This window comes from Mycobacterium colombiense, assembly GCF_001665835.1.
In the GTDB taxonomy this organism is placed as follows: domain Bacteria; phylum Actinomycetota; class Actinomycetes; order Mycobacteriales; family Mycobacteriaceae; genus Mycobacterium; species Mycobacterium colombiense_A.
The window spans coordinates 56,508-114,178 of the sequence record NZ_LZSX01000008.1 but is presented as its reverse complement, the minus strand read 5'-3'; the positions used below and the strand labels follow the sequence as shown (position 1 = coordinate 114,178).

At 66.8% G+C, this 57,671-nt stretch carries 53 protein-coding genes (2 of these 53 cut by a window edge); 27 read left to right on the top strand and 26 right to left on the bottom strand.

Annotation, left to right across the window (positions count from 1 at the left end):
• Positions 1-655, bottom strand: the 5' portion of a protein-coding gene (locus A5760_RS01810) for an SDR family oxidoreductase (protein ID WP_064877374.1). 335 nt of this gene lie to the left of the window's left edge; the window shows 655 of its 990 coding nt (coding positions 1-655); its start codon is at positions 653-655; its stop codon lies beyond the left edge, outside the window.
• A gap of 30 nt (positions 656-685) precedes the next feature.
• Complete coding sequence (locus A5760_RS01805) at positions 686-1,321, bottom strand: TetR/AcrR family transcriptional regulator (protein WP_064877373.1); 636 nt, start codon at positions 1,319-1,321, stop codon at positions 686-688.
• Positions 1,322-1,435: 114 nt separating this feature from the next.
• Here A5760_RS01805 and A5760_RS01800 point away from each other — a divergent pair, with 114 nt between their 5' ends.
• Positions 1,436-2,914 (top strand): cytochrome P450, encoded by a 1,479-nt coding sequence (locus A5760_RS01800; RefSeq protein WP_064877372.1) that lies wholly within the window; start codon positions 1,436-1,438, stop codon positions 2,912-2,914.
• Positions 2,915-3,002: 88 nt separating this feature from the next.
• Here the strand turns inward: A5760_RS01800 and A5760_RS01795 are convergent, their stop codons facing one another.
• Complete coding sequence (locus A5760_RS01795; RefSeq protein WP_064877371.1) at positions 3,003-3,530, bottom strand: hypothetical protein; 528 nt, start codon at positions 3,528-3,530, stop codon at positions 3,003-3,005.
• A gap of 934 nt (positions 3,531-4,464) precedes the next feature.
• Here A5760_RS01795 and A5760_RS26500 point away from each other — a divergent pair.
• Positions 4,465-4,674, top strand: coding sequence for a hypothetical protein (locus A5760_RS26500; RefSeq protein ID WP_155764161.1), 210 nt, complete (start codon positions 4,465-4,467; stop codon positions 4,672-4,674).
• 70 nt (positions 4,675-4,744) lie between these two features.
• On the opposite strand, the gene A5760_RS01785 is transcribed toward A5760_RS26500, so the two are convergent.
• The 3 genes from A5760_RS01785 to A5760_RS01775 form a co-directional block, all read right to left on the bottom strand.
• Positions 4,745-5,737: a sensor histidine kinase gene (locus A5760_RS01785; RefSeq protein ID WP_064877370.1), complete on the bottom strand. Its 993-nt coding sequence runs from the start codon at positions 5,735-5,737 to the stop codon at positions 4,745-4,747.
• Positions 5,738-5,867: 130 nt separating this feature from the next.
• On the bottom strand, positions 5,868-7,325 hold the full coding sequence (locus A5760_RS01780; RefSeq protein ID WP_064877369.1) for a FadR/GntR family transcriptional regulator: 1,458 nt from the start codon (positions 7,323-7,325) through the stop codon (positions 5,868-5,870).
• 16 nt (positions 7,326-7,341) lie between these two features.
• The gene (locus A5760_RS01775; RefSeq protein ID WP_064877465.1) at positions 7,342-8,535 is read right to left on the bottom strand and encodes a thiolase family protein; all 1,194 of its coding nucleotides are present in this window, start codon (positions 8,533-8,535) and stop codon (positions 7,342-7,344) included.
• Positions 8,536-8,598: 63 nt separating this feature from the next.
• On the opposite strand from A5760_RS01775, the gene A5760_RS01770 reads away from it, so the two are divergent.
• Positions 8,599-8,934 carry a Zn-ribbon domain-containing OB-fold protein gene (locus A5760_RS01770; RefSeq protein WP_064877368.1) on the top strand — a complete coding sequence of 112 codons (336 nt, stop codon included), beginning with the start codon at positions 8,599-8,601 and terminating at the stop codon, positions 8,932-8,934.
• Positions 8,935-8,944: 10 nt separating this feature from the next.
• Here the strand turns inward: A5760_RS01770 and A5760_RS01765 are convergent, their stop codons facing one another.
• Positions 8,945-11,110: an acyl-CoA dehydrogenase gene (locus A5760_RS01765; protein ID WP_064877367.1), complete on the bottom strand. Its 2,166-nt coding sequence runs from the start codon at positions 11,108-11,110 to the stop codon at positions 8,945-8,947.
• A 175-nt stretch (positions 11,111-11,285) separates the two neighbouring features.
• Positions 11,286-12,044, bottom strand: coding sequence for an SDR family NAD(P)-dependent oxidoreductase (locus A5760_RS01760; RefSeq protein WP_064877366.1), 759 nt, complete (start codon positions 12,042-12,044; stop codon positions 11,286-11,288).
• Between the two features lie 111 nt (positions 12,045-12,155).
• Between A5760_RS01760 and A5760_RS01755 the strand changes: the two genes are divergently transcribed.
• From A5760_RS01755 to A5760_RS01725, 7 genes are all read left to right on the top strand, one after another.
• Positions 12,156-13,685, top strand: coding sequence for an ATP-dependent DNA ligase (locus tag A5760_RS01755; RefSeq protein WP_064877365.1), 1,530 nt, complete (start codon positions 12,156-12,158; stop codon positions 13,683-13,685).
• Between the two features lie 45 nt (positions 13,686-13,730).
• Positions 13,731-16,019: a carbon starvation CstA family protein gene (locus A5760_RS01750; protein WP_419538206.1), complete on the top strand. Its 2,289-nt coding sequence runs from the start codon at positions 13,731-13,733 to the stop codon at positions 16,017-16,019.
• Positions 16,020-16,177: 158 nt separating this feature from the next.
• Positions 16,178-16,480, top strand: a complete 303-nt coding sequence (locus A5760_RS01745) for a hypothetical protein (protein WP_155764160.1) — start codon at positions 16,178-16,180, stop codon at positions 16,478-16,480.
• 182 nt (positions 16,481-16,662) lie between these two features.
• Positions 16,663-18,180: an Hsp70 family protein gene (locus A5760_RS01740; protein ID WP_064877363.1), complete on the top strand. Its 1,518-nt coding sequence runs from the start codon at positions 16,663-16,665 to the stop codon at positions 18,178-18,180.
• A gap of 14 nt (positions 18,181-18,194) precedes the next feature.
• The gene (locus A5760_RS01735; protein ID WP_196771943.1) at positions 18,195-18,860 is read left to right on the top strand and encodes a nitroreductase family protein; all 666 of its coding nucleotides are present in this window, start codon (positions 18,195-18,197) and stop codon (positions 18,858-18,860) included.
• A gap of 29 nt (positions 18,861-18,889) precedes the next feature.
• Positions 18,890-19,768: a polyphosphate kinase 2 gene (gene ppk2 / locus A5760_RS01730; RefSeq protein ID WP_064877361.1), complete on the top strand. Its 879-nt coding sequence runs from the start codon at positions 18,890-18,892 to the stop codon at positions 19,766-19,768.
• A 26-nt stretch (positions 19,769-19,794) separates the two neighbouring features.
• Complete coding sequence (locus tag A5760_RS01725) at positions 19,795-20,625, top strand: oxidoreductase (RefSeq protein WP_064877360.1); 831 nt, start codon at positions 19,795-19,797, stop codon at positions 20,623-20,625.
• A gap of 3 nt (positions 20,626-20,628) precedes the next feature.
• On the opposite strand, the gene A5760_RS01720 is transcribed toward A5760_RS01725, so the two are convergent.
• On the bottom strand, positions 20,629-21,585 hold the full coding sequence (locus A5760_RS01720; RefSeq protein WP_064877359.1) for an LLM class F420-dependent oxidoreductase: 957 nt from the start codon (positions 21,583-21,585) through the stop codon (positions 20,629-20,631).
• Positions 21,586-21,816: 231 nt separating this feature from the next.
• Between A5760_RS01720 and A5760_RS01715 the strand changes: the two genes are divergently transcribed.
• From A5760_RS01715 to A5760_RS01700, 4 genes are read left to right on the top strand one after another with little or no spacing between them, the layout of a single operon-like run.
• Positions 21,817-23,025: an acetyl-CoA C-acetyltransferase gene (locus A5760_RS01715; protein ID WP_231122523.1), complete on the top strand. Its 1,209-nt coding sequence runs from the start codon at positions 21,817-21,819 to the stop codon at positions 23,023-23,025.
• Between the two features lie 2 nt (positions 23,026-23,027).
• Complete coding sequence (locus tag A5760_RS01710) at positions 23,028-23,804, top strand: enoyl-CoA hydratase/isomerase family protein (protein WP_064877357.1); 777 nt, start codon at positions 23,028-23,030, stop codon at positions 23,802-23,804.
• Positions 23,801-24,943: a CaiB/BaiF CoA transferase family protein gene (locus tag A5760_RS01705; protein ID WP_064877356.1), complete on the top strand. Its 1,143-nt coding sequence runs from the start codon at positions 23,801-23,803 to the stop codon at positions 24,941-24,943. Before A5760_RS01710 ends, A5760_RS01705 begins: the two co-directional genes overlap by 4 nt.
• 3 nt (positions 24,944-24,946) lie before the next feature.
• On the top strand, positions 24,947-26,242 hold the full coding sequence (locus A5760_RS01700) for an acyl-CoA dehydrogenase family protein (protein ID WP_064877355.1): 1,296 nt from the start codon (positions 24,947-24,949) through the stop codon (positions 26,240-26,242).
• A gap of 13 nt (positions 26,243-26,255) precedes the next feature.
• Here the strand turns inward: A5760_RS01700 and A5760_RS01695 are convergent, their stop codons facing one another.
• Positions 26,256-26,939, bottom strand: a complete 684-nt coding sequence (locus A5760_RS01695; RefSeq protein WP_082279296.1) for an MspA family porin — start codon at positions 26,937-26,939, stop codon at positions 26,256-26,258.
• 170 nt (positions 26,940-27,109) lie between these two features.
• Here A5760_RS01695 and A5760_RS01690 point away from each other — a divergent pair, with 170 nt between their 5' ends.
• Positions 27,110-27,355 (top strand): hypothetical protein, encoded by a 246-nt coding sequence (locus A5760_RS01690; RefSeq protein WP_064877353.1) that lies wholly within the window; start codon positions 27,110-27,112, stop codon positions 27,353-27,355.
• A gap of 15 nt (positions 27,356-27,370) precedes the next feature.
• Here A5760_RS01690 and A5760_RS01685 read toward each other — a convergent pair whose 3' ends face one another.
• The 4 genes from A5760_RS01685 to A5760_RS01670 all read right to left on the bottom strand — a co-directional run bounded on the left by A5760_RS01685 (position 27,371) and on the right by A5760_RS01670 (position 30,560).
• Positions 27,371-28,330, bottom strand: coding sequence for a phosphotransferase family protein (locus tag A5760_RS01685; RefSeq protein WP_064877352.1), 960 nt, complete (start codon positions 28,328-28,330; stop codon positions 27,371-27,373).
• Positions 28,331-29,128 carry an SDR family NAD(P)-dependent oxidoreductase gene (locus tag A5760_RS01680; protein ID WP_064877351.1) on the bottom strand — a complete coding sequence of 266 codons (798 nt, stop codon included), beginning with the start codon at positions 29,126-29,128 and terminating at the stop codon, positions 28,331-28,333. It lies immediately after the preceding gene.
• Between the two features lie 83 nt (positions 29,129-29,211).
• Complete coding sequence (locus A5760_RS01675; RefSeq protein WP_064877350.1) at positions 29,212-29,640, bottom strand: DoxX family protein; 429 nt, start codon at positions 29,638-29,640, stop codon at positions 29,212-29,214.
• Positions 29,637-30,560 (bottom strand): alpha/beta hydrolase, encoded by a 924-nt coding sequence (locus tag A5760_RS01670; protein ID WP_155764167.1) that lies wholly within the window; start codon positions 30,558-30,560, stop codon positions 29,637-29,639. The genes A5760_RS01675 and A5760_RS01670 overlap by 4 nt, the downstream gene beginning before the upstream one ends.
• A 92-nt stretch (positions 30,561-30,652) precedes the next feature.
• Here A5760_RS01670 and A5760_RS01665 point away from each other — a divergent pair, with 92 nt between their 5' ends.
• Positions 30,653-30,976 (top strand): DMT family transporter, encoded by a 324-nt coding sequence (locus A5760_RS01665; protein WP_076051517.1) that lies wholly within the window; start codon positions 30,653-30,655, stop codon positions 30,974-30,976.
• A gap of 55 nt (positions 30,977-31,031) precedes the next feature.
• On the opposite strand, the gene A5760_RS01660 is transcribed toward A5760_RS01665, so the two are convergent.
• Complete coding sequence (locus tag A5760_RS01660) at positions 31,032-32,483, bottom strand: MFS transporter (protein ID WP_231122518.1); 1,452 nt, start codon at positions 32,481-32,483, stop codon at positions 31,032-31,034.
• A gap of 342 nt (positions 32,484-32,825) precedes the next feature.
• Here A5760_RS01660 and A5760_RS01655 point away from each other — a divergent pair, with 342 nt between their 5' ends.
• The 8 genes from A5760_RS01655 (at position 32,826) to A5760_RS27635 (ending at position 44,936) form a co-directional block, all read left to right on the top strand.
• Positions 32,826-35,261: a glycogen/starch/alpha-glucan phosphorylase gene (locus A5760_RS01655; protein WP_064877462.1), complete on the top strand. Its 2,436-nt coding sequence runs from the start codon at positions 32,826-32,828 to the stop codon at positions 35,259-35,261.
• A 217-nt stretch (positions 35,262-35,478) separates the two neighbouring features.
• Complete coding sequence (locus tag A5760_RS01650; RefSeq protein WP_064877347.1) at positions 35,479-36,972, top strand: hypothetical protein; 1,494 nt, start codon at positions 35,479-35,481, stop codon at positions 36,970-36,972.
• Between the two features lie 36 nt (positions 36,973-37,008).
• Complete coding sequence (locus tag A5760_RS01645) at positions 37,009-37,194, top strand: hypothetical protein (RefSeq protein WP_064877346.1); 186 nt, start codon at positions 37,009-37,011, stop codon at positions 37,192-37,194.
• A 67-nt stretch (positions 37,195-37,261) separates the two neighbouring features.
• Positions 37,262-37,687, top strand: a complete 426-nt coding sequence (locus A5760_RS01640; RefSeq protein ID WP_064877345.1) for a hypothetical protein — start codon at positions 37,262-37,264, stop codon at positions 37,685-37,687.
• A gap of 254 nt (positions 37,688-37,941) precedes the next feature.
• A complete protein-coding gene (locus A5760_RS01635; RefSeq protein ID WP_064877344.1) occupies positions 37,942-38,340 on the top strand; it encodes an MmpS family transport accessory protein in 399 nt (132 codons plus the stop codon).
• A complete protein-coding gene (locus tag A5760_RS01630; protein ID WP_064877343.1) occupies positions 38,337-41,162 on the top strand; it encodes an RND family transporter in 2,826 nt (941 codons plus the stop codon). Before A5760_RS01635 ends, A5760_RS01630 begins: the two co-directional genes overlap by 4 nt.
• A 17-nt stretch (positions 41,163-41,179) precedes the next feature.
• Positions 41,180-42,007 (top strand): mycofactocin-coupled SDR family oxidoreductase, encoded by an 828-nt coding sequence (locus A5760_RS01625; RefSeq protein ID WP_064877342.1) that lies wholly within the window; start codon positions 41,180-41,182, stop codon positions 42,005-42,007.
• 46 nt (positions 42,008-42,053) lie between these two features.
• On the top strand, positions 42,054-44,936 hold the full coding sequence (locus A5760_RS27635) for an ATP-binding cassette domain-containing protein (protein ID WP_064877341.1): 2,883 nt from the start codon (positions 42,054-42,056) through the stop codon (positions 44,934-44,936).
• A gap of 6 nt (positions 44,937-44,942) precedes the next feature.
• On the opposite strand, the gene eno is transcribed toward A5760_RS27635, so the two are convergent.
• On the bottom strand, positions 44,943-46,226 hold the full coding sequence (eno, locus tag A5760_RS01615) for a phosphopyruvate hydratase (RefSeq protein ID WP_064877340.1): 1,284 nt from the start codon (positions 46,224-46,226) through the stop codon (positions 44,943-44,945).
• 164 nt (positions 46,227-46,390) lie between these two features.
• On the opposite strand from eno, the gene A5760_RS01610 reads away from it, so the two are divergent.
• Complete coding sequence (locus tag A5760_RS01610; protein ID WP_064877339.1) at positions 46,391-46,582, top strand: ferredoxin; 192 nt, start codon at positions 46,391-46,393, stop codon at positions 46,580-46,582.
• 45 nt (positions 46,583-46,627) lie between these two features.
• Here the strand turns inward: A5760_RS01610 and A5760_RS01605 are convergent, their stop codons facing one another.
• Genes A5760_RS01605 through A5760_RS01560 form a run of 10 tightly spaced genes read right to left on the bottom strand, consistent with a single transcriptional unit; the run spans position 46,628 to position 54,930 of the window.
• Positions 46,628-47,179, bottom strand: coding sequence for a carboxymuconolactone decarboxylase family protein (locus tag A5760_RS01605; protein ID WP_064877338.1), 552 nt, complete (start codon positions 47,177-47,179; stop codon positions 46,628-46,630).
• Entirely contained in the window at positions 47,179-48,024 is an 846-nt protein-coding gene (locus A5760_RS01600; protein ID WP_064877337.1) for a TauD/TfdA dioxygenase family protein, read from the bottom strand. Before A5760_RS01600 ends, A5760_RS01605 begins: the two co-directional genes overlap by 1 nt.
• A 56-nt stretch (positions 48,025-48,080) precedes the next feature.
• Entirely contained in the window at positions 48,081-48,419 is a 339-nt protein-coding gene (locus tag A5760_RS01595) for a hypothetical protein (RefSeq protein WP_064877336.1), read from the bottom strand.
• Entirely contained in the window at positions 48,416-49,678 is a 1,263-nt protein-coding gene (locus A5760_RS01590) for an aromatic ring-hydroxylating oxygenase subunit alpha (RefSeq protein ID WP_064877335.1), read from the bottom strand. The genes A5760_RS01595 and A5760_RS01590 overlap by 4 nt, the downstream gene beginning before the upstream one ends.
• 13 nt (positions 49,679-49,691) lie before the next feature.
• Complete coding sequence (locus tag A5760_RS01585) at positions 49,692-50,435, bottom strand: SDR family NAD(P)-dependent oxidoreductase (RefSeq protein WP_064877334.1); 744 nt, start codon at positions 50,433-50,435, stop codon at positions 49,692-49,694.
• 32 nt (positions 50,436-50,467) lie between these two features.
• Positions 50,468-51,562 carry a ferredoxin--NADP reductase gene (locus A5760_RS01580; protein WP_082279290.1) on the bottom strand — a complete coding sequence of 365 codons (1,095 nt, stop codon included), beginning with the start codon at positions 51,560-51,562 and terminating at the stop codon, positions 50,468-50,470.
• 59 nt (positions 51,563-51,621) lie between these two features.
• Positions 51,622-52,074 carry a MarR family winged helix-turn-helix transcriptional regulator gene (locus A5760_RS01575; RefSeq protein WP_064877459.1) on the bottom strand — a complete coding sequence of 151 codons (453 nt, stop codon included), beginning with the start codon at positions 52,072-52,074 and terminating at the stop codon, positions 51,622-51,624.
• Positions 52,075-52,085: 11 nt separating this feature from the next.
• Positions 52,086-53,333: a metal-dependent hydrolase family protein gene (locus A5760_RS01570; RefSeq protein WP_064877333.1), complete on the bottom strand. Its 1,248-nt coding sequence runs from the start codon at positions 53,331-53,333 to the stop codon at positions 52,086-52,088.
• The gene (locus tag A5760_RS01565) at positions 53,330-53,665 is read right to left on the bottom strand and encodes a hypothetical protein (protein ID WP_196771941.1); all 336 of its coding nucleotides are present in this window, start codon (positions 53,663-53,665) and stop codon (positions 53,330-53,332) included. Before A5760_RS01565 ends, A5760_RS01570 begins: the two co-directional genes overlap by 4 nt.
• Positions 53,662-54,930 carry an aromatic ring-hydroxylating oxygenase subunit alpha gene (locus tag A5760_RS01560; protein ID WP_064877332.1) on the bottom strand — a complete coding sequence of 423 codons (1,269 nt, stop codon included), beginning with the start codon at positions 54,928-54,930 and terminating at the stop codon, positions 53,662-53,664. The genes A5760_RS01565 and A5760_RS01560 overlap by 4 nt, the downstream gene beginning before the upstream one ends.
• 183 nt (positions 54,931-55,113) lie before the next feature.
• Between A5760_RS01560 and A5760_RS01555 the strand changes: the two genes are divergently transcribed.
• Together A5760_RS01555 and A5760_RS01550 are read left to right on the top strand one after the other, a co-directional pair.
• On the top strand, positions 55,114-56,517 hold the full coding sequence (locus A5760_RS01555; protein WP_064877331.1) for an aldehyde dehydrogenase: 1,404 nt from the start codon (positions 55,114-55,116) through the stop codon (positions 56,515-56,517).
• Between the two features lie 183 nt (positions 56,518-56,700).
• Positions 56,701-57,671: the 5' portion of a fatty acyl-AMP ligase gene (locus tag A5760_RS01550; protein ID WP_064877458.1), read on the top strand. The gene runs 664 nt beyond the window's last position; only the first 971 of its 1,635 coding nucleotides appear in the window; the start codon lies at positions 56,701-56,703; its stop codon lies beyond the right edge, outside the window.

The following is a 57,671-nucleotide window of genomic DNA, read 5'->3' as shown; positions in this document are numbered from 1 at the left end:
ATCGCGCGACGTTGGGGTCTTCCCGGTCCACGCCGGCGATCTCGACGGTGCCCACCAGCGGGGTGTTCACCGCGCCCGGCACCACGACGGACACGCCGATGCGGTGGCGGGCCAGGTCGAAGCGCAGCACCTCCGACAGGCCGCGCAGTCCGTACTTGCTGGCGCTGTATGCGGCATGCCACGGCAGGGCCACCAGCCCGGCCGCCGAGGACACGTTGACCAGATGCCCGCCGCGCTTGGCCGCGACCATCGGCGGGACGAAGGTCTCGATGACGTGAATCGGACCCATCAGGTTGATGGCGATCATCTTGCTCCACTGCTCATGGGTCAGCCGGTCGACGGTGCCCCACGCCGATACGCCGGCGATGTTGAGCACGACGTCCATGCTCGGATGTGCGGCGTGGACGTCGGCGGCGAAGGCGGCCACCTGGTCGTAGTCGGCGATGTCCAGCGCCCGATGCTCGGGGACCTGCGCGCCCAGCGCGCGCGCGTCGGCGACGGTCTGTTCGAGACCATCTCGGTCACGGTCGGTCAGGTAGAGCTCGGCGCCCTGCGCGGCCAGCCGCAGTGCCGTGGCGCGGCCGATCCCGCTCGCCGCACCGGTGACAAGGCACCGCTTTCCCGCGAAAGACCGCCCGGATTCCCTCTGCGCCATGGCCGTGACGATACCGGCGGTACCACCGCGCTAGGGACGGCCCGCCCACAGCGCGTGCAGCCACAACTGCTCGAGGACGCGCACCCGTCGGTCGCGGTCGCTGTCGCGCCCGGTCAGGATCGGGTCGCCGGTCAGCACCAGCGCGGTCGTTCCGGCCAGGGTGCGGATCAGCGTCGGCAGGTCGTCACTGATCGGCCTGGCCGTCCCGGCCTTCATCTCGGCCTCGACGATCCCGACAATCTGGGCGAGCACCACCTCGAACTGCTGGTCCAGCAGATCGCGAATCTCGACGTCGGTGTTGCGGGCCTCGTTACAGGCGGTCACGACGGGGTCGTTGTGCGCATAGACGGCCGCGGCGCTGCCGACCATCCGCTTGGCGAACTGCTCGGGCGACTCGCCGGCCTGCCGGGGGGCGAAGTACTCGGTGAGTTCCTCGAGCTCCTCGGCGGCCTCGGCCATGAGTTGTGCCAGCACCGCGTACTTGGAGTCGAAGTAGAAGTAGAAGCCGGATCGCGCCACCCCGGCCCGCAGGCTGATGGTGCTCACTGACAACTCGGCAAAGGGCTTTTCCTGCAGCAGTTCACGCACCGCCTGCACGATCGCCTGGCGTTGTTTGTCGCCACGCCGTCGTGTACCCGGCTCTGGAGTGGCGGGGTGGCTGGTCACTCCCTGACCTTGCACCACGGCGCCCAAAAAGCAAACTTGACAGCCGTCAAGTTTTTCAGCGAAGGTTATAGATCAGTGACGGCCGTCACCCGGAGGGCACGCAGAGGAGCGTTTATGACCGCCACCATCAGCACCCCGCAGTACCTGCTGGATCAGGCGCGGCGCCGGTTCACCCCGACGCTGAACACCATCCCGGGCATGGGGGCGATCGAGAAGCGCCTGCTCGCCCGTGAGTGGGAGACGGTAGTCCTGGCAGAACCGCCGGCCGGTAGCGAGCTCAAACCCGTGCTGGGCGATGCGGGGCTGCCGATTCTCGGCCACATCATCGAGCTGTTCCGTGGCGGCCCGGACTATGCGTTGCACCTCTATCGGAACCACGGCCCGCTGATCTATCTGGACTCACCGATCATGCCCGCGGTCACCGCGCTGGGGCCCGACGCCACCCAGGCCGTGTTCTCCAACAGGAACAAGGACTTCTCGCAGAAGGGCTGGCACCCGGTGATCGGGCCGTTCTTCAACCGGGGGCTGATGATGCTCGACTTCGACGAGCACATGTACCACCGCCGGATCATGCAGGAGGCCTTCACCCGCAGTCGGCTGACCGGCTACGTCGAGCACATCGATCAAGTCGCCACCGACATCGTCGCCCATTGGCCGACCGACGACGCGCGGTTCCTGTTCCACCCGGCGATGAAGGAACTCACCCTCGACATCGCATCGCTGGTGTTCATGGGGCACGAGCCAGGGTCCGACCATGACCTGGTCACCAAGGTCAACCAGGCGTTCACCACGACGACGCGCGCCGGCGGCGCGATCATCCGGCAGCCGATTCCGCCGTTCAAGTGGTGGCGCGGCCTGAAGGCCCGCAAGTTGCTCGAGGACTACTTCGTCGAGCGGGTCAAGGACCGCCGCAACGCCACCGGCAACGACATGCTGACCGTGCTGTGCCACACCGAGGACGACGACGGCAACAGCTTCACCGACGAGGACATCGTCAACCACATGATCTTCCTGATGATGGCCGCGCACGACACGTCCACCTCGACGACCACCACGATGGTCTACAACATGGCCGCCAACCCGGAGTGGCAGGAGCGGGCGCGCGAGGAGTCGGCCCGCCTGGGCGACGGGCCGCTGGACATCGAGTCGCTCGAGAAGCTGGAAACGCTCGAACTCATCATGAACGAGTCGCTGCGCATGGTGACGCCGCTGCCGTTCAACATGCGGATGGCGGTGCGCGACACCGAGCTGCTGGGCCACTACATCCCGGCCGGAACCAACATCACCATCTGGCCCGGCATGAACCACCGGCTGTCCGAATTGTGGACGGAGCCAGACAAATTCGACCCGGAGCGGTTCGCCGAACCGCGCTCGGAGCACAAGAAGCACCGGTACGCGTTCGCGCCGTTCGGCGGCGGTGCACACAAATGCATCGGCATGGTGTTCGGCCAGCTGGAGGTCAAGACCGTGGTGCACCGGCTGCTGCGCCGCTACCGCATCGAGCTGGCCCGGCCGGGCTATCAGCCGCATTGGGATTACGGCGGCATGCCAATCCCGATGGACGGCATGCCGATCGTGCTGCGCCCGCTGTAGAACGTCCGCGACGGCAGCCGCAGTCGCCGCCGTCGCGGTACGGGTCGAGCTTCATGTGCGCTATCACTGGCGTTAGCGCACATGAAACTCACCTATTGCTCGGCCCCGCCGCACGGGCGGCGAATAGCCGGTTGGCGCAGGCGATCACGGCGCGCAGCGCCGACTGCGTCGGATCGTCCGCCCAGCCCATCGCCCACTCGGCGCGGACGCCGTCGCTGCCGCAGATGAAAGTCGCGCTGCCGGTTGTCGATCGCATCTGATGGAACTGCACGACCTCGACCGTGACCCCACCCTCATGCAGCATCGCGGTCAGGGCCGCGATCGGTCCGGAAGCGGCAGCGGTGACGGTGCTGATCCGATCGCCCACGGCGATCACGGCCCGGTAGTCGCGGGGCTGCGGGCCCAGTCGGGTCGCGGCGCGACCGTCGTCAGCGCACTGCCAGTCGCCCAGCCGCAGCGGGCCGGCCTTGCGCGCATAGGTCGCGACGAAGCCTGCCCAGGACATCGCGTCGGCCTGAGCGCGCAGACCGAGGGGCAACGCGACGCCGAAGCGTTCGCCAAACCACGCACGGGCGGATTCGAAATTTTGGAGCTGATTGCGCTCGGGAAAAGTCATGGTGCCGGTCTTCTCTGGTCAGCAGGAGCGACCGACCGCAGTAGCTTCCGACCCACAGCGGGGGGTCGGTCCGGATCAGACCCCGCTGCGGGTTCTAGCTACTACGACTCGCTCGAAAAGACGCACGAGCGTTGACATTAGACGCCCGGCCACGGTGTCCGCAACTCCCTCGGCGGGCCCAAAACGCCGCTGAGCCGCACAAACGGACCGTACAAAAAAATACAGAAAACAGTCCTAAAAGTTTGGTTTACGCGTGTTTAACAGGGGGTATGTCGCCGAGCAGCAGTCAATTAGACGGCTGTTCAACTACCCCTCACCGAAAGGCACGATCATGAAGGCGAAGAGCACCAAGAAAATCCTCAAAGCTGCCGTAGCGGCCCTCGGGGTGGCCGCGGTGTTGGCAGTACCGGGCTGTGCGACCGTCGGCGGAGCCGGGGGCTCGGGCCTCATTGGCGGAACCGGCGGCGGAGCCGGCACTGGGGGCGGAATTGGCAGCATCCTAGGCGGCATTCTGTAACCGATTGAACGAGCGTCTCCGCCGGGACCCCGGTCTCGGCGGGACGCCATTCCTCACTCGCTTCGTCTATCCGGCGGCCCCAGATGACGGAGAAACCCAAACCCGACCTCGGCTGGGATTAAGCACGCGATAGCGCCGCAACAATGGCGTTTTGCGCCGCCAATTGCCCTTTACCGGCACGGCCGTGGACCGCGCATGTCTTTGTTTACGCCTCTGCGCAAGCGCCATAGAATCCGCGCGCGCCTGTCTCCGAATACTGCTGTCGCAGTGGCTAATTGGCGATGCGCCGGGCGCTCACAGGGCGCACCACACCAAATGCAAATTAGGTCTTTACGTTTATTCAATAGCCGTTGTAGCATCCGTTAAATTGGACGGTTTACCTGCGGGGCGATGCCCTCCAGATGAAAGGAATTGATTATGAATTCAACGAGGACAAAGAAGGTCCTTAAAGCTACCGCGGCCGCCGCGGGATTCGTCGTGGTGTTGTTCGCGCCGACCGGATGTTTGATAAGTGGGACCACGACCGGAGGCACGCTGGGCGGCACCACCGGCGGCACGGTCGGTGGCACCGTCGGTGGCACGGTCGGCGGGATTGTCGGTGGGATCACCGGGGCTCTCGGCCTCTGACCGAAAAAGACAAGCGACCCGCTGGGACCCGTGGTCTCGGCGGGCCGCTATTTTCTTGGACCGCTTCGTATTAACCGGCCGGGCCGGCAGCGGGCTCGCACGGCAGGTATGCCTGGATAGTCGTACCCGTCCTGGTGGTGTGGGTTCGCACCAAGTCCGAGATGGCGTTGACCAGATACAGGCCGCGACTCGCGGGACCGCACGGGCCCGGGTCCAGGCGCCCCACCAGCGGGTCCTCGAATCGCCCGGTGTCGCGTGCCTCGCAGATCAGATGCCCGTCGTCCTGCCAGAAGGCCAACCGGCAGGCGCCCCCGGTGTACATCAGGCTGTTGGTGGCCAACTCGGTGGCGACCAGCTGCAGATCCTCGATGCAGTCCTGCGACAGCCCCATCCAGCCCGCGTAGTCGACGGCGAAGGACCGGGCCGGCCGAAGGTCCGCCGACTTGCGGACCATGTAGGTGACCGCGCCGGGGCCGGCGGCCAGTGGTTGGTTGCAGCGTTCCAGGACGTCCCTGGGGGCGAAATTCGGGCTGCGCTGCAGCGCACCGCATTCCCATAGCAGCGGATGTGTGGCGCGGGCGTCGGCCAGGAGGACATCGTCGAGCCGGCTCGCGTCGTAGAGGCACAGGCTTGTCGCCGGGTAGCCGTCCATGGCCTCGTTGACGAGCGCTTCGTGCTCGATGCAGGAGACGAACTCTTCGTCGGTGCGGCCGGGCCACGCGAGCTGGCTGACGATCCGGACTCGTTGGTCCGGGTGCTCGTCGATGAACGCGCCCTCCATCGCCATGAACCGGCTCGGGTTGCGGGCCACCTCGGTGATGTCGATCATGCGCACGGCGGCGGGCAAGTCGCCGCCGGCGAACAACACGTCGTGCAGCACCGCAAGTGTCGCGGGAGGCACGGCGAGCAGCACCGCCTCGTCCACCGCCAAACCGTCGCCGACGAAGCGGCCCACCAACTCCAAAAACTCCTGCTGAGAGTGATAAATCGATGCGGAGTGGACGAAACCGTATTGTCTGGTTTCGTTGTCCGCCGTCACTTCAGCGCTCTCGCTTTCGATCACTTACGCCAACCCCCTGCTGGGTCGGCTCACACCGTCCCCCCTTCCCAGTACCCCAGACGGGCCTTCGCTATACCGCGCAACAGATCACATTTAGGTTTGCCTCATTGGAGACGGCCGGCGATCGAGTTTTCTACAGCCACCACGAGGCGGCCGCGTCGAGATGACGGCGGAGGCGATAAGCGGCGACGCTCTCGTCGGCCGCCCCGACCGCCTCGACGATCCGCAGGTGAGCGTGGTGCACGGCCAGCACGTCCGACCAGGTCGGCAGCGCCTGCCCGGTGCTCGACCAGTGCCGGCGGAACAGCTCGACGATGATCCGCAGGAACAGGTCCAGCAGCGCGTTGCCGGCGAGCTGCGCCAGGCCGACGTGGAAGTTGAACTCCTCCGCGATCGCCTCACGCACGTCGTCGGCCGTCTGGCGCGAGGTTTCCGGCAGCCCGGACCGATGGCCGGCCAGGAAAGCCGCCACCTCGGGTTCGCCCAGCCGCTTGACCACCTTGGCGACGTTGTCGATCTCGATGGCGTCGCGGACGCATCGCAGGTCCTCGCGGCTGGGCTCGCGGTACTGCAGGTACAGCGCGATCGTGTCGATGCTGGCTTGCGCGGCGGGTTGGGCGATGACGAGCCCGCCGCCGGGCCCCCGGCGCATGTGGGCTATCGAGTGGTATTCGAGCAGTCGCACCGCCTCGCGGAGCACCGCGCGGCTCACCCGGTAGCGCTCCAGCAGGGTCGTCTCGGTGCCGAAGACCGAACCCACGTGCCAGCCGCTCGCGGCGATGTCGTCACCGATGGTGACGGCCAGCATCTCGGCCAGTTTGCCCCGGGGTGCTTCGGAATCGAGGCGCCTGCGCCTCTTGCGACCCCGGGTCCCGTCGCCCGCGTGATGCTGCTCCAGCCAGGCGGTGACGGCCTCGACGTGTCGCTCGGACAGCGTCTTGGCGCGCGCCGAATCGCCGGCCGTGACGGCCGCGACGATCGCGGAGTGGTGCGCGTGCAGATGGTCGACCGCCTCGATCGCCTCGGTCGCCGAATCCGCCCGCGACGCCAACGCGTAGCGGGTGGTGAGCCGCATCAGGACATTGATAAAGAGTTGCAGCACCGGGTTTTTGGATTGCTCGGCCAGCGCCATGTGGAACTCGTCGCGCGGCGCCGGTAAACCGGGCTTCCACTGCTGTTCGGCCTGCAGCACCGCCCGCAGCCGCGCGATGCCGGCCTCGTCGATGCGCTCGGCGGCGAGGGAGGCCGCCAGCGGCTCGAGCACCAGGCGCGCGTTGAGCAAGTCGCCCAGCGTGGTGCCCAGGTATTCGAGATAGATGACGACCGCGCGGGTGGCGGGCCCCGCGTCGGGCTCGCAGATGTACAACCCGCCGTTGGGCCCGCGGCGCATCCGCGCGACCTGATGGTGTTCGACCAGGCGGACGGCCTCCCGCAGCACCGACCGGCTCACCCCGAAGCGCTGCTGCAGCGCCTGTTCGGAGCCCAGCGACTCGCCTACCGCCCAGCCACGGCGGACGATATCGGCTTCGATGTCGCGGGCGAGGATCGAAGCGAGTTTGTCGGCCTGGCCGGTCCGTGGCTCCTCAGTCATTCGATTGCGCTGTCGCTCAACAGGTCAGCAGCATGCACCCCGCGACGGGTCCACCGCCGACGGAGACGACGCCCACCTCGGGGCGACGCGATACCTGCCGCTCCCCCGCGTCGCCACGCAGCTGCAGGCACCCTTCGTGCAGCGCCCAGTAGCCGTGCATGCGCCCCGCCGAGAGCTGGCCGCCGTAGGTGTTCAGCGGCAGGTGCCCGTCGCGGGCGATCCGTTCCCCGCCCTCGACGAACGGGCCACCCTCGCCGTCTCCGCAGACCCCCAGCGCTTCCAGCCACGCCAGGGTGAGATAGGTGAATCCGTCGTAGAGCTGCGCGACCTGGAGGTCGGCGGGCTTCAACGTCGTGCGCGACCACATCTGCGCCGTCGCATCCGACATCGCCATCTTCGGGTAGTCCGCGCGGTGAAACCAGCCGCCGGCGCCGTCGGACCCGCCGATCGCCTCCACCTTCACCGCGCGGTGCGGACAGTCGGCGGCGTACTCCGCGTGCGACACCACCACCGCGATCGAGCCGTCGATCGGGACGTCGCAGTCCAGCAGCCCCAGTGGGGTGGACACCAGCCGAGCGCCCAGGTAGTCGGCCATCGTCATCGGATCCCGGTAGACGGCACGGGGATTCAACGCCGCGTTGCGCCTGCCGTTGAGCGCTATCCAGCCCAGCTGTTCTTTGGTGGTTCCGTACAGGTCCATGTGGCGACGGCAGTTGAGCGCCAGCCAGTTGGCGGCGGAATAGGCATGCGCCGCAACGAGATCGTTGACGTCGTCCATCGCACCGACGGCGGGCTTCGGCTCGCCTTCGGGTGTCTCGAACATGCGCGCCAGCGGCTGGGCCGGCGCGTTCTCGTCCTGCTTGACCGGGACCGTGCCGCCGAGCATCTGAATCGTCCGGTAGACCACCACGTGGCGGGCGCGGTGTTCGGCGACCGCGCGGCAGGCCGACATCACCGGCGAAAGCAGGCCGCCGGTGCCGAAGCCCGACCCGCAGTCCGCGGCGTCGATGCGCAGCTGGGCGTTGACGTCCGCCGCGGGTGTGTCACCCAGCGTGGCGATGCCGTCGATGTCGCCGGCGGTCAGCCCGGCGTCCTCGATGGCGGTGCGCACCGCCTCCATGGTCAGCTCCAGGCCAGGGATGCCGGTACGGCGGCCGATTCGTGAGATCCCGATGCCGGACAAGATCGCGTCTTTTTCGAAATGCGTCATGTACACCGCCCGTCAGAACCACACCGCCCCCGCATCGAATCAATTGAGTGTACTGTATCCGTCGTGTCGAACGGGGCGCTGCTCATCGAGTACTGCGACGACTGCGCGCGCTGGGTGCATCCGGCCAGCGGCGAGTGCCGGGAGTGCGGCGGCACGCTGCAGGCGCGAGAAGTTTCCGGGCGGGGCACCGTGTTCACCTACACGGTCAACCATCACCCGTACAACCCGGAGATCCCCACCCCGTACGTCATCGCGATCGTTGAGCTCGCCGAACAGGGTGGCCTGCGCGTCGCCGCCAATATCGTTGACTGCGAACCGGATTCGGTGAGCTGCGGGATGCCCGTCGCCCTGCGGCCGGAACGCGGCAGCGGCGGCGCGGCGCAATTCGCGCCGGCCTGACCGCCCCGGACTAGTTGATCAGCGGGTCACGCGGCATGCCGAGGATGCGCTCGGCGATCTGATTGCGCGTGACTTCCGACGTGCCGCCGGCGATCGCCATCCCACGGGCCCCCATCATCAGCCGGCCGGCCAGGGCGCCGGCACCGTCGGTCAGCGCGACCTCGGGACCCAGCAGCGCCGCCATGATCGCGGCGCCCTCCACCATGTGCTCGGCCAGTTTGAGCTTGGTGACGTTGCCTTCCGGGCCGGGGCCCGCGCCTTCGACGCTGCGCGCGGCGCGACGCAGGTTCAGCAGCCGCAGCGCGGTTTCCTCGGCGAGGTACGAACCGACTCGAATTCGCCTGCCCGCCAACCGATCCGGGCGTTGCTCGGTGAGCTGCACCAGTTGGTCGGCCAGTCCTTCGTAGAACGATCCGCTGCCGCCGATGCTGACCCGTTCGTTGCCCAGCGTCGCGCGCGCGACGGTCCACCCGGAGTTGGGCGTGCCGACGACGTCCTCGTCGGGGACGAACAGGTCGTTGAAGAAGACCTCGTTGAAGTCCGAGCCGCCGGTGATCTGCCGCAGCGGGCGCACCTCGACCTCGGGCGCCTTCATGTCGACGATCACCGTGGTGATGCCGGCGTGCTTCGGGGCGTCGGGGTCGGTGCGCACGGTGGCCAGGCCGCGCGCGCAGTAGTGCGCCCCGCTGGTCCAGACCTTCTGGCCGTTGATCTTCCAGCCGCCGTCCACCCGGGTGGCGCGCGTCTTGATGGACGCCGCGTCCGAGCCGGCGTCGGGCTCGGAGAACAGCTGGCACCAGATCTCGTCCTTGCGCAGCGCCTTCTCAACGAATCGTTCGATCTGCCAAGGCGTTCCGTGCTGGATCAGGGTCAGGATCACCCAGCCGGTGATGCCGTAGTCCGGCCGCTTGATGCCGGCCGCACGGAACTCCTCCTCGATCACCAGCTGCGCGACGGCGTCGGCCGCGCGTCCCCACGGCTTGGGCCAGTGCGGCATGACGTAGCCGGTCTCGATCAGCTTGTCGCGCTGGGCCTCTTTGCCCAGGGCGGCGATCTCGGTGGCGTCGGCGCGGATGCCGGTGCGCAGTTCCTCGGCTTCCGGCGGCAGGTCGAGGCTGTTCTCGCGGACGGCGCCGGCGGCGGTGCGCTCGAAGACGTCGGCGGCCGGCGCGTCACCGCCGAACAGCGCCGCGCTCACCACCGCCCGGCGCAGGTGCAGGTGCGCGTCGTGCTCCCAGGTGAAGCCGATGCCGCCGTGCACCTGGATGTTGAGTTCGGCGTTGCGGACGTAGGCCGGGAAGGCCAGCGCCGCGGCCACCGCGGCGATCAACCGGAATTGCTCCTCGTCCTCGGACGCCGCCCGGGCGGCGTCCCAGACGGCGGCGATCCCGGACTCCGCGCCCACCAGCATGTTCGCGCAGTGATGCTTGACCGCTTGGAAAGTGGCGATGGTGCGCCCGAATTGCTGGCGCACCTTGGCGTAGTCGACGGCGGCGTCGACGCAGTCCGACGCCCCGCCCACGGCCTCGGCGGCCAGCAGGGTGCGGGCGCGGGCCAGCGCCGATTGCCTTGCCCCGGTCAGGACGTCGTCGCCGGAGACGCGCACGTTCTGCAGGCGGACGCGCCCGGACCGCCGCGTCGGATCGAAGTTCTCCGGTACCTCGACCGAGACACCGTCGCGGCCACGCTCGAGCACCAGCACGTCGTCGCCCGCGGCGATCAGCAGCAGCTCGGCCAGCCCGGCTCCCAGGACGATTCCGGCCTCACCCTCGGCCACGCCGTCGTTGACCCGCACGTCGCTGCCCAGCCCGATGCCCGCGGTGACGGTTCCGTCGATCAGGCCGCGCAGCAGCCGCGACTTCTGTTCGGCGGTACCGTCTTTGGCGATCACCGCGGATGCGATGACGGTGGGCACAAACGGCCCGGGCGCCACCGCGCGACCGAGTTCTTCGATCACCACGACGAGCTCGGGCAGCCCGAACCCTGAGCCCCCGTACTCCTCGTCGACGTGCAGGCCGAGCCAGCCCAGCTCGACCAGGTGCTGCCAGAATCCGGGGCGCGGCTCGTCCGTGGCGTCAAGCAGCGATCGCGCCGCCCACCGCGCCTTCTGCGAGGTCAGGAATCCGCGAGCTACCTCGGCGAGTTCACGATGGTCGTCGGTTATTGCGATACCCATGAGGGCCCTCCTCGCGCCGCATGCCAGCCGGGTGTGATTGTCCCGCTCCCGCTCGGACCGCCGCGCGGTCCGCAACTTCGGAGCTGAAGCTGGGTGGCCTGCCCCGCTTCGAGGGGAAGCGGGGCGGCTGCCTAAAGAGTGTACTTAATGCGGGGAGCGCCCCAACGGGGGGCGTCTACTTGGGGGCGAACCGCTGCCCCGCGTCCAGTCGCAGGCACTGGCCGTTGAGCATCGGGTTGTCCACGATGGCCGCGGCCAGCTTGGCGTACTCCTCCGGACGGCCGAGACGCTTGGGGAACGCCGCATCCTTGGTGAGTGCCGCCGCGAACTCGTCCGGAATGCCCTGAGTCAGCCCGGTGGCGAACAGGCTGGGAGCGATGGCCAGCACCCGGATGCCCAGCGAGCCCAGGTCACGCGCCATGGTCAGGCACATGCCGGCGATGCCGGCCTTGGCGGCGGTGTAGGCGACCTGCCCGATCTGGCCCTCGAACGCCGCGATCGACGCGGTGTTGATGATGACGCCGCGCTCCTCGTCCTCGGGCTCGTTCTTGGCCATGTGCGCGGCGGCCAGCCGGCTGATATTGAAGCTGGCGATCAGGTTGAGGTCGATCACGGACTGGAAGGACTCCAGGTCGTGCGGACCGCTCTTGGTCATCGTGCGCTTGGCGATACCGCCGCCCGCGGTGGTGATGATGACGTGCAGGCCGCCGAGCTTGTCGACGGCCGCCTGCAGCGTCTCCTCGGTGCCGGCGAAGTCGGTGACGTCCACCGGGTAGAAGGTGCCCCGGACGCCTTCGGCGACGGTCTTACCGTCGGAACCCTCGCGGTCGAGAATGGCGACATCCGCGCCGCGTTCGTGCAGCAGCTCGGCGCTGGCACGGCCCATCCCCGAGGCGCCGCCGATGACGACGACCTTCTTCCCACTGATCTCCATCCGGACGTCTCCTTTGTGGTTGTCAGAATCACTGCGATCTGTAACGTTACGTAGGCACGCTAGCGTGTCCGCTCCGGAGGGCTGTCACCGAGCCATGCCAAGCTGGCTACCGTGCTCCTCATCGACGTGGCGACGACGTCTACCGACGTCGGGAGCACGTCGTCGCGGCTGACCAAAGTCACCCACATCGCCGGCCTGCTGACCCGCGCCGCGTCCGACGCCGCGGTGGTCGCCATCATCGTCGCGTGGCTTTCCGGTGAGTTGCGGCAACGCCAGATCGGCGTGGGCTGGGCGGCGCTGCGCTCGCGCCCGCCGGCGGCCTCGCACGCCTCGCTGACCGTCGCCGGCGTCGACGCCACCTTCTCCGAGATCGGCGCCGTGTCGGGTAAGGGCGCGCAGGCGCGCCGCGCCGCGCTGCTGGACGCCCTGTTCGCCGCCGCCACCGACACCGAACAGACCTTTCTACTGCGACTCCTCGGCGGCGAACTGCGCCAGGGCGCGCTGGCCGGGATCATGGCCGACGCCGTGGCCAAGGCCGCCGGCATCCCGGCCGCCGGGGTGCAACGCGCCGCCATGCTGGGCGGGGACCTGCCGGCGGTGGCGGCGGCCGCGCTGTCCGGTGCGGCGTCGGCGCTGGACGCGTTCGCGCTGCGGGTCGGCCGGCCGGTCGGCCCGATGCTGGCGCAGACCGCGACGGGTGTGGCCGATGCGATCGAACGCCACGGCGGCTCAACGATTTTCGAAGCCAAGCTGGACGGGGCGCGGGTGCAAATTCATCGCGCCGGTGACGAGGTCACCGTCTACACCCGAAGCCTCGACGATGTCACCGCCCGGCTGCCCGAGGTGGTGGAGGCGACGCTGGCACTGCCGGTCGACAACCTGATCGCCGACGGCGAGGCCATCGCACTGCGGCCCGACAACCGTCCCCACCGGTTCCAGATCACCGCCTCACGGTTCGGGCGCTCGGTCGACATCGCTGCAGCCCTTGCTGCGCAGCGACTTTCGGTATTCTTCTTCGACATCCTGCATCGCGACGGCATCGACCTGATCGACGCCCCGACCACCGAGAGGCTGGCCGCCCTCGACGCGTTGGTGCCGCCGGCGCAGCGAGTCGACCGGCTGCTCACCGCCGACCCCGCGGAGGCGGGCGCCTTCCTGGACGCGACGCTGGCCGCCGGCCACGAGGGCGTGATGGCCAAGGCGCCCGACGCGCCGTATGCGGCGGGGCGCCGGGGAGCGGGCTGGCTGAAGGTCAAGCCGGTGCACACGCTGGATCTGGTGGTGCTCGCGGTGGAATGGGGCTCGGGGCGGCGCCGCGGCAAACTCTCCAACATCCACCTGGGCGCGCGTGGTCCGGTCAGCGGCGAATTCATCATGGTGGGAAAGACTTTCAAGGGCATGACCGACGCCATGCTGGAGTGGCAGACCGCCCGGTTCAGCCAACTCGCGGTCGGCGGGACAGACGGGTACGTCGTCGAGGTGCGGCCCGAACAAGTGGTGGAAATCGCGCTGGACGGCGTGCAGAAATCGTCGCGCTACCCCGGCGGGCTGGCGCTGCGGTTCGCCCGCGTGGTGCGCTATCGCGACGACAAGAGCCCCACCGAGGCCGACACCATCGACGCCGTGCGCGCGCTGTACTGAACCAGGGCTTTTCTGAACACGCGCAGTTGGTTTAGCGCGCGTAGGGTGTCCGCCGTGGCAGTCACAGAGCACGGGACAGACGTCAGCTACATCCACACCGACGATGACCTGCCACCCGTCGCGGTCGTCGACCGCTCCCCCATCACCGCGCGGCACAAGATCGTGTTCGCGATCGTTGCGGTGCTCGGCGCCGTCGCCTGGGCGATCATCGCGTTCGCCCGGGGCGAGAGGGTGAACGCGGTGTGGATCGTCGTCGCGGCGATCTGCACCTACCTGATCGGGTTCCGGTTCTACGCCCGGCTGATCGAATTGAAGATCGTCCGGCCGCGCGACGACCACGCCACGCCCGCCGAGATCCTCGACGACGGTACCGATTACGTGCCGACCGACCGCCGGGTGCTCTTCGGCCATCACTTCGCCGCCATCGCCGGGGCCGGGCCGCTAGTCGGCCCGGTGCTGGCCACCCAGATGGGCTATCTGCCCTGCAGCATCTGGATCATCCTCGGCGCGGTATTCGCCGGGGCGGTGCAGGACTACCTGGTGCTGTGGATCTCCACCCGGCGTCGGGGGCGTTCGCTGGGCCAGATGGCGCGCGACGAGTTGGGCGCCACCGGCGGGGCCGCCGCGATGGTCGGCGTCCTCGTCATCATGGTGATGATCATCGCGGTGCTCGCCCTGGTGGTGGTGCGCGGACTGGCCCAGAGCCCGTGGGGCGTGTTCTCCATCGCCATGACCATTCCCATCGCCCTCTTCATGGGCTGCTACCTGCGGTTCCTGCGGCCAGGGCGGGTAGGCGAGGTCTCCCTCATCGGATTCGCGTTGCTGATGCTTGCCGTGGTCTCAGGCAACTGGGTCAGCGAAACCTCTTGGGGCGCATCGTGGTTGAACCTCTCGGCGGCCACCGTTTCCTGGCTGATCATCAGCTACGGCTTCGTGGCGTCGGCGCTGCCGGTGTGGCTGCTGCTGGCGCCGCGCGACTACCTGTCGACGTTCATGAAGATCGGCGCCATCGCGTTGCTGGCGCTCGGCATCTTCCTCGCGCATCCGCTCATCCAGGCACCGGCGGTCTCGCGGTTCGCCCACCGGGGCGACGGACCGGTGTTCGCCGGCTCGCTGTTTCCGTTCCTGTTCATCACCATCGCGTGCGGCGCGCTGTCCGGATTCCACGCGCTGATCTCGTCGGGGACGACGCCCAAGCTGCTGGAGAAGGAAAGCCAGATGCGCTTCATCGGCTACGGCGGCATGCTGACCGAGTCGTTCGTCGCCGTCATGGCGCTCATCAGCGCGGCCGTCCTCGACCAGCACGTGTACTTCGCGCTCAACGCCCCGGCCGCGCAGACCGGCGGCACCGCGGCCACCGCGGCGCACTACGTCAACGGCCTCGGGTTGTCGGGCGGACCGGCCACCGCGGACCAGCTGAACCGGGCCGCCGCCGGCGTCGGCGAAAAGTCGATCGTGTCTCGCACCGGCGGCGCCCCGACGCTGGCGGTGGGCATGTCCGAGGTGTTGAACCGGGCCTTCGGCGGCGCCGGTCTCAAGGCGTTCTGGTACCACTTTGCGATCATGTTCGAGGCGCTGTTCATCCTGACCGCCGTCGACGCGGGCACGCGGGTCGCGCGGTTCATGCTCTCCGATGCGCTGGGCAACCTGGGCGGGCCGCTGGCCAAGCTGCAGAACCCAAGTTGGCGCCCGGGCGTCTGGGGCTGCAGCCTGGCGGTGGTCGCCGCGTGGGGCGGCATCCTGCTGATGGGCGTGACCGATCCGCTGGGCGGCATCAACACGCTGTTCCCGCTGTTCGGCATCGCCAACCAGCTGCTCGCGGCGATCGCGCTGACCGTCATCACCGTGATCGTCATTAAGAAGGGCCTGCTGAAATGGGCGTGGGTTCCCGGGGCGCCGCTGCTGTGGGATCTGGTGGTCACGCTGACCGCGTCGTGGCAGAAGATCTTCTCCGCCGATCCCGCCGTCGGCTACTGGACGCAGCACTTCCGGTACCTGGCCGCCAGGAGCGCCGGTAAGACGTCGTTCGGATCGGCCAAGAACGCCCATCAGCTCGACGAGGTCATCCGCAACACGTTCATCCAGGGCACGCTGTCCATCCTGTTCGCGGTGGCCGTCGTCATCGTGCTGATCGCCGGAGTCCTGGTCGCGTTCGGGGCAATTCGCGGTCCGGGCAGCAAGCTGAGCCGGCCGCTGACCGAGGACGACCCGGTGCCCTCGAGGTTCTTCGCGCCCTCGGGTCTGATCCCCACCGCCGCCGAACGCGAGGTGCAACGCAGGTGGGACGGGTTGGCGACGTCGACCCCTGAGGTCGTCGCCGCTCAGGAGCGTTGACCGCCCGCTGACCATTACCTGCCGAGGTGCCGTAGCGAGCCGCGCGCAAACAGGTAGTCGACTACGCGTGCCTATCAATGGTCGCCGACCTTACGTTGACTGCATCGCCGGCAGACCTACCTGGTCAACCGGGCCGCAACGCGAAGAAGGTGGACGAAATGCTGGTCACGCCAACGGGACTCCCGACCGCATCCGACACCGTCCACCGGCCCATTGCGCAACCGTCCCCGGCGGCGTCCTCGGTCGAAGCGGCACCCGCCGAGGTCCTGATCAGCACCCAACAGGTGCTCTTCGGCACCGCCGCCGTCCAGGGAACGCACCGCGCCGCCCTCGCCGGCCGGATCGCCGCCGCGCTCCGGCGGATGGCCCCGGACGCGGATGAGCCGCGGCACCCCCACTACCCGGCGCGGATCGTCTACATCGAGGACGCCCGCATGGCGCGCGAAATGGACAGGCTGTGACCGCGATCGTCAGCGTCGCCTGCGTTGGGTTGATGCTGCTGCTCGGAATGGGGACCTACAACCTGCAGTGGTGGCTCGAGCGCAACGACTACGAGCGCCATTTCGAGGACTGAGCGAACGCGGACGGCACGCCGCGCAAAAAGGTCATGCCCAAGCCCGCGTCGCGGTCCTAAACTTGCGCGATGAGAGTCGGCATCGACTTTGGCACCACCCACACCGTCGTCGCGGCCGTGGACCGGGGCAACTATCCCGTCGTCTCCTTCGAGGGCGTGGATGCGTCGCCGTCGCTCGTCGCCGCCAACGCCGCCGGGGAGTTGCGCTTCGGCGCGGACGCCGCCGCCGTCCGCCACGAACCGGGATGGTCGGTGTTGCGCTCGTTCAAACGCTTGCTCAACGATGCCGGTCCCCAGACCGGGGTCACCCTCGCGGGCCGTGACTATCGGCTGGCCGATCTCCTGACCGGCTTCCTGGCCCAGCTGAAAACCGATCTGCAGCGGCACTCGAACGTCACCCTGGCGCCGGGCGAAGGCATCGAAGCCGCGATCAGCGTGCCGGCCAACGCGTCGAGCGCCCAGCGCCTGCTGACCCTGGATGCCTACGTGGCCGCGGGTTTTCACGTCGTCGCGCTGCTCAACGAGCCGTCCGCCGCGAGCCTGGAATACGCCCACCGGTACCGATCCACCATCACCGCCAAGCGCGAATACGTCCTGATCTACGACCTGGGCGGCGGCACATTCGACGCGTCGCTGCTGAAGATGACCGGGCACGCGAACGAGGTCGTCATCAGCGAGGGCATTCAGCGCCTCGGCGGTGACGACTTCGACGAGGCGATCGTGGAGCTGGTGCTGGCCGGCGCCAACCTGCCCGGCCTCGGCGCCGCCGAGCGCGGTCTGCTGGCCGAGGAGTGCGCCGCCCGCAAAGAGGCCGTCGGACCGCAGACGCGCCGCTTTCTGGTGGACCTGTCCGCGGTCGATCGGCCCCCGTTCTCCTGCCCCATCGACGACGTCTACGCGGTGTGCGCGCCCCTGGTCGACCAGACGACGGAGTTGCTCAACCGGGTTCTGCACGATCCGGCGCGCGCCCGCAAGGACGTGGACTGGTCGGAGGTGGCGGGCATCTACGTCGTCGGCGGGGCCGGCGGCTTCCCGCTGGTGTCCCGGATGCTGCGCAGCACCTTCGGCGAGAAGCGGGTGAAACGCTCGCCGCACCCCTTCGCCGCCACCGCCATCGGACTCGCCGTCTTTCTGGACAAGGAGTCCGGTTTTGCGCTGTCCGAACGGTTCTCGAGGAACTTCGGGGTATTCCGGGAGGCCGAGGCCGGCGCCGGTGTCGTCTTCGACCCGATCGTGTGCAAGGACGTTTCGCTTCCGGCCGACGGGCGATCCCCGCTAGTGGTGAAGCGAAAATATCGAGCGGCGCACAACATCGGGCACTTCCGGTTCGTGGAATGCAGCCGCCTGGTCAACGGGCGTCCCGACGGCGACGTCACGCCCTATGACCCGGTGCTGTTTCCGTTCGACCCGGCCCTCTACGACCGCGACGACCTCGGGCGTCAGCCGGTCGGCCGCTGGACGGACGGGCCCGACGTCGAGGAGCGCTACGTCATCGCCCCCAGCGGTGCGGTGGAAGTGACGCTGACGACGAAGCCGGCCGGGTTCGAACGCACCTTCCGCCTGGAGCGGTGCGCGTCCGCGAGTTGATGAGCCGTCCCGCCATGCAGCTATACGACGTGATGCGAACGACTTTCGCGGCACGGGAATTCACCGACGATCCGTTGCCCGACGAGGTGCTGGGGCGCATATTCGACAACGCCCGGTTCGCTCCCAGCGGCGGCAACAGGCAGGGCGCCCATGTCACCGTGGTGCGCGACGAAACGGTCCGCCGCCGACTGGCCGAACTCGGCAGGCCCGCCGCTCGCCGCTACTTCGCCCAGTTGCAGGCGGATGAAAACCCTTGGAATTCGGTTCATCCCAGCGGCGTGCCGCAAGACGTCATCGACGCGACCGAGATCCCCGAGACGTTCGTGGCGCCGATCGCCAAAGCGCCTGTCGTCCTCGTGGTTTCGGTCGACCTGGCCGTTGTCGCCGCCATCGACCAGAACCTGGACCGCGTCGGTATCGCCGGCGGGGCCTCGGTCTACCCGCTGATCTGGAACATCTTGCTCGCCGCGCGTAGCGAGGGCTACGGCGGCACCATCACGACGATGGCCATCGCGGCCGAAGAACACGTCCGCGAACTGCTGGGCATCCCCGAGCGGCACGCGGTGGCCGCCGTCGTGCCGGTCGGAAAGCCGGTGCGGCAGCTGACCAAACTGCGCCGCCGGCCGGTCGCAGACTTCATCACCCGAGATCGATTCGACGGCCCGGCCTTCGGCGGGTAAGGGGTCGACAAGGCCGATAGCGTCGAACTATGACCGATATCGATCTGGACGCCTTGTCGACCCCCGAACACGGGTACACCGTGGACGACCGTGATGACGACGACCCGGTCCTGCTCGACCGCGAGGGCAAATACGTCGACACGTGGCGCGAGCGCTACCCCTACGACCACCGAATGCCGCGCGACGAGTACGAGCGGCTGAAACGGCGCTTACAAGTCGAGCTGCTGAAGTTACAAAATCACGCCAAACGCACCGGAGGCAGGCACGTGATCGTGTTCGAGGGACGTGACGCCGCCGGAAAGGGCGGCACCATTCGGCGGTTCATGGAGCACCTCAATCCGCGCGGCGCACGGGTGGTGGCACTGGAGAAGCCCTCCGAACGCGAACAAACGCAGTGGTATTTCCAGCGTTACATCAACCACATGCCGGCCGGCGGCGAGATCGTGTTGTTCGACCGGTCGTGGTACAACCGCGCCGGTGTCGAGAGGGTGATGGGATTCTGCACCCCAGACCAATACGCCGAATTCATGGAGCAGGCGCCGCTCGTCGAGCAGATGCTCGTCGACAACGGGATAAACCTGACGAAGTTCTGGTGCTCGGTCTCACCCGCCGAGCAGCGCACCCGTTTCGCCATCCGGTTGGTCGACCCGGTGCGCCAATGGAAGTTCTCGCCGATGGACATGGAGTCGATCAACAGGTGGGACGACTACACCGCCGCGAAGGAGGCGATGTTCGAGGCGACAGATACCGAGGCCGCGCCGTGGATCGTGGTAAGGAGCAACGACAAGAAGCGGGCCCGGATCAACGCGATGCGCTACGTTCTCGCCAAATCCGACTATGACGACAAGGATCACGAGCTGGTGGGCGAGCCGGACCCCAATATCGTGGGCCGGGCGTTGACCGACTGAGCTGCGACCCGACTGAAAGGAGAGTCATGTCGACCTGGCTCATCACCGGCTGCTCGACCGGGCTCGGCCGCGCACTCGCTAAAGCCGTCATCGGCGCCGGCCACAACGCCGTCGTCACCGCACGGGACGCCGCCAAGGTTGCCGACCTTGCCGAGACCGCACCCGAGCGGGTGCTCACCGCCGCCCTGGATGTCACCGACCCCGCACAGGTCGCCTCGGCCGTGCGGCAGGCGATCGAGCGATTCGGTGACATCGACGTGCTGGTCAACAACGCCGGCTACGGCTATCGCGCCGCGGTCGAGGAGGGCGACGACGCCGACGTCCGCGCACTGTTCGAGACGCATTTCTTCGGCACCGTCGCCATGATCAAGGCGGTGCTGCCCGGCATGCGGGCGCGGCGCAGCGGCGCCATCGTGAACATCTCCTCGATCGGCGCCCAGCTGACCCCGGTGGGGTCCGGCTACTACTCGGCGGCGAAGGCCGCGATCGAAGGCATCAGCGGAGCCCTTCGCGGTGAACTTGTCCCGCTGGGCATTTCGGTGACCATCGTCGAACCCGGCGCTTTCCGCACCGACTTTGCCGGCCGCTCGCTGTCCCAGTCGGCCACCGTCATCGATGACTACGCCGCCACCGCGGGCCAGCGGCGCAAGGAAAACGACACCATGCATGGCAATCAGCCCGGCGACCCCGCCAAGGCCGGCAACGCCATCATCGCGGCCGTCGAATCGCCTGAGCCGCCGGCGTTTTTGTTGCTCGGGCCGGACGCGCTGGCCGCCTACCGCTACACAGCGGACGCGCGGGCCGCCGAGATTCGAAAATGGGAAGAGCTCACCAGCAGCACCGACTTCGAGGGCTGATCCCTACCCGCGCAGTTCCGGCAGCACGCCCTGCTCCCACGCCGCGAAGAACCCCTCCATGTCGGGGCCGATCTGCTGCACGTAGATCTCGTCGACGCCGGCGTCGATGTACTCGCGGACCTGGGCGATGTGCTTTTCGGGATCCGGGCCGCACGCGACGCTCTCGGCCACCGTCTCGGGCGGCACCAGCGACTGCAGTGCCGCGAAATCCTTGGGGCGCGGCAAGATTTGCGACGTCTGGCCGGGCAGACCCTCGTTGGCCCACAACCGGTGCGCGGTCTTCAGGGCGGCGTCGGCGTCCTCGTCCCAGCACACCTTTGTACCGCCCTGCACCGGTTTGTCGCCGCCGCCTGCCTCCCGGAATTTCCTGACCAGGTCGCCGTCGGGCATGGCGATGCTGTAGCCGTCGCCGATGCGGGCCGCCAGCTCGACGGCTTGCGGGCCGAACGCGGACACATAGATCGGCACCGGTTGCTCCGGCCGGGTGTAGACCTGCGCCTCCTGCACCTCGTAATGCTTGCCGTGGTGGCTCACCTCACCCCCCTTGTGCAGCTTGCGAATGACGTCGATCGACTCCTCCAGCATCTCTAGGCGCACTCCGGCGGACGGCCAGGGATCGCCCAGAATGTGTTCGTTGAGGGCCTCTCCGCTGCCCACCCCGAGCACGAAGCGTCCCTCGAGTTGCACGGCCGCGGTGGCCGACGCCTGCGCGATGATCGCCGGGTGGATTCGCATGGTCGGGCAGGTGACGGCGGTGCTGACCGGCAACGACGTCGCCTCCGACAGCGCACCGATCACTCCCCACACGAACGGGCTCTGCCCCTGCTCGTCGTTCCAGGGGTGATAGTGATCTGAGATCCACAGCGCCTCGAATCCGGCGTCCTCCGCACGCTTGGCCTGGTGGATGAGTTCCTTGGGGCCGAATTGCTCGCAGGTGAGAAAGTATCCGATCTTGGTCATGGCGCCGGGCTACCCGCTGAGCACCCTGTTATGCGCCGCCCGCGGGCGCGTATAGACCAGAGCACCGCAGCCCGGCGCCGGTCTCACCGCCGCGCGAGAACAGCTTCGCCATTTTGGAGAAGGTAGTTCTCCGCAGTCGAGAGACCGATTACGATCGCGGGTGACCAGTGCCGTCCGCCGACCCTTGCAACGCCCGACCCACGACGATCGGAGTCCATCATCGACGCCTGGATTCTCGACGCGGTCCGCACGCCCCGCGGGCGTGGCCGCCCGGACGGCGGACTGCACGGCGTGCACCCGCAAGCCCTGCTCGCCCGGTGTCTCACCGCGCTGGCGGAGCGGACCGGCTTCGAACCGGCCGACGTCGATGACGTGATCGCCGGCAACGGCATCCTGTCCGGAGACCACGGCGACGACATCGCCCGCCTCTCGGTGCTGCTGGCCGGCTGGCCCGAGAGCGTTCCCGGGATGACGCTGAGCCGATTCTGCGGGTCGGGCCAGCAGGCGGTGACCGTCGCGGCCTCCGGCATCGCCGCGGGCAGCGAGGATCTGGTGATCGCCGGCGGCGTCGAGTCGATGTCGCGCTGGGACGTCACGGCCGGCGTCCCGACCATCGACGGCAACAACCCGGACCTTCGCGCGCTGTATCCGACTGTTCCGCAGGGCATTTCGGCCGACCTCATCGCCACCCTGGAGGGATTCAGCCGCGAGAACGTCGACGCCTACGCCGCGCAGAGCCAGCGCCGCGCCGCCGCGGCCATCGAGCAGGGGCGCTTCGCGCGGTCGCTGGTCGACGTGCCGACGCCGGACGGTTGCGTCGACCGTGACGAGCATCCCCGCCCGGGCACCACCACCGAGTCGCTGGGCCGCCTCAAACCGGCCTTCGCCGCGATGGGCGCCGCGTGTGCCGATGGTGAGCAGCGCACGTTCGACGAGATCTGCCTGCAGCGCTATCCGGGCATCGACCGCATCGATCACGTGCATCATGCGGGCAATTCCTCGGGGGTGGTCGACGGCGCCGCCGCGGTGGCGCTGGCCTCCTCGAACTGGATGCACACCCATCGGGTGACGCCGCGAGCGCAGATCCGGGCCACCGCGGCCATCGGCAGCGAACCGGTCATCATGCTCACCGCACCCGGACCGGCGGCTCAGCGATGCCTCGAGCGGGCCGGAATGACCGTCGCCGACATCGATCTCTGGGAGATCAACGAGGCCTTCGCCGCCGTCCCGCTCAAGACCATGCGCGATCTCGACATCGACCCCGAGGTGGTCAACGTCAACGGCGGCGCGATCGCGCTCGGGCACCCCATCGGCGCCACCGGCGCGATGCTGATCGGCACCGTGCTCGACGAGCTCGAACGCCGGGACCTGACAACGGGACTGGTGACCATGTGCACCGGCGGCGGGATGGGCACGGCGACGATCGTCGAGCGGGTGTGACCATGCCGGACACCGTGGAGCTCGACCGGCCCGGCGATGGGGTCGTCATCCTGCGGCTCAATCGCCCGCAGCGGCTCAACGCCATCGACGAGGCGATGCAAACCGAATTGCGGCAGACCTTGAGCGATTTGACCGTCGACCGCTCGGTGCGCGCCGTCGTGTTGACCGGCGCCGGACGCGGGTTCTGTGCGGGTATCGACATGCGCGACTTCGGCCCCTCCATGCTGGATGCCAGCGCGCCCGCGCTGGACCGGATGCGTTTTCAGGAGCGGATGGCCGCCCTCGCCGAAGCGGTGCACGCGTTGCCGCAGCCCGTCATCGCCGCGGTCAACGGCCCCTGCGTGGGCGCGGGACTGGCGCTGTGCCTGGCCGCCGACATCCGAATCTGCTCGGCCGCAGCGTCTTTCGGCAACGCCGCGATCCTGCTGGGGCTCTCTGGCGCCGAGATGGGCATGAGCTATCACCTGCCGCGCATCGTCGGCACCAGCGTGGCCGCCGACTGGATGCTCACCGGGCGCACCGTGTCGGCCACCGAGGCCGACCGACGGGGTCTGGTCAGTGAGCTCGTCGAGCCGGACCGGCTGGCCGACCGCGCGGTGGAATTGGCGTCGCTGATCGCGAGCCATGCCCCGCTCGGAGCCCAACTGACCAAGCGCGCCCTTCAGGTCAACACCGACGCCACCAGCCTGGCGTCGGCCATGGAGATGGAGAACCGCAATCAGGTGATTTCGCACGCGACCGACGAGGCGGCCGATCGCCGCAAGAAGTGGTCTTCATGACCGGTCCCCTACTCGGCGTGCGCATCGTCATGATGGGCGGATTGGGGCCCGCACCGTTTTGCGGAATGCTGTTGGGAGACTTGGGCGCCGATGTGATCCGCATCGACGCCCTGGCCGGCGTGGACGGCCCGCTGCCCGTCGACCACACGGTCCGTCGCAGCCAGCGGTCACTGGCGGCCGACGTGAAGGATCCGCGCGGCCGGGACCTCGTCCATCGGCTGGCCGCCAATGCCGACGCCTTCGTCGACGTGTACCGGCCCGGCGTGGCCGAACGCCTCGGCATCGGTCCGGACGCGCTGCGGGAACGCAATCCCCGCCTGGTCTACGCCCGCATGACCGGCTACGGGCAGGACGGGCCGCTGGCCGGTCACGCGGGTCACGACATCAACTACCTTGCGCTGACGGGCGCCCTGCACGCCATCGGCACCGCCGAATCACCGGTGCCGCCGCTGAATCTCGTCGGCGACTATGGCGGCGGCGGAATGCTGTTGGCGGTCGGGTTGCTCAGCGCGATCCTCGAGGCCCGCGAGTCGGGTGCGGGTCAGGTCCTCGACGTGGCGATGGTCGACGGCGTCGCCGCCCTGCTGGCGCCGTATTTCGGCATGCTTCCCGCCGGCACGTGGCACGACCGGCGTCAGGACAATCTGCTCGATGGCGCCGCTCACTTCTACGGGGCCTACGCGACTGCCGACGGGGGCCACATCGCCGTCGGCGCGATGGAGCCGAAGTTCTACGCCGAACTGTGCGGCCGGCTGAATGTGGATGTGCCCCATGACGATGGCAATCCGGCGGCGTGGGCCGCCCACCGGGCCGCGCTGGCCGCGCGCTTCGCCGAGAAGAGCCGTGACGAGTGGGGGCGTCTGCTCGATACCCCGGGATGCTGTGCGACACCGGTGCTTTCGCTGACCGAGGCGCCGCGGCATCCGCACAACGCCGCGCGGCAGACGTTCATCGAGCTCGACGGCATCACGCAACCCGCTCCGGCGCCGCGCTTTTCCCGGACCCGTCCGGCTGCGCCGGCGTCTCCGTCGTTGCCGGGCGATCACACCCGCGCGCTGTTGGGCGAACTGGGTTTGGACACACAGGCCATCACCGAGCTGGAAGACGCAGGCGTGGTGGCGCAGAGCGAGAAGGGGTAACAGATGTCGTGGGACTTCGCCACCGACCCGGAGTGGGCAGAACAACTGCTCTGGGTCGAAGGCTTCGTGCGCGAGGAGTGCGAGCCGATCGACTTGATTGTGAAGGAATCTCACGACCTGAACGACCCGGTGCGGCAGGCGCTCATCCCGCCGCTGCAGGAGGTGGTGAAAAAGCGCGGGCTGTGGGCCACCCACCTCGGCCCGCACCTGGGCGGTCCGGGCTACGGGCAGGTGAAATTGGCGCTGCTCAACGAGATCCTGGGCCGCTCGGAATGCGCGCCGATCGTCTTCGGCTCGCAGGCGCCCGATTCCGGCAACAGCGAGATCCTGGCGCACTACGGCACACCCGAGCTCAAGGAGCGCTACCTGGAGCCGCTGCTGGACAACCGCATCATCTCGTGTTTCTCGATGACCGAGCCGCAGGGCGGGGCCGACCCGAAGGTGTTTCGCACCACCGCGGTGCAGGACGGCGATCACTGGGTCATCAACGGGGAGAAGTGGTTTTCGTCGTTCGCCTCGATGGCGTCGTTCATCATCGTGATGGCGATGACCGACCCGGAGGCGCCACCCTATGAGCGCTACTCGATGTTCGTCGTTCCCGGCGACACCCCCGGCATCAACGTGCTGCGCGACGTCGGGCTGGGTTACCAGCCGACAGGCGGTGGACGCGAGGGTTATGTCCGCTACGAAAACGTCCGCGTCCCGGCCGATCATATGTTGGGCCCGCGCGGCGGGGCGTTCGTGGTCGCCCAGACTCGCTTGGGCGGCGGGCGGATTCACCACGCGATGCGCACCGTGGGCCTGGTCCGCCGGATCTACGACATGATCTGCGAGCGCGCGGTGTCGCGCTACACCCAGGGCGAGCCGCTGGCCAACAAGCAACTGGTGCAGGAAATGGTCGCCGACTCGTGGATGGAGATCGAGGCGTTCCGCCTGTTGACCCTTCAAACGGCTTGGAAGATCGACCAATTCAACGACTACAAGGCCGTGCGGGCCGACATCTCGGCGGTGAAGGCGATGATGCAGAAGGTCCTGCATGACGTGTCGTCGCGGGCGCTTCAGGTGCACGGGTCGTTAGGCACCACGCACGAGATGCCGTTCGTGCAGTACCTGGTCGAGTCGTTCGTGCTCGGGCTGGCCGATGGCCCGACCGAAGTGCACAAGGTCACGCTGGGCAGGCTGTTGCTGAAAGACCGTGAACCCGCGCCCGATCTGTTTCCCTCCGAACATCTGCTGCGGTTGCGGGCGGCCGCCGAGGCCAAGTTCGCCGACAAGCTGGCGGGCATTCCCCGCGGCTGAGCAGCGAGCCGCATCAGACCTTTTTGGTGACACCGATGTAGGACAGCACCACATCGGATTCGTCGGTCACTCGATTCAGCACCGCATAGGAACGGATGAACGACTCGCCCACGCAGCCGTCGATCTTGACGTGGAAGTTGCTGACCATCACCCAGGGATTTGATCCTCTGAACTGCTTCTTGACCACCGGCACCACAACCACCAGGCCGGGCTTGAGGCCTACATTGAGCACACCCGCGGTGGGAAAAAGAACCAACGGCAGCAGGTCGAACGGCACACCGCTCACCGGGCCCGTCACGCCCGGGGTGATGCCGGCGGTACCCCCGATCGTGACGCCATCGGACGTGCTCATGTCGATTCCGCAACCGATCTCGTAACCCACCTCGAGGACGCCCTGGGGCTGTCCCGGTCCTATCAGCGAGCCGACGAATATCCCGCTGGCGAGGTACTCACGGGACGAAACAGCGGTGGTCAACGGCGCCACCGGAACCTGCTGCTCGTCCCTGGCGCCTACACCCAGCGTCCAGCCGTCAGGGGTATGGAGGATCGCGGGAGGATTCGAGGGCATTGCTCCGTCGGCCTCCGGCGCCGCTTCCGCAGCGGCAGGGGCGACATCGGGATCTGCACCCGTCGTGGCCGCCGTAGGCAATGAAATCACCAGGCAGGCGGCAGCCACCATTGCGCGACGAACGACCACGGCGATGGGCCTCACGGGCGAAACCGTACTCACCCGGCAATTCGAGTAGCGAAATTTGCTGGGCGCCCGGCCGAAGTTGTTGTGTGTTTGTAACTGTTACGCGATATGGGGCTCAGGTAGACTTGGCCTCCGCAAAGCCAACATTCCCGGCCGAAACCGAGGAGGCGGGGATGACTCTTCGCACGCGCGCTCGCGGACTGCTGGTCTGCGCGACGACGGCCATCGCCCTGGCGAGCGGCGCCGGCATCGCGCACGCGGACCCGAACGTCGATCCGCGCCCCCAACCGCCTTGGGTCGACGACGTGTGGAGCCCGTTCCCGACCACCTGGACCAACCCATCCAATGAGGGCCAGCCCGTGAACGACACGGGTGACGTCGGAATGATCTGCGAAAATCTACTGGTCCGCTGCCAGTAAGGCGTATCCCCGACGCTAAGCCAGCGTCGACCGGGCACGCTCGAGCAGTCTCGGCAAAACCGCTGCCATGGCTTCCAATTCGGCCCGCGGCGCAGCTCGCCGGCGATTGTGTTTGACAATCAGCGACCACGTCGCCACCGACTTGAAGCACGCCAGCGCGGTGAACCAGCCCAAATCGCTGACGTCGCAACCTAACTCAGACCGGTACAGCTCGGCGAGCTCTGCGATTGGTGGCACCATGCCGTCGGGCACGTTAACCCGCCGATACGTGTCGGGATCGCAGTTGATCAAAAACCAGCCCGCATCGATGCGCGGATCGCCTATCGACCAGATCTCCCAGTCGATGACGGCGTTGACGCGTGATCCGGCCGCGAGCAGGTTGCCCAGCCGGAAGTCACCGTGCACCACGCGGGACGCCATCGCGCCCGGCGCGCAATCCAGCAGCGCGTCGCGCACTTTCGGCCAGTCGGGCGCCAGCGCCGGGTCGACGGTCCGCAGCGTGTCGGACCACCGGTGGACTTCGGCGGTCGGGTCGACCACCGGCTCATCGCCCAGCCCGAGGTCCGCCGGCGCGAGGCTGTGCAGCGCGGCCATGGTGCGGCACGCATTTCGGTACCGATCGCCTACATGGGACACGGGTGGGCAATCGTCGAATAACGGCTCCACACATTCGCCGTCGATATGTGACATCACGTACAGCGGTGGTGTGGCGGGCGGGCGCCCCGCGTCCTCCCACAGCACCTCCGGCACCGGAACACTGGTTGCGGCAAGCGCTTTGATGATGCGGGCCTGACGCAGCATGTCGCGATGCGCGACCGGTTCGACGCCGGGCGGGGCGACCTTGATCACCACGCGTTGGCCGTCGCTGGTGCCCGCGAAGGTCAGACTGGAGGCTCCCCCGGCCAGCGGGACGACATCGGTGACGCCGGCGCGGTCGAGCCGCCGGCGCAGCTCGGTGGGGTCGAGCTCGGCCATTCAGCCCGCCGGCGCGGTCCAGCCGACCTCGGCGAGGAAAGGCTGGGTGTGTGCGACGCGCCCGGTCAGCGTCTTCGGATCGCCCGTGCACAGCCGGAACGCGGTCTCGGTAATCAGCGCGATGTCCTCGGTGTCGGTCTTCGCCAGATCGAGGGTGCCGGCGCCGGGCGTGGCCACCGGATTGGACGGGGCGGCGGCGTTCACCGCGATGCCGTCGTCATAGAGTTCGGCCGCAAGGCTTTTCGTCAACCGATTGAGCGCGGCCTTGGCCGTGCCGTAGATGCCGAAGCCGGCGGTCCGGTCGAACTCCGAGAACGGCGGCCCGGCCGGCAGGTCGCCGCCCACCGAGGTCAGGTTCAAGATCCAGCCGCGTCCGCGCTCGCGCATCGCGGGTATCGCCAGCTGACACAGGTGCAGGGGCCCGAGCACGTGCATCTCCATCATCAGCCGGGCGCGTCGCTCGGGAAACCCGTCGAGGGGCCGCAGGAACGTCACCGCGGCGTTGTTGACCAGGATGTCGGGCGCGCCGACGGCACCGGTCACCTCGGCGAAAAGACGTTCCCGGTCCTCGGATTGGGACAGATCCGCTTGGACCGCAACGGCTTTGCCGCCCGCGCCGACGATATCGTCGCGCGTCTGGCTCAGCGACCCCTGGTACTTCGGATCGGGGTCCATCGTGCGGGCGGTCAACGCCACCGTGGCCCCGCGTTCGGCCAGCCGCACGGCGATCGCCTTGCCCAGGCCCCGGCTGCTTCCGGTGACGAGAGCCACCATCCCGTCGCAGCGTTGTGCACTCATCGTCAACCTCTCCGAACCCGCCCGTCGGTGGAAACAGCTTCTCCGTATCAGAGAATGCCATTATCGCCGGTCGAGGGGAAGCCTCAGCTGGACGTCTTTCGGCGTAGTGCATCGAGCGAGTAGGCGCCGCCGCCGGAGAAGACCAGCAGGAAGAACGCGAAGCAGAACAGGATCGCCAAGGCTCCACCGTTGCCTGCGGGCGGATCGGCGACGGGCCAAAGCGCCTTGGGTTGATGAATCGAGAAGTAAGCGACCGCCATCTCCCCCGAGGCGACGAACGCGACGGCGCGGGTGAACAACCCGCTTGCGATGAGCAGACCCGCGACGATTTCAATCAGGCCGGCGTACCACTCCGGCCAGAGTCCGAACTCGATATGAACGGGCGAGCGGACGGGCCAGTCAAAGAGGCTTCTCGACCCGTATGCGGCGAAGAGCAAACCGTAGACGCAGCGAAACAGGCTGAGCACGGCAGGGGCGTAGCGAGCCAGTGTCTGGTCGAGCCCATTAATCACGCTGGCAAGGTTACGGTGGCGGCCCAGGCGAGCAGGCGACGCCACAGCCGATGCCGGCTCGACGCCATGTTGTGGCAGTGCGCGCTGTCGGCCAGCACGATCGTGGTGATGTCGGGGCTGCTCCGGTACAGCCCGGCCTCGGCGCGCGGATCCGGCGAGACGTCGACCACGCCGTAACCGACGAGCACCGGGATGTCGATTCGCGCCGCGTGCTCGGCGACGACGCCGGGGATCATCGCCGTGCCGAACACCCGGGGAACCACCGACTTGGCGGTGACGGAGTCGGCCGCGACGACGTCGGCGGGCACGTCGGCGAGGTGAAACCAGCTCTGCAGGTGCTCGCGTGGCCCCTCGAAATACGGCTGCGGAAGGGCGGACAGGATTTCGGCGGCCAGCTCGGTGCGGCCTTGCGGGGTGGCGCAGCGCGCGATGATCGCCGCATCGAGGTTCAGCGGCGCGACGTGTTGATTGGTGCAACCGAGCACCGCCAGCCCGGCATAACCGGGAAACAGCGCTTGCTGGGTGATGGCCAGATACCCGCCCAGCGAATGCGCCACGGCGACCGGCGGCGCGTGGATGCCGATCGTGTCCGGCAGGGCGGAAACGGCACACGCCAGCGTTGCGGCGATATCGCCGAAGTCGAAATCACATGCGGGGTGCGAGCTTTCGCCGGTGCCCAAGGGGTCGATCGTCACGACAGCGTAGCCGTTCTCGGTGGCGAAGCCGGCAAAGCTGTACCCGTGGTGGCCGGGGATCTCGAGGTCCCAGTATTCGCGGCTGTACGTACCGCCCGGCAGGCAAACCAGCACCGCGGGGGCCCGCTCGCCGCCGCGGGCGGGATAGTACGTCGCGGCCAGCGCCGCGCGTTCCCCGATCACCTCACTGACATCGAGCTCCAGTGGATGCCCGGCAAGCGTCATACGGCGCAACCCTTCGTCGGCGAGTGGAAGACGATCCATTGCCTCCCTGTCAGGTAAATACGTACGTGTACCTGGGTATGCAAGGAGGCGTTTTGACTTATCTCTTTCTCCTCGGCGCCATATTCGCTGAGGTGATAGCGACCAGCCTGCTCAAGAGCACCGACGGCTTCAGCCGACTGTGGCCGACCGTGGTGTGCCTGATCGGTTATGCAGTCTCCTTCGCCCTGCTGGCGGTGTCGATTTCGCGCGGTATGCAAACCGACGTCGCCTACGCGTTGTGGTCCGCGATCGGTACCGCCCTGATCGTGCTGATCGCAGTGCTGTTTCTGGGCTCGTCGATATCCGTGACGAAGGTTCTCGGCGTCGGGCTGATCATCGCCGGGGTGGTGACGCTGAATTTGACCGGCGCGCACTGACCGCCCGGCTTGTCCGCTGTGGCAACCAACGAGTCCTTGCGCTCCTGTCGCAGAACTACACCGCGTCCGGCGCGCGGCTGCCTGGTCGTCGGGTGCACGGGTCTTGGCAGGCGTGGTTGATGCCCGGCACCAATTGATGCGCAAAGTCGCCGCCGGTGCGGATCGTCAGCAGCGCGACACTTCCGCCGACCACACATACGACTGCGATGATGATCATCGCGAGCGAGAAGCCGGGGCCGAGGGGCGTCCCGGGGGCTGCGTCGATCCCGGCGGCGACTGGCAACACAGCGATTGCGAGAAGGCCCGCGATCCTCGAAACCGCGTTGTTCACACCCGAAGCGGTTCCGGCATAGGCATCAGGAACCGCAGAAAGAACGGCTGCAGTCAGAGGCGCCACCGTGATCGCCAGGCCGACGCTGAAGATAACCACCGCGGGCAGGACTGCAGCCAGGTAAGTCGCCCCGGGCACGATACGCGCCATCAACGCCACACCGCCCGCAGCGACCAACGGGCCGACCGTCATGGGCAGCCTGGGACCGGTCCGCTGCCCCAACGCACCGGCCAACGGGGAGCCGATCATCATGATGATCGTCATCGGCAGCGTCGCCAGACCTGCCGCGAGGGCAGAGTAGTGCAGGCTTTGTTGCAGCTGCAGCGCCAACAGGAACAACGCACCGCCGATTGCCGTGTACACGGCCAAGGTCGTGAGATTGGCCCCGGTGAATTGCCTTGAGCGGAAAAGCTCCTGGGGCAACAGCGGCGACGGTGCGCGTCGTTCAATCAGGGGGAAAGCGACCAACGCAGTCAGCCCCACGCAGGCGGCGGTGACTGTCACGAATGTCCAACCGAGCGAAGGGGCCTCGATCAGCGCGAAGATGACCCCCGCCAGGCCGACCGTGACGGCGGCAGCCCCGAGGATGTCGGGGCCGCCCCGTGCGGTTTGATCGCGAGATTCCGAGATGTGCCGCGCAGCGATCCATGCCACCGCGACGGCCAGCGGAAGGTTCAAGAGGAAAACCCAGTGCCACGACGCCGCGTCGACCAGCCAGCCGCCGATGAACGGACCCAGCGCCGTCGTCACACCGGACATGCCCGCCCAGAGACCGACGGCACGGCCGCGGTCGCCGTCGGTGATGCCGGCGTCGATCAGGGCAAGGCTGCCCGGGACCAACGCCGCCGCGCCGACACCCTGCACCAGCCGAGCGCCGATCAGCCATCCGATCGTCGGCGCCAAACCGCAGCCGAGAGAAGCCACGCTGAAAACCACCAGTCCAGCAAGAAAGACCCGTCGCCGGCCGTACCGGTCGCCCGCAGCGCCTCCGGAGAGGAGCAAGGCGCTCAGCGTCAACAGGTAGCCATCGAGGACCCATTGTTGGCCGGTCAGACCCCCACCAAGCTCCCGGCCGATGGTAGGCAGCGCAACGTTGACCACGGTCCCGTCGAGGAGCGCAATCCCCGAGCCGAGGACGGCCGCGGCGATGAGCCAACGCGCGCCGGCCGACGCCAACGGCAGTTGACGTGGCTCCGTCGATTCACCGCCACCAGGCCGGCCCACGGATGAGGATTCTGCGCTATGGGGTCGCCGCCGCGGCCACCGACCCCGGCTGGCAACGCTCTCTCGTCGCCAGTAAGTGAGCTTCCGTTCACGTGGCAGACTTCAATTCCGCTCCTGGTGTGCAAACACCGCTGCGAGACTGACGGCCTGCACGCCACTGGGTAGGCCACGCCGTGCTGACACCATCTCTAGCGAGTAGGACCCACCATGACCGATGTCGATCAGACGCCCTCCGACGGACTCTCCCCCGGCAACCCCACCCGGGCCGACTTGGTCGAGCATTCTCGTACCGGGATGGGCGCGGCGGCACTACAGCGGGCGATCAACGACCACCTGCGCTACTCGATCGGGCGCCCGGCGGCGGCGCGGCGCCCCGAGCATTACTACCGCGCGCTCGCTCTGGCGGTGCGGGACCGCATGCAGGACCGCCGGGTGGTCTCGACGCAGACCTCACTCGACCTCGGGCGCAAGGTGACCTGCTACCTGTCGGCCGAATTCCTGATGGGGCCGCAACTGGGCAACAATCTGCTGAACCTCCAGATGGAGCGGGCCGCCCGAGAGGCGCTGGCGGCGATGGGCCAGAACCTCGACACGGTCCTGGCCTGCGAGGAGGAACCCGGGCTGGGCAACGGGGGCCTCGGCAGGCTCGCCGCGTGCTACCTGGACTCGCTGGCCACCCTGGAGCGCCCTGCGATCGGCTACGGCATCCGCTACGAATTCGGCATCTTCGATCAGGAAATCCACGACGGCTGGCAGGTCGAGCAGACCGACAACTGGCTGGACAACGGAAACCCTTGGGAGATCGCTAAACCCGACGTCAGCTTCCTGGTCAAGTGGGGCGGCTATGCCGAGCACTACACCGACGAGGCCGGCCACGACCGCGTCCGCTGGGTGCCCGGACGGCTGCTGAAGGGCACCGCCTACGACACACCCATCCAGGGCTACGGCGTCAACACCTGCAACGTGCTGACGTTGTGGAGCGCGCGCGCCGTCAAGTCATTTGCGTTGGAGGCCTTCAACACCGGTGACTACTACAAGGCGGTCGAGGACGAGGTCACGTCCGAGACCGTCACCAAGGTGCTGTACCCCAATGACGAGCCCGACGCTGGCAAGCGGCTGCGCCTGCTGCAGCAGTACTTCTTCGTTTCCTGCTCGCTGCAACACGTGCTGCACATCATGGACGACCTCGCCGACGTGTCCGTCAAGGAACTACCGCAGCGGTTTGCCTTGCAGCTCAACGACACCCATCCCTCGATCGGGGTCGCCGAGCTGATGCGGCTGCTGGTCGACGAGCGCGAATTGGACTGGGACGAGGCGTGGGACATCACCGTCGCGACGTTCGGCTACACCAACCACACCCTGCTGCCCGAGGCGCTCGAGACCTGGCCGCTGGAGATGTTCGCCGAGTCGCTGCCGCGCCACCTGGAGATCATCTACGAGATCAACCGGCGGTTCCTCGACGAGGTGCGCGGCCGCTTTCCCGGTGACGAGGACCGCGTAGCCCGGATGTCGTTGATCGGTGAGAACGGCGGCAAGCACGTCCGGATGGCACACCTGGCCACCGTCGGCAGCCACGCCATCAACGGTGTCGCCGCACTTCACTCGGAGCTACTGAAAAGCAGTGTGCTCAAAGACTTTTACGAGATGTGGCCGGAACGGTTCAGCAACAAGACCAACGGTGTGACGCCGCGCCGGTTCCTCGCGCTGGCCAACCCCGGGCTGCGCGAACTGCTGGACCGCACCGTCGGTGACGGCTGGTTGACCGATCTGGACCGGCTGCGCGGGCTCGAGCCGTTTGTCGACGACGCCGCCTTCCGGCGCGAGTGGCGCGACATCAAGCGCAACAACAAGTCACGCCTGGCCAAATACATCCACTCGGTTGCCGGCGTCGAACTGAACCCAGACTGGATGTTCGACGTCCAGGTCAAGCGCATCCACGAATACAAGCGCCAGCACCTCAACGTCCTGCACGTCGTCGCGCTCTACCACCGGCTCAAACAGAATCCCGGCCTGTCGATCCCGCAGCGCGCCTTCATCTTTGGTGGCAAGGCTGCCCCCGGGTATTTCCTGGCCAAGCGAATCATCAAGCTGATCAACGCGGTCGGGGAAACGGTGAACGCGGATCCGGACGTGAACCGATTCCTGAAGGTGGCATTCGTGCCCAACTTCAACGTGCAGAACGCCCACATGATCTACCCGGCCGCCGATTTGTCCGAGCAGATCTCCACCGCCGGCAAGGAAGCCTCCGGCACGGGGAACATGAAGTTCATGATCAACGGGGCGCTGACCATCGGCACCCTGGACGGGGCGAACGTCGAGATGCGCGACGAGGTCGGCCCGGAGAACTTCTTCCTGTTCGGCCTGACGGAGGAGCAGGTCGCGGCGGTCAAGGCCAACGGATATCGTCCGGCCGATTACATCGATGGCAACGACGAGCTGCGCGCGGTGCTGGATCTCATTGCCGGCGGGACGTTCTCGCGCGGGGACACCGAGGTGTTCCGGCCCCTGGTGGACAACCTGCGCTACGACGACCCCTTCCTGGTGTGCGCCGACTATGCGTCCTACCTGGACTGCCAGGAGCGGGTCAGCGCTTCCTGGCAGGACCGGGAATCGTGGACCAAGATGTCGATCCTCAACACCGCGCGCAGCGGCAAGTTCTCGTCGGATCGCGCCATCACCGAGTACTGCGACGAGATCTGGAACGTCTGGCCACTGACGGTCAAGATCTAGCGGTGACCGGGCAAATCCCGTACTGCGCTCGCGGTTGGCCGGCTGCCCGGTAACCAGCGCAACCTGCCCCGGCGGCGGATGCGCCGGAAACGGGCTAGGGTGGGCGCTCACGCTGAGGAATTCCTCGCGGTATTCGGCGGTGCTGACATTGAGGGCGACGTCACAAGTGGACGCTTCCACGGCCCGCCGCAAGGATCGACACGACGGCAGGAGAGATGTGACTTCACGCTTCCGCAGCCTTGCGCCGGCTGCGTTGATCATGGTGCTGGCACTGCTGCTCGCCCCGTCCGCCTCGGCCGACACCTACACAGACCAGCTGGTGAACAGGTTCGACGCCCAGACGCATGTGGTGGTCGACCCGGGTGCCAGACCGCCGCTGCAGAACCCCGACAAGGTGAACCAGCAGATCCTCACCAGCTCGTGGACGTGGAGTTCGGGACCTCCGATCTGGGTCGCTGCGGTGTCGCCCGCGCAGAGCGGTGTGACCACGGCCGACGCCGTCCATGACGCCATGCTGGCCCGCAACGCCGAATTCAGCGGGGTCATTCTGGTCATCGACTCTCGCGGCTACCACGTACGCGCCTACAACGTGCCCAAGGCCATCGCGGACAACGTCGATCAATTCATGAATCAGTCGGCGAAGGATCATCGCAACGACCCGTACGGCGCGACGAGCGCTTTCGTCGGCAAGCTGGCGAGCGTCAAAGCGGCCTCCCGCGGTCCGGTGACCACCTCGCACGTCGCGCACGAAAAGCATGACGACTGGGCCTGGCTGAAGGTGACGCTGGTCATCGTCGGCATCGGGCTGGCCGTGGCCGGCCTGCTCTGGTTCGCGGTGGGCCGAAATCGCAAGCACCGCAAGAGCTCCGAGGCGCGCGAGGAGATCAAGCAGGAGTTGATCGCGGCCACGTCGAGTGTCAGCGACCTCGATAACGCGGTGCTGACCGAGAGCGGCGCCGATGTCAGCGCCGAGCAGTTGAAAGCCAACGCCAGCCTGTACGACGCCCGAACGGCTTATGACAAAGGCGATTACGGCGCCGCGCGGGCGCATCTTCGGGTGGTGGCGTCCACGGTCGCCAAGGCCAACCGCAAACTCGACCCCGGGCAACCCAGGCCCGACGTTGCCGCCGTGACTTCGGTACCACCCGACGATCGCAAGCAGGCGAGCGTGCGCGCCAGGAACCCGGACACCGGCGAATCGGTGACGATCACCAACAACAACTACAGCACCACTGCGCAGCCCGACTACCCGTACTACTACGGCGGTGGCTACCACAACGGGATGTTCTTCTACCCCGGGTATTACCCGTACGCGTTCTGGGGTCCGGGCTGGACGTGGGCGCTGGCCGACGTGCTGCTGATGGATGCGTTGCTCGACGACCATTGGGGCGGCAGCTACGAGCGCGGCTTCGAAGCCGGCCGCGACTCCGCCTTCGCCGATGCCAACAGCTACAGCTATGACGGCGGACAGGCCGCGGGCTACGACAGCCCACCGGCCGACGTGGGATTCACCGGCGGCTACCAGGACTCGGGCGGCGCCGGTATCGGATTCGCGGGCGGCGACGCCGCATACTCCGGCGGCGGTGACGTGGGCTTTAGCGGCGGGTGGGACACCGGTGGCGGCTGGGACTCCGGCGGCTCCGATTTCGGCGGCGGTTCGGACTTCGGCGGCGGGTCCGATTCCGGCGGCGGCGGCGACTTCGGGTTCTGACGTAACGCGAGTAGGTCGAGAAGTGAGGTTCCTGCAATGAGTACGGACAAGATCAATCGCGCCATCCTGCTCGTCATGGTGGTGATCGGAGCGGTCGCCTACGGCCTGCTGTACAGCCACGCGTCCATCGTCTTCAAGCTGCTCGTGCCGCTCGCCCTGATCATCCTGGTCGTACTGATCGTTCGGGATGTGATCAAGGACCAGGACTCCGGAAAGCGCTGACACCTGGATCGTTGGGGTAGCCTTCTCCGCGAGCCTCGGTTTTCCACGGCGGAGCAAGGACTGGAACATGAGTTCGTATCTGTATGGCTTGCTGACCTTACTAGGCCTTGCGTTTGCGCTGGTGTTTGCGTCCGTGGCTGCCGTATTCATCAAACGTTTGGGCGATCGAGCGACCACTCCGATAGGTGAGGAAGTGGGCAGCGCCAAGACCGTTGTCACCAAAGTGCGTAAACGCCAACCAATGTCACAAGATGAGTTGAATTATGCGACGCGACTCCTTGCGGCACGTGGCTCCGTGATGGCGTTGGGCATCCCGGGTGCTTTGTTCGCGATCGGCTGCTTTTATGTGTTCGGCAGTCTTTACCACTTGCACGGAGCGACACCCTCCGAACGTACATTTCTGGGGGTGTTTCCCATGTTGGCCGGCACCAACCTCACCATCCAGATTCTGCGAAGCGCCAGGTTGAAACGCCGATTACAGAAGATGTCCTAAAGCAGCCCGAGGCGTCTGGTGCTGTCGCCATCAACGCCAGGTAGGTATGCCCGCGGGCCGTCTCGGTCGCGTACCGGCGTCGTTGCCGCTATCGTTTGCACGATCATCTGTCCTTTGAGCACACGACCGTCTACTATCTGCAGTGGCCTGAAGGCAGTAGCAGGGGGCGTGAAAACGATGTCTGGGACCGGACTCCGAAAGGCGAGCCAGTGAGCCCTCGCTCAGTCGGCAGGACTGTCTTGGCGCGCATCTGGATGCCTTTGGTCGCCGTCGTTGTGGTCGGCGTGGGCGCGGTGGCCATGGTGAAGGTGCACGAGTTCTCCAACCCCCCGCCGGTCATCACCGTCAATGAGCCGGCAGCACCTCCGGAGTTCAGTATCAAACGGCTCACGTATGAGTTGTTCGGCAACCTCGGTGAGGGCGGGATGCTCGTCTGGGTGGACATCAACGGGCATCCACATCAGGTCGATCTCACGACCTTGCCGTGGTCGCATACGGAGGCGACCACACTGACCGTGGTGTCCGGCAGCATCTCGGCACAGGTTCATGGTGGTCAGGTCGGCTGCCGGCTGCGGGTGAATGGCATTGTCCGCGCTGAGCAATCCGATGCCCATCAGGACGCACACGTCTTTTGCCTGGTGAAATCGGCATGAGCGAGCACCAGGCGGAGCCGCGGGCGAAGCGACCCTTCTTCCCCAGAATGGTCCGCATCTTCGCGATACCGATCATCGCCTTTTGGGGCCTGCTCGCGGTGTCGACGAACACCTTCATGCCGCAGGTCGAAAGGGTCGCCGAAGAGCTCGCAGGGCCGCTGGTCCCGCACTACGCGCCGTCGCAGCGGGCGTTGCTGTCCATCGGCGCGAAGTTCCACGAGTCCAATTCGACCAGCTTGGCCATGATCGTGCTCGAAGCCAACCGGCCGCTGGGCGACGCGGATCATCGGTACTACGACGATCTGATGCGCCGGTTCAGGCAAGACCCCAAGCATGTGCAGTACGCCATGGATCTGTGGGGGAAGCCGATCACCGCAGCAGGGGCGCAGAGCCTCGACGGCAAGTGCGCGTACGTGCTGCTGCGCCTCGCGGGCGATATCGGCCAAATGCAAGCCAACGAGTCCGTTGCTGCCGTTCGGGATATCGTCGCCAAGGTCGCGCCGCCGCCCGGGCTCAACGTCTATGTCAGCGGCGCGGCCCCGCTCGCCAAAGACACTGTCGCTATTGCGAATTCGAGCTTGAACAACATCACGATCGTGACGATCTTCCTCATCATCGCGATGTTGCTGCTGGTCTACCGCTCGATCGTCACCCTGTTTGTGCCACTGGCCGGAGTTCTGTTCGAGATGCTGGTCGCGAAGGGGGTTATCGCCACCCTCGGGCATCTCGGGTACATCGAGCTCTCATCATTCGCCGTGAACATCGTCGTCGCGCTGACGCTGGGAGCGGGGACGGACTACGGCATCTTCTTGATGGGCCGCTATCACGAGGCGCGACACGACGGCGAAAGCAGGGAGCAGGCGTTCTACACCGCGTACAAGAGCGTCACACCCGTCATCCTCGGCTCGGGGCTGACGATCGCGGGGGCGTGCTACTGCTTGACTTTCGCGCGCCTCAACTACTTCCACACCATGGGGCCTGCCGTCGCGATCAGCATGCTGTTCACCATCGCGGCGGCGCTGACACTGGGCCCGGCCTTCTTGACCGTGGGCAGCCTATTTGGGCTCTTCGACCCGAGAAGCAAGGCCAAGGCTCACCTGTATCGGCGGTTTGGAACGAGCGTGGTGCGGTGGCCGGTGCCGATCCTCTTCGCCAGCGCCGCTGCCGTTCTGCTCGGGGCGATCTTCGTGCCGACCTACCGGCAGAACTACGACGACCGCCAGTACCAGCCGCACAATTCCCCCGCCAACCTGGGTTTCCAGGCAGCCGACCGGCATTTCCCGAAGAGCAAGCTGTTCTCCGAGATGCTGATGATCGAGTCGGATCACGACCTGCGAAACTCGGCGGACTTCATCTCATTGGACCGCGCGGCCAAGGCTCTCGAACGCCTTCCCGGCGTCGCGATGGTGCAAAGCATCACCAGGCCCATGGGCCGAGCCTTGGAACACGCCACAATTCCCTACTTGTTCACCACACAGGGCAGCGGGAGCGGTCAACAGCTCCCGTTCACCAAGCAGCAGAACGCCAATACGAACGAGCAGGCACAGATTACGCAGCACACGGTCGCGGTCTTGCGCAAAGAGATCGGGTTCTTCCAAACGATGTCGGACGAGATGCACAAGACGGTCCTCACCATGGAGGACATGCAGAAGGTCACGGACGAGTTGAGGTCAAACCTTGCCAACCTCGAAGACTTCTTTCGGCCGATGCGCAGCTATTTCTATTGGGAGAAGCACTGTTTCGACATTCCCATCTGCTACGCATTCAGGTCGCTGTTCGAATCGATCGACGGCCTCGACAAGATGGCCGACGACATCAAGGACGCCGTAACCTCTCTCGAGGTCATCGACAAGACCTTGCCGCAAATCATCACACAGCTCAAACTCACGGCCGACGACTCGGACGCTTTGGCCTCTCTTTTGGTCAGCACCTACGGCCAATCTTCTCTGCAGTCCACCCAGACCGACCAGACATTCGACGACCAGATCAATGTGGGCCTCGACTTCGATCAATCCCGCAGCGATGACTTCTTTTACATCCCGCACGAGGGTTTCGACAACGACGACGTCAAAACTGGTATGCAGCTGCTGATGTCGCCCGATGGCAAGGCGGCCCGGCTCATCATCACCCATGAGGGAGACGCCAACGGCCCGGAAGGCGTGCAGCACGTAGAACAGTTCCCCACAGCCATCACCGTGGCGCTCAAAGAGACCTCGCTGGCCGGCTCGAAGGTTTATATCGGCGGTTCGGGATCGACCAACAAGGACATTAAGCAATACGCGGCATCCGATCTGCTTATCGTGGCGATCGCCGCCTTCGTGCTGATCTTCTTGATCATGTTGTTCCTCACCAGAAGTCTGATGGCCGCCGTCGTCATTCCCGGCACGGTGGCGTTCTCCTACGCCGGGGCGTTCGGGCTTTCCATCCTCGTCTGGCAACACCTCATCGGCCTGCAGTTGCACTGGTTGGTATTGCCGCTGACGTTCATCATCCTGGTCGCCGTGGGTTCGGACTACAACCTGCTGTTGATCCTTCGGGTCAAAGAGGAACTGCACGCCGGAATCCACACCGGCCTGATCCGCGCGCTGGGTAGCACCGGCGGCGTGGTGACATCGGCGGGTTTGGTGTTCGCGTTCACCATGCTGGCAATGCTGACCAGCGATCTGCGCACCGTCGGTCAGGTGGGTTCCACCGTGTGCATCGGCCTACTGCTCGACACGCTGATCGTGCGTTCGTTCGTCGTGCCGTGCATCCTGCGGATCCTCGGGCCATGGTTCTGGTGGCCGACGCTGGTGCGTACCCGTCCGCTGCCACAGCATTAATGAAAGGCCCAGATCGCATGAGCGACAACGACAAACCCCTTACCGGCCGGGTCGCATTCGTCACCGGCGCCGCACGCGGACAGGGCCGTTCGCATTGCGTGCGGCTGGCCCGGGCCGGGGCCGACGTCGCCGCCATCGACGCCTGCGGCCCGGTGGCGGCGAACAACGGCTACCCGGCATCGACGCCGGAGGACCTGGCCGAAACGACGAGCCTGGTGGAAAGCGAAGGCGGCAAGATGCTGGCCGCGCAGGTCGACGTCCGCGACGCCGCCGGCCAACAGCGGATCGTCGACGAGGCGATCACCCAGTTCGGCCGCCTCGACATCGTCGTCGCCAACGCCGGCGTGCTGAATTGGGGCCGCCTCTGGGAGATTTCGGCTCAACAATGGCAGGACGTCCTCGACACCAACCTGACCGGCGTCTGGAACACCATCAAAGCCACTGTGCCCGCGATGATTCAGGCGGGTAACGGTGGCTCGATCATCACCATCAGCTCGGCCGCGGGCGTGAAGGCCGTACCGGGTTGCGGTCATTACTGCGCCAGCAAGTTCGGTGTGGTCGGGCTGACGAACTCGCTGGCGGTCGAACTCGGCGGATACGGCATCCGGGTGAACTCGGTACACCCGTACGGCACCGACACCCCGATGGGTAACGACCCCTCGATGTGGCAGCTGTTCGCCGACAACCAGACCTACATTCACAGCTTCTCCCCCGGCGCATTACCCACCGACTCGCTCGCCGACCCGAACTTGGTCTCCGACATCGTCTTGTGGCTTGCCAGCGACGCGTCCTCATTGGTGACGGCCGCGCAAATTCCCGCCGACAAGGGCTACCTGAAGATCTGATAAGAGAGCCACCGGGCGCACCGCCGACGACGGGCATAATCGTGTCGTGAAGGCATCCGGCGCTGCACCGCCGAAAGCGCGTGCCGGATCGCTACGACCCGGCGAACTGGCGCAAGCATCGGTGATGGGCGCCCTGTGCGCGGCGATCGCCATCATCGCGGTCGTCCTTCCGCACGGCGGGGGGCTCGGCCTGCTCGGCAGCGTGCCGACCGGGCTGCTGGCCTATCGCTACCGGATCCGCGTTCTGATCACCGCGACGGTCGCCGGCGGTGTGATCGGTTTCCTGGTCGTCGGCCTGAGCGGTCTGGGGGCGATCGGGCTCTGTGCCTATGTCGGGGGCCTGGCCGGAACCGTCAAGCGGCACCGCCGCGGCACGCCCACCGTCATCGTGGTGTCGGTCGGCGCGGGCGTCGTCGTCGGCGCCGGGATGGTCGTCGCGCTGACCGTCCTGACCCGGTTCCGGCAACTCGCCTTCCAGGCCGCCAGCGCCACCGTGGACGGCGCCTCGACGATCGTGTCGCGGGTGCCGCAGCTGCGTCCGGCCGCGCAACAGTTCAAGGCGTTCTTCGCCGAGGCGCTGCATTACTGGCAGTGGCTGGTCCTCGGGTACGCCGTCTTCGCGATCGTGGGCGCCTCGCTGGTCGGCTGGTGGGCGTTGTCACGGGTGCTGGAGCGACTACGCGGCATTCCCGACGTGCACAAGCTGGACGCGCCCGCCGGCGACGGACCGATCCGGCCCGTCCCGGTACGGCTGGACCAGGTGCGCCTGCGCTACCCGCACGCCGACCACGACGCGCTGCATGCGGTCGACATGGACGTGCGAATGGGTGAGCACATCGCGGTCACCGGCGCCAACGGCTCCGGGAAGACGACGCTGATGTTGATCCTGGCCGGGCGCGAACCGACGTCGGGCACCGTCGTCCGTCCCGGGGCGGTCGGACTCGGCGAACTCGGCGGCACCGCGGTCATCATGCAACACCCCGAGAGCCAGGTGCTGGGCACTCGGGTCGCCGACGACGTGGTCTGGGGACTGCCGCCCGGCAAGACCACCGACATCTCCCGGCTGCTCGGCGAGGTCGGCTTGGCCGCACTGGCCGACCGCGACACCGGCAGTCTGTCCGGCGGAGAGCTGCAGCGCCTGGCCGTGGCCGCGGCGCTGGCGCGCGAGCCGGCGCTGCTGATCGCCGACGAGGTCACCAGCATGGTCGATCGGCAGGGCCGGGAGAAACTGCTCGCCGTGCTGTCCGGCCTGACTGAACGCCACCAAACCGCGCTGGTGCACATCACCCATTACAACGACGAGGCCGAATACGCCCACCGCGCAATCAAACTCGGCGACTCGTCGGTCTATACCGAGCTGGTGCAGAGCGCGACCGCCCCGGCGCCGACGGTGACGACCGATCTCGCCTCCGGCGCGCCGGTGCTCGAACTCGTCCACGTCGGACACGAATACGCCGGGGGCACGCCGTGGGCTCAGACCGCGCTGCGCGATGTCAGCTTCGCGGTGCACCAGGGTGACGGGCTGCTGATCCACGGCGGAAATGGTTCCGGCAAGTCGACATTGGCGTGGATCATGGCCGGATTGACCGCGCCGGCCACCGGTACCTGCCTGCTGGACGGACGGCCGACCGCCGACCAGGTGGGCGCTGTCGCGCTGCAGTTCCAGGCGGCGCGGCTGCAGTTGATGCGCAGCCGGGTCGATCTGGAAGTGGCTTCGGCGGCCGGGTTTTCACCCACCGATCACGCCCGGGTGACCGCGGCGCTTGCCGCCGTCGGCCTGGATGCCGGGCTGGCGCGGAGGCGCATCGACCAGCTCAGCGGTGGCCAGATGCGTCGCGTGGTGCTGGCCGGGCTGCTGGCACGATCGCCACGGGTGTTGATCCTCGACGAGCCGCTGGCGGGGCTGGATGCCGCCAGTCAGCGCGGTCTCGTCCAGTTGCTCATCGAGCGGCGTCGCGACACCGGCCTGACAGTGGTGGTCATTTCGCATGACTTCGCCGGGCTTCAGGAGCTGTGTCCGCGCACCCTGCACCTGCACGACGGTTCACTGCAGCCGGCACCGGCCGCGGTCCAGGACAATACGGTGGCTACCGCCGCTCCGGCCAAGCGGCCGTCCGGTCGCCGGCGCCCCGTCGTACTGCTGCGGCCGGTGCCGGGCAGCTCGCCCATACACGAGTTGTGGGCCGGTACCAAACTGCTTGTGGTGTTTGGTATTTCGCTGCTGCTGACGTTTTTCCCAGGCTGGGTGGCGATCGGGCTCACCGGCGTGCTGGCGGTGACGGGAATACGGCTCGCACGCATCCCCCGGGGCGTGCTGCCGTCGGTGCCGCGCTGGCTGTGGATCGTGCTGGTGATCGTCGGCATCAACGCGGCGTTCGCCGGCGGGAGCCCGAGGGTCCACCTGGGCACGGTGTCGCTGGGCTTCGGCGGCCTACTGGACTTTCTGCGCCTCACCGCACTGTCGGTGGTGTTGCTCGCCCTGGGCGCACTGGTGTCGTGGACGACCCATGTCGCTCAGGTCGCCCCGGCTGTCGCCACTTTGGGCCGCTTCCTGCGGCCGCTGCGGATCCCCGTCGACGACTGGGCGGTCGCATTGGCGCTCGCGCTGCGGACCTTTCCGATGCTCATCGACGAATTCCGGGTGCTCTTCGCCGCGCGCCGGTTGCGGCCCAAGCGGCCGCCGCAAACCCGCTGGGCCAGGCTGCGACGCCCGGCGGCAGACGTGATCGACGTGGTCGTCGCGGTGATCACGGTGACACTGCGCCGCGCCGACGAGATGGGCGATGCCATCACCGCCCGCGGCGGCACCGGCCAGATCTCGGCCGCCCCGTCGCGACCGAAACCGGCTGACTGGCTGGTACTTTCGATCGTGCTTGCGGTGTGCGGGGCCGCCGTGGCGGCCGAGCTCGCGTTGTTCGCCGCGCGCTGAACGCACTCAGAACCGCGCCAGTCCCGGGACGTCGGCCAGCGCACAGTCCGGGATGCCTTCGGCCGCGCGCAGCAGAAAGTTGAGCTTCGCGATGCGCTCGCCGGACCGCGGTGCGCCGTTCTTCTGAAACGGTGCGCCCAGGCCAACCGCCAGGTCCATCACCACGTCGTCGATGACGCCGCCCGAGCGACCCGAGGGAATCGCCAAAACGTTGTTCCGCGTGGCATATTCGAAGCAGTCCAGAGCTTCGGCGATGGTTCCGACCTGGTTGGGCTTCAGGATGAAGCCGTCCACGGCGGACGTCTCGACGGCGCGCCGCAAGCGCGCGGGGTTGGTGACGATCAGGTCGTCTCCGACAATGATCGAACGGTTCACCGCCTGCACCGCTTTGGCGAACCCGGGCCAGTCATCCCCGTCCAGCAGGTCCTCGATGAACAGCATCGGGAATTCCTGCGACAGCCCCCGGGCATAGTCGATCAGCACCTCCGCCGTCACCCGTTCGCCGTTGAATGCATATGTCGCAGAGTCGCTGTCGTACACCTCACTGGACGCGCAGTCCAGAGCGAACGCCATGATGTCGGCGCAGCCGGCGCGCTCGACGGCCTCGGTCAGCACCTCCAGGACGACGTGCGGGTCGCTGGACGGCGCGACGTATCCATACGACGACGCCAGCATCGGTGCGCGGCCGAGCCGCTCGGTGAGGACCTCGCCGAGTGTCTCGAACAAGGTCACCCCCTTTTCGACCGCGGATTCGATCGAGTCCGCGCGATAGGGCACCACGAGGAACTCACTGAATGTCTGGCAGACATCGCCGTAGTGACCCCCGTTGATCATGTTGAAGCTGGGCACCGGGACGGTGGTCGGTGGCTCGAGCCCGAGTAGTGCACCGACATAGGTGTAGGTGGGTGTGCCGGCCGCGGCGGCGGCCGCCCGCAGCAGCGCGATCGACGTGGAGTAGATCGCGTTGCCGCCGAGCCGGCGCTTGTCGGGCGTGCCGTCGAGATCGATCATGACCCGGTCCAGTGACCGCGGATCGTCGAGCTCCGCGCCGATGAGGGCAGGGGCGATTTCGTCGGTCACCGCGGTGATGGCGTCGTGCACGCTCAGCCCGTTGTAGTGGGTTCGATCGCCGTCCCGCAGCACGAAGGCCTCGTGTGAACCCACCGAGCTGCCGGTCGGCGACGCGCCGCGGCCGACAACGCCGCTGTCGGTGGCAATTTCGACCTCGAGCAGCGGCCGGGCTTTACAGTCCAGCAGTTGGCGCGCGATGACGGATGCGATCTTCATCATCGACCTCCCGGACCCAGGATCTCAGCGTAAGGCCGCGCCACTGAGAGGTCACTGAGAAGTCGCCACCCGTCATTTCCCGCCCACCCGCGCTAGGCTAGCGTTTACACAAGTAGTACTGTAAAAACTCCGCGTGTCGGACAGAGGGATCCTGAAGGAGGATCTTCATGCGGCCGGTAGTGAACCTCGATCGGTGTGAAGGCAATGCCTACTGCGTGAACATCGCGCCGAACGTTTTCCAGCTCGACGATGACGACTACGCGGTGGTCATCGCAGATCCGGTCCCCGCCGAGCAGGAGGCGCTGGTCGAGCAGGCCATCGCCGAGTGCCCGCGCGCCGCCCTGTCTCGCGAGGACTAGAGCGCACCACGACCCGGCACCGGGCGCCGACAACGCGGCGGCGGTCTACTCGTGCTCTTCCTGGATACCGAACGTGTTGACGGCCAGCGCCAGCAGAAGGTAGCCGCCGATGGTGAACGTCAGATCCATGCACTGCTGCTGCGTGAACAGCTCGCCCAGTAAATCCCAGGTCGCCTGGCTGATCGTGCTGTCACCGGTGAGATCATCGACGGCCCGGATCACGGCCTGATCGATCCGGTCGGCGCAGCGGCCGGAGCGGATGTCATCGATCTCGGATTCGGTCAGGCCGGCACGCAGCGCGATCGGAATGTGGTGCGACCACAGGTAGCCGCAATTGCTGCGGTGCACCACCCGCAGCAACGCGACTTCGCGCACCCGGGGCGACAGGCTCGATCGCATGAGCAGGTAGGCGTTGAACGGTAGGTAGGCCGCGGTCAGGTCGGGATGGCGGACCATGGTCGACAAAACATTGCCCGCACCAACGGGATTCGCCCGATCGGCCGGGATCAGCGACGCCAGCGCCGCTCGGGCGCTCTCGTCCCACTCGTCGGCGGGCAGCGGTGCCAGGCGCAGCGAATGCTGGTCGGCAGGCGTCATCACTGGATCGGCTCGTCGCCGAGCACGGTGGTACGCAGCATTTCGCGTTGCGAATCCGGATCGTACGGGGCCGCGCGGTGCAGAACCCCGCGGTTGTCCCAGATGACGGTGTCGCCGATCGACCAGCTGTGGCTGTAGACCTTCTCGGGCACCGTGGCGCGCTTCAGAAGGCTGTCCAGCAGGGCGCGTCCCTCGTCGAGATCCATGCCGACGACGTAGTCCGCGGAGGCGCCCAGCACCAGCGACTTGCGGCCGCTACGGTGTGTCCACACCAGGGGATGCTCGTGGGTGCGGCGGGATCGCCAGCGCTGCACCAGTTCCGGTGACGGGTCGGGGTAGACGCGGCGCTGGGAGGCTTCCAGCGAGTGCACCACACGCAGGCTGCCGAACCGCTCCTTCTCCCCGTCGCTCAGGGCGTCGTAGGCGGCGTAGGAGTTGGCGAATTCGGTTTCGCCGCCCCATTCGGCGACCTGTACCGCCGACAACACGGTGGCCTTCTGCGGGCACTCGTCGCCCAACGGTGTGCAGCCGTCGATGTGCCAGTCGAAGGTGGCCTTCAGGTAGGCGGCCGAGGCGTTCTTCGACTTGTCCAGCGTAATCGGGTAGATGCCGGCCACCGGATGGTGGCCGTCGGATGAGTGGTCGATCTCGCCGAGTCGACGGCAGAAGCCGACCTGGGCCGCCGGGTCGAGCTGCAGACCGCGAAAGACCAGAACTCCGTTGTCTTCCAACGCATCCAGCACCGCCTCACCGACCGAGTCGTCGCTTGCCAGCGCGGCCGGCTCGAGGCCCGAGACTTCGGCGCCGACGGAGTCGGTGAGTTTGGTGATGGTGAGCAGACTCATGGTCGCTCCTTTCGAGAAAAGGGATGTACGGTGTGCGGGCCTCGTGGGCGTGACGGTCAGGGCACCGGTCCGCCGGTGCGGATCATGACCGCGTCGGCGGCGTCGACCGGGGCCGGTTGGTGCATGATCTCCACCGCCATGGCGACCATGATCAGCGAATAGATCAAGTGCAGCAGGTTCAGTGCGTCGTCGGGCACATTGTCGAGGGGAAACTTGTCGCAGTAGTCGATCGCCTCTTCGAGGCGGGGAAAGAACGCGTCGTAGAAGTCGCGCAGCTCCGGCATCGACGCGTTCACCCGGGCGTTCCAGCGCTCGGTTTCTGTTGCCAAACACCAGGTTTGTGCGTAGTCCTCCAGCTCGGCGAATGCGCTGGGCAGCATGGGAGGCATCGTCACACCCCCACCGAATTCCGCTCGCGGCGATAGGCTTCGACCCAGTCCACGGCGACCTTGTGCAGATGGCGCACCAGGATCTCCTGGTCGTTGAGTGGGAACTCGTCGACGATGCCGTATTCCAGCGCCGCCTGTGTCCCGCCGAGCATCCCGGCGTCTTGCAGCGCAAACTCTTTCAGTACCACCGAGGCGACTTCATGCTCGATGCGCTCCCGCACGCTGCGCGCCGGATGGAAGTAGGTATACGCCTCGAACCGGTGCGTGTTGTGCGAGGTGGGCCAGTACCGGTACACCAGATACCAGCCGCCATAGATCAGGATCTCGGTGTTGGGGAAGATCTGGAAATTGCTGATGCCCCAGGGCTCGATTCCTCCCGGATTGAGGCCGGCCGGCAGTTCGCCGATGTCGGGGGTTCGCCACGGTCCCACCAACCCGCTGCGGGTGGCCCGCTCGATCGGGTACATGTATTCCGGTGGCAGCAGCCAGCGGCGCCGCCCGGCCGTGGAGACCAACCGGTGCGGCCCGTCGAGTTGGAAATGCCCGCAAGTGAATCCGGCGTTGGGGTCGCGCACCTCGGAGGGCACCTGCTGTGAGTGCAGCGAGGGCACGTGGTAGTACTCCTGGAAGGCGTCGGCGAAGATCTTCCAGTTGCTGTTGTTGTGGGCCACCCACTCGTAGCGTTCGGTCAGCTTGCCGAACGGATAGTCGTCGAGCCCGGTGATCATCGGACCGAGGAACTCACGCAGGCCCTGGCGCGGTTCGGCGTCGAGGTTGATGAAGATGAAGCCGTTCCACACGTCGCAGTGCACCGGACGCAACCCGTACTGCGCGCGATCGAGGTCGAAGAACTCCGACTCCTGCTGGACGAATTTCAGCGCGCCCTGCAGGTCGTAGCGCCAGCCGTGGTACTTGCAGGTGAACTGCCGGCACGTGCCGCGGGTCTCCTCACCGGGGAAGTCATTCCACACCAGCTTGTTTCCGCGATGACGGCACACGTTGTAGAACGCGCGGATCTGCTCGTCCTTGCCCTTGACCAGGATCACCGAGACGCCGACGACCTCGATCTCCTTGGTCAGGTAGCTGCCGACGCGCGGCAACTCCTCCACGCGGGCGACGTTCAACCACGCTCGTTTGAAGATCGCCTCTCGCTCGAGTTCGTAGAACTCGAGCGATGTCGAGTCCTTGAAAGACACGGGACCGGTGCCCAATTCGGGATAGTGCTCGGTCCAGGAGCCCTCCGGGGGCCTGCCTGCTCTGGTCATCGAATCCTCACAATCACATCACCGATCCGCCGTTGACGCCCAACACCTGGCCGGTGATGTACCTGGCTTCTTCCGAACATAAAAACCCGACGGCCGCGGCGATGTCGGCGCCGGTGCCGAGGTAGCCCAACGGGATATTGCTGGCGATCTGCTCGTTGGACGGCAGGTACCCGGCGGCCTGGCCCTGGTGCTGCATCGGCGTCTCGATGCCCGAGGGCGGAATGTTGTTCACCGTGATCCCGTGCGGCGCGTATTCGCGGGCCAGCGATTTGGTCAAGGTGATGACCCCACCTTTGGACGCCGCGTAGTGGGCGGCGAACGGCGAGCCACGCTGGGCGCTCGACGACGAGATCATCACGATCCTCCCCCAATTCGCCTCCACCATGTCCGGCAACGCGACCTGACAGCAGTGAAAGGTGCCGGTGAGATTGACGTCGATGATCCGCGACCAGGTTTCGGCGCTGATCTCCGAGAACGGCGAGAAGTCGAACATGCCGGCGCTGGTCACCAGGACCGTCACCGGGCCCAGCTCGCTGCGCACCTTCGCGAAGGCCTGCTCAACGGCGGGCCGATCGGTGACGTCGGCGCCCGCGCCGAGCGCGGTCACACCGTTGGCGCGCAGGTCGTCGGTGACACGTTGCGCGGCATGCTCATTGACATCGAGGACCGCGACCTTGAGTCCGCGCCGGCCCAATTCATGGCAGGTCGCCTCGCCCATACCGGAGGCGCCGCCGGTCACCACCGCCACCCTGGTCATCGACTCCGCTTTCCCATCGACCGCCTTCTCGCTCACTCGTAGACCACCCGCACCGCGGGACTGGTGGGCAGGGCCTGACACGTCAACACCCAGCCCTCCTCCACCTCATCCGGCTCCAGCGCGTCGTTGTTGATCATCCGGGCACTGCCCTGCGTCAGGCGAGCCATACACGTTCCGCACGAACCGATCTCACACGAGGACGGGGCCCGCAGGCCGGCCATCCGGGCCGTCTGCAGCAACGTGTTGCCCGGATCGTAGGACGCCGTGGTCGTGACTCCGTCCAGCACGATGGTGACCTCATCGGTCACCACTTGGGTAGCCGGAGGCGCCGCCGCGGCGATGTCGTTCACGTCGAAGTGCTCCACGTGCAGGCGATCGGCCGGCACGCCCGACACGGACAGAGCGGTTCGCACGGTCTCCATGAATTCGTTGGGCCCGCAGATGTAAACATCGGCCTCGCCGGCGTCCCGGACGAACGCCTCGATTTCCGCCGACGTGACGAAGCCACTGTTGTCGTCGAGGTGGTGGTGCAGGACGAAGCGATCGGCGTGCCGCGCGTTGAGCGACGCCAACGCCTCGTCGAAGATCACCGCGTCGCGGCTTCGGTTGGCGTAGAACAGCCGCGCGGTGCGCTTGCCGGACACCAGCGCGGTGCGCAGCAGCGAAAAGACCGGCGTGATACCGCTTCCGCCGGCGAAGGCGATCAGCTCTCGATCGCTGTCGTGTAGCACGAAGCGGCCCTGGGGCGGCAAGGCGGGCAGCTGGTCGCCGGGCGCGGCCCTGTCGTTGAGCCAATTCGACACCAGGCCGTCGCGGTCTCGTTTGACGGTGATCTGCAGGTCCTCGCCCAGAGCGGGTGAGGACGACATCGAGTAGCACCGCCGGTGCTCGCCGCCGTCGACACTGACCAGCAGCGTCAGGAACTGTCCGGCTTGGTAACCGAACTGTTCCACGTTGCCCGGCGGGACATCGAGGACGATCGACACGGCGTCGCGGGTTTCGGGGATCACGCGCTTGATCCGCAGTGGCGCAAAGCCATCCGGCAGGGCAGCGACATCGACACCGCCCGAAGCGGCGCCGGCCACCGCCGCCGAACCGACGTCCGCAGTCACGCGCTTCTCACCCATCCCGGCCAGAGTATCAACTACTTGCGATTGGTCTCAAGTACTAGATACAGGTGCCGATGTCAGCCGTCGACGTGATCGTTGAACAGCTCATGGCCGGTACCCTTTTCGACCACGCGGCCCAGCAATTCCCGCAGGGTCCGCTGCTCTTGCTCGTTCAGCACGCCGAACACCTCCTGGTGTGCGGCGATCGCGTCGTTGACCACCGTTTCGGCCACCTTGCGGCCCTCCCCGGTGAGGTAGGCCCGCAGGATGCGGGCGTGCTGGGGGTCTTGCTTCCTTTCCACCAGGCCGCGGCGTTCCAGCGCGGTGAGCGCGAGCTGGACGCCCTGCGGGCTGATCAATAGGCGCCGCGCCAATTCGGCGCCCGACAAGCCTGGTTCGTTGGCCAGTTGGCGCAGCACGCCGATCTGGGCGGTGCTCACACCGTGTTCGCGCATCGCCTCGTTGATGGTGGTCAGCGAGTAGTAGAAGGCCTGCTTGAGCAGCCACAGGATGTTGTCGGTGAGTTCCATGCCCGCCTCCATCACGCCACGGGGGTTTTGTAGATCTGCCCGTTCTTCATGACAAAGCGAACGTCGAGGGTCGCGGCGATGTCGTCGAAAGGGTCTCCGGGAACGGCGATGATGTCGGCCAGATAGCCGGGCGCCAGCCTGCCCAACTCGTCGTCCGCCTCGATCAGCTCGGCGGCCACCACCGTGGCCGCGCGGATCGCTTGCGCGGGAGTCATGCCCCGTTCCACCAGCGCGCCGAGTTCCTTGGCGTTTTGACCGTGCGGGATGGCCGGCGCATCGGTGCCGCACGCGATGCGCACGCCGGCGTCGATCGCCTTGGGCAGCATCGACTTTGCCCGGGGAAACACCTCGAGCGCTTTCTTGCGCAGCTCCGGTGCGATGCGGTCGATGGCCATGGCGTCGGTCAGATAAGTGGTCGAGACCAGGAACGTGCCGTGGTCGACCATCATCTGGATCGTCTCGTCGCTGGCCAGGAAGCCGTGTTCGATGCAGTCGATCCCGGCGCGAATGCACGCCTGTATTGCACTGTCCCCCACGGCGTGTGCCGCCACCCGGACGCCGGCCCGGTGGGCTTCGTCGGCGATCGCGGCAAACTCGGCGTCGGAGTACTGCTGCGCACCGGGCGCGGTGCTGTGTGACATCACGCCACCCGAGGCGGAGACCTTGATCAGCTTGGCGCCGTGCCGGATCTGGTAACGCACGCAGGCGATCACGTCGGGCACGCCGTTGGCGATGCCCTCGGCCACCGACAGCGGCATGATCCCGGGAGCCAACCGCTGGAACACCGTTGGGTCCAGATGTCCGCCGTACGGGGTGACGGCGTGGCCGGCGGGATAGACGCGCGGCCCGATGTGCCAGCCCTGGTCGATGGCGCGCTGCAGCGCCACGTCGAGCAGATATCCCCCGGTCTTGACCATCAGCCCGAGATTGCGCACTGTGGTGAACCCGGCGTCCAGGGTGGTGCGCGCGTTGACCGCGCCGCGCAGCGTGCGGTACGCGGGGTCGTCCTGCACGCCATGCATGGGCGCCGGTAGGCCCTCGGGGCCGCCGGGCCCGCCGATGAGCAGGTTGAGTTCCATGTCCATCAGGCCCGGGAGCAGCGTCACATCGCCGAGATCGATGATGGTCGCCGAATCCGGCAGCGGCTCTTGGGGATTGATTGCGGTGATGCGTTCACCGTCGATCACCACTTCCGCCGGCGTGTGGATCTGGCCGGTCACGACGTCGGCCCATCGGGCCGCCCGCAACACGGAGATCATGGAACGGGCTCGGACACGCAGTCCAGCGTCGACGCACCCGAATCAGGGACGCGGGGCTGTTTCCAGCATTCCACCGGGAACGACACCATGATCATGGAATAGAGCAGGTGCATCAGGTTCTGGACGTCGTCGGGCAAGTCGTCGAGAGAAAACTTGTCGCAGAACGTCAAAGCCTCTTCGGCCCGCGCGGTGACCGCGTCGTAAAAGGCCTTCATTTCCGTCATCGAGCTGGCCAGCCGCTTGGCGTAGCGTTCGGGTTCGCTGGGCAGACACCAGTCCGAGAACCGTTCGAGGTCGGCGAACTCGGCGGGCAACATCGGCATCGTGTTCACACTCCTGCCGTGGAGATTCGGCGGTAGTCATCGATCCAGGCAGCGGTCTCCTTGTGTAGATGACGGATCAGGACCTCCTGGTCGCAGAGCAAGAACTCGTCGATCACCTGGGATTCGAGCATCGTCTGCGTCGCCTCCAGCGTGTTGGCATCCTGCAAGCCGTATTCCTTGAACGACACCGCCGCCAGCTCCTGAGCCACCCGCTCGCGCGGGGTCCGCGGCGCCGGGAAGTAAAGCGTGCCTTCGAAAAGGTGGCTGTTGTAGGACGTCGGCCAGTAGTGGTAGGTCAAATACCAACCCTGGCCCCAGAACAGGATGACGAAGTTGGGGAACAGCTGGAACGAATCGAGGCCCCACGGATCGCATTTCGCGGGGTTGAGCCCGGCGGGCATCGGCCCCAGATCCGGCTTGTCCCATGGCCCGAACAGCCCGCTCTGGCAGATGTCCTCCATCGGCTTGCGCATCTCGTCGGCCATTTCCCAGGCCCGCACCCCCGAGGTGCTGACTAACCGGTGCGGCCCGTCCAGCCGGTAGTGCGGGGCTTCAAAACCCGCCTCGGCGGCCGCCTTTGAGTACGCGGTGGGCGACTGGTTCGCATGCAGCACGGGCGCGTGATAGAACTCCTGGAACGCGTCCATGTAGAGCTTCCAGTTCGCCTTGACCTCCGAGCGGTAGTACCAGCGCGACGTCATCTTGTCGAAGGGGTAGCCCTCCAGCCCGGCGATCATGGGCCCCAAGAACTCTCGCAGCGACTGTTCGGGTTTCTTGGCGAAGTTGACGAAGATGAAGCCCTCCCACACGTCGCAGTGCACCGGCACCAGGCCGTAGCGACTCTTGTCGAGGTTGAAGAACTCCTCCTCCTGCTGCACGAACGTGAGGTTGCCGTCCAGGTCGTAGCGCCAGGCGTGGTATTTGCAGGTGAACTGCCGGCACACGCCACGCGTCTCTTCCTGCGGCATGTCGTTCCAGACCAGCTTGTTGCCGCGGTGCCTGCACACGTTGTGGTAGGCCTTGATATCGCCAGATGTCGTGCGCACCAAGATGATTGAGGTGTTGACGACTTTCAGCTCCCGGGTGAGGTAGCTGCCCTTGCGCGGAAGCTGTTCAACGCGACCGACATTGAGCCAGGCCCGCTTGAAGATGGCCTCCCGTTCCAGCTCGTAGACCTCGGGGCTGATGGAGTCCTCGTACGACACCGGATCGGTGCCCAATTCGGGGTAATGCTCGGTCCAGCTGCCCTCCGGCGGTTTGGGGAATCGAGCCATGATCGCTCCTTATGCAGTCCAACTTGGGAAAACCTGCGTGCCCAGCCGCTCACTTCTGCACTGCCCGCGCGAAACAACCACCTGCGCACCGGTTTCACCGATCCCTGAGAGCTCCGTCACGGCCGACGGTATATCCTCGACCCATCAATAGCAAGTAGTTGATATTGGCCCCGGGAGGCGCGGATGGACCACCAGGTCGTGCAAGTCATCTCACCACATACCGAGGAACCCATCGCCGAGGTCGACGCGGCCGGACCCGACGACGTCGACGCCGCGGTCGCCGCCGCGCGCACGGCCCTGACCTCGGCGCCCTGGGCCCACAGCGAGCCGTCGGAGCGGATCGCCGCCATCCGGCGCCTGGCCGACATCTACGACCGACGCCGCCCCGAGATGGCCGAGACGATCACCGCCGAGATCGGCGCCCCGATCAGCTTCGCCCAGCGCGCGCAAGTCGGTCTGCCGGCATTCATGATCCGCGCGTTCTGCGACCTGGCCGAGCGACACCAGTGGCAGGAGACCAGGCCCGGGTTCTTCGGCAGTGACGTCCTGGTCCGCAAAGAGCCCGTCGGCGTCGTCGCGGCGATCGTGCCGTGGAACATGCCCCAATTCCTGATCGTCACCAAACTCGTGCCGGCGCTGCTGGCCGGCTGCACCGTCGTGCTCAAGCCCGCACCCGAAAGCCCCTTGGACGCGCTGCTTTTAGGCGAGATGCTCGACGAGGCCGGTCTGCCACGCGGGGTGGTGAGCGTGCTCCCCGGCGACGCCGCGCTCGGCGCCTACCTCGTCGCCCACCGCGGAGTGGACAAGGTGTCCTTCACCGGCTCCACCACGGCAGGCCGCGCCGTCGCCGCGGCCTGCGCCGCCAACCTCACCAAGGTCAGCCTCGAACTCGGCGGCAAGTCCGCGGCACTGGTTCTCGACGACGCGGCACCGGACAAGGTCGCCGCCGGGGTGCGATCGGCCAGCCTGTCCAACAGCGGGCAGATCTGCAATGCGCTGACGCGCGTGCTGGTGCCCCAAGCGCGCCACGACGAATACGTCGATGCGCTCGCCGCCGAGATGAGCGGCCTTCGCGTCGGCGACCCCGGCGACCCCGAGACCCAGCTCGGTCCCCTGGTGTCTCGACGCCAGCAGCAGCGCGTTCGCGACTACATCCGGGTCGGCCAGGACGAGGGGGCGCGCTTGATCGCAGGCGGCGCCGACATGCCCGACGGGCTCGACCGCGGCTGGTACGTCCGACCGACGCTGTTCGCGGCCGCCGACAACGCGATGCGCATCGCACGCGAAGAGATCTTCGGCCCCGTCATCACGGTCATCCCCTACCGCGACGAGGAGCAGGCGGTCGAGATCGCCAACGATTCCGACTACGGCCTGGCCGGGTCGGTCTGGGGCAACGACACCGACCGGGCCCTGGCACTGGCCACGCGGATCCGCACCGGCACCCTCGGCATCAACCAGGGCTACACGATGGATCCGTTTGCACCCTTCGGCGGCGTGAAAGCGAGCGGTTATGGCCGAGAGCTCGGGCCCGAAGGGCTCGACGGCTACCTCGAGACGAAATCGATCGCGATCGCGCCGGCCGGCTAGGTCACTGGGGGGCCGTCGCGCCAGTTCTGTCTGGACATGACGTCAGCAGCACCGTCACGATCATCGGACAGGCGGCGCGCCTTCCCGAGTACTCAAGTGAGGGCCGTACCATCGTTTCGCTACCTCATACATCCCGAGATGGCCAAATAGGCCTATGACAGGCCTGATGCATGGGAGGTGACGGTGAGCAAATTCATCGAAACGATGCTCAACGCCGCGGACTCAAGTACTCGTGCCCTGGTGACCGGAGACCCCGATTCGCCGATTCGGACTACCTGGGGTGAGATCCATCAGCGCGCTCGGCGGGTAGCCGGCGGATTGGCTGCGCTTCGTGTGGGCCCGGGTGACCGGGTCGGTGTGTTGGCCGGGGCTCCGGTGGAAGTCGCGCCGATCGCGCAGGGCGTGTGGTTGCGGGGCGCGTGTTTGACGATGCTGCATCAGCCGACCCCGCGCACCGATCTGCAGGCGTGGGTGCACGACACTTTGACGGTTATCACCATGATCGATGCAACGGTCGTTATCGTGTCAGATCCGTTCATGGCCGTCCTGGACGTGTTGACCGAGCACGGTGTCGCGGTAGTGACGATCGCCGAGTTACTAGGGGCCGCACCGGCCAACGTTGTAGAAAGCGGTGAGGACGACCTGGCGCTTCTGCAGTTGACGTCGGGCTCGACGGATTGCCCGAAAGCGGTGACGATCACCCATGCCAATGTGATCGCCAACGCCGAGGCGATGTTCGTCGGCGCCCAGTACGACCTGGACACCGACGTGATCGTGAGCTGGTTGCCGCTGTTCCATGATATGGGTATGACCGGTTTTTTGACGGTGCCGATGTTGTTTGGCGCCGAGTTGGTCAAGGTCACCCCCATCGACTTCTTGTCCGATATCTTGTTGTGGCCCAAGTTGATCGATAAATACCGGGCGACTATGACCGCGGCACCGAATTTCGCCTACGCCTTGCTCGCCAAGCGGCTACGTCGCCATGCCAAGCCCGGTGATTTCGATCTGTCGTCGTTGCGGTGGGCGTTATCGGGTTCCGAACAGGTCGAACCGGCCGACGTGGAGGAACTGTGTGCGGCCGGAGCGCCGTTCGGGCTGCGTCCCGAAGCGATCTTGCCAGCGTACGGAATGGCCGAAAGCACTGTGGCAGTGTC

Bases quoted from the DNA above. Each gene is read 5' to 3' on its own strand.
- A5760_RS01705 (WP_064877356.1), top strand. From the start codon at position 23,801: ATGACCGGTCCCCTACTCGGCGTGCGCATCGTCATGATGGGCGGATTG.
- A5760_RS01635 (WP_064877344.1), top strand. From the start codon at position 37,942: ATGCCTTTGGTCGCCGTCGTTGTGGTCGGCGTGGGCGCGGTGGCCATG.
- A5760_RS26500 (WP_155764161.1), top strand. From the start codon at position 4,465: ATGAATTCAACGAGGACAAAGAAGGTCCTTAAAGCTACCGCGGCCGCC.
- A5760_RS01735 (WP_196771943.1), top strand. From the start codon at position 18,195: ATGCAGCTATACGACGTGATGCGAACGACTTTCGCGGCACGGGAATTC.
- A5760_RS01720 (WP_064877359.1), bottom strand. From the start codon at position 21,585: ATGACCAAGATCGGATACTTTCTCACCTGCGAGCAATTCGGCCCCAAG.
- A5760_RS01560 (WP_064877332.1), bottom strand. From the start codon at position 54,930: ATGGCTCGATTCCCCAAACCGCCGGAGGGCAGCTGGACCGAGCATTAC.
- A5760_RS01680 (WP_064877351.1), bottom strand. From the start codon at position 29,128: ATGAGTGCACAACGCTGCGACGGGATGGTGGCTCTCGTCACCGGAAGC.
- A5760_RS01775 (WP_064877465.1), bottom strand. From the start codon at position 8,535: ATGACGCATTTCGAAAAAGACGCGATCTTGTCCGGCATCGGGATCTCA.
- A5760_RS01605 (WP_064877338.1), bottom strand. From the start codon at position 47,179: ATGACGCCTGCCGACCAGCATTCGCTGCGCCTGGCACCGCTGCCCGCC.
- A5760_RS01710 (WP_064877357.1), top strand. From the start codon at position 23,028: ATGCCGGACACCGTGGAGCTCGACCGGCCCGGCGATGGGGTCGTCATC.
- A5760_RS01740 (WP_064877363.1), top strand. From the start codon at position 16,663: ATGAGAGTCGGCATCGACTTTGGCACCACCCACACCGTCGTCGCGGCC.
- A5760_RS01795 (WP_064877371.1), bottom strand. From the start codon at position 3,530: ATGACTTTTCCCGAGCGCAATCAGCTCCAAAATTTCGAATCCGCCCGT.
- A5760_RS01555 (WP_064877331.1), top strand. From the start codon at position 55,114: ATGGACCACCAGGTCGTGCAAGTCATCTCACCACATACCGAGGAACCC.
- A5760_RS01745 (WP_155764160.1), top strand. From the start codon at position 16,178: ATGCTGGTCACGCCAACGGGACTCCCGACCGCATCCGACACCGTCCAC.
- A5760_RS01570 (WP_064877333.1), bottom strand. From the start codon at position 53,333: ATGATCTCCGTGTTGCGGGCGGCCCGATGGGCCGACGTCGTGACCGGC.
- A5760_RS01700 (WP_064877355.1), top strand. From the start codon at position 24,947: ATGTCGTGGGACTTCGCCACCGACCCGGAGTGGGCAGAACAACTGCTC.
- A5760_RS01655 (WP_064877462.1), top strand. From the start codon at position 32,826: ATGGGCGCGGCGGCACTACAGCGGGCGATCAACGACCACCTGCGCTAC.
- A5760_RS01600 (WP_064877337.1), bottom strand. From the start codon at position 48,024: ATGAGTCTGCTCACCATCACCAAACTCACCGACTCCGTCGGCGCCGAA.
- A5760_RS01725 (WP_064877360.1), top strand. From the start codon at position 19,795: ATGTCGACCTGGCTCATCACCGGCTGCTCGACCGGGCTCGGCCGCGCA.
- A5760_RS01630 (WP_064877343.1), top strand. From the start codon at position 38,337: ATGAGCGAGCACCAGGCGGAGCCGCGGGCGAAGCGACCCTTCTTCCCC.
- A5760_RS01760 (WP_064877366.1), bottom strand. From the start codon at position 12,044: ATGGAGATCAGTGGGAAGAAGGTCGTCGTCATCGGCGGCGCCTCGGGG.
- A5760_RS01580 (WP_082279290.1), bottom strand. From the start codon at position 51,562: ATGGGTGAGAAGCGCGTGACTGCGGACGTCGGTTCGGCGGCGGTGGCC.
- A5760_RS01765 (WP_064877367.1), bottom strand. From the start codon at position 11,110: ATGGGTATCGCAATAACCGACGACCATCGTGAACTCGCCGAGGTAGCT.
- A5760_RS01800 (WP_064877372.1), top strand. From the start codon at position 1,436: ATGACCGCCACCATCAGCACCCCGCAGTACCTGCTGGATCAGGCGCGG.
- A5760_RS01590 (WP_064877335.1), bottom strand. From the start codon at position 49,678: ATGACCAGAGCAGGCAGGCCCCCGGAGGGCTCCTGGACCGAGCACTAT.
- A5760_RS01690 (WP_064877353.1), top strand. From the start codon at position 27,110: ATGACTCTTCGCACGCGCGCTCGCGGACTGCTGGTCTGCGCGACGACG.
- A5760_RS01625 (WP_064877342.1), top strand. From the start codon at position 41,180: ATGAGCGACAACGACAAACCCCTTACCGGCCGGGTCGCATTCGTCACC.
- A5760_RS01685 (WP_064877352.1), bottom strand. From the start codon at position 28,330: ATGGCCGAGCTCGACCCCACCGAGCTGCGCCGGCGGCTCGACCGCGCC.
- A5760_RS01585 (WP_064877334.1), bottom strand. From the start codon at position 50,435: ATGACCAGGGTGGCGGTGGTGACCGGCGGCGCCTCCGGTATGGGCGAG.
- A5760_RS01610 (WP_064877339.1), top strand. From the start codon at position 46,391: ATGCGGCCGGTAGTGAACCTCGATCGGTGTGAAGGCAATGCCTACTGC.
- ppk2 (WP_064877361.1), top strand. From the start codon at position 18,890: ATGACCGATATCGATCTGGACGCCTTGTCGACCCCCGAACACGGGTAC.
- A5760_RS01780 (WP_064877369.1), bottom strand. From the start codon at position 7,325: ATGACTGAGGAGCCACGGACCGGCCAGGCCGACAAACTCGCTTCGATC.
- A5760_RS01670 (WP_155764167.1), bottom strand. From the start codon at position 30,560: ATGACGCTTGCCGGGCATCCACTGGAGCTCGATGTCAGTGAGGTGATC.
- A5760_RS01645 (WP_064877346.1), top strand. From the start codon at position 37,009: ATGAGTACGGACAAGATCAATCGCGCCATCCTGCTCGTCATGGTGGTG.
- eno (WP_064877340.1), bottom strand. From the start codon at position 46,226: ATGATGAAGATCGCATCCGTCATCGCGCGCCAACTGCTGGACTGTAAA.
- A5760_RS01575 (WP_064877459.1), bottom strand. From the start codon at position 52,074: ATGGAACTCACCGACAACATCCTGTGGCTGCTCAAGCAGGCCTTCTAC.
- A5760_RS01640 (WP_064877345.1), top strand. From the start codon at position 37,262: ATGAGTTCGTATCTGTATGGCTTGCTGACCTTACTAGGCCTTGCGTTT.